The organism is [Limnothrix rosea] IAM M-220 (assembly GCF_001904615.1).
GTDB lineage: Bacteria > Cyanobacteriota > Cyanobacteriia > Cyanobacteriales > MRBY01 > MRBY01.
This window is the reverse complement of the sequence record NZ_MRBY01000005.1, coordinates 57,672-115,342: the sequence shown is the minus strand read 5'-3', so window position 1 is coordinate 115,342 and position 57,671 is coordinate 57,672. Positions and strand designations below refer to the sequence as shown.

Genomic DNA, 57,671 nt, shown 5'->3' with positions numbered 1-57,671 from the left:
GATTCGTAGCAGCTAATAGCGCCCTGTAAATGTTGGGGGGCATTTTCCTGCTGTGCCAAGTGCCAATACACCGTCCCCAAATTATTTTGGGTCGAAACATAGCGGAGGGTGTCGGTTTCTGGAGAGCGATATTGCAAGGCGGCTTCATAGGCTTGAACGGCTTGGTAGAGCGGCGCAACATGCCCTTGGGCATAGGCAAGATCGCTGTACACTGCCCCCAGATTGTTTTGCACCATGGCATAAAATTCTGGTTCTGGCGATGGAATTATCGTTGCGAGGGCTTGGTTGTAGTAGTCAATAGACTGCTGTAAATGGCTTTGCTTCACCGCATTTTCTGTGTCTTGTCGCGCCAGTAGCCAAGTGAAGTTGCCGATGTCGTTATACAAATCCCCCAGTCGGCGATCGCCCGGCTCTAGATAGCCAAATAACGTTTCATAGCTTTCAATGGCCAGCTTTAAGGTCACAACACCAGTATCACCCCCATGAATTGCCTCACGATATTGCTGGGAAAGCCGCCATGCCTCATCATCGGAGGTCACATTTTCCGGTAACGCTAAAGCAGGAGACTCAGACGCACGGAAATATTGATCAAAAAACTGCTGATCCTGCGCGGGGAAAAATCGCTCTGGCCGCGGTAAATCATAAAGCTTAACAGGCGTTGGTTCCCCTTGAAACTCAAACAAACCCGTCCGCCACTGCCAAAACTCGGGCACAGATTCCATAATGCTGTTCATCCACGGGCGCGGCAACCACAACAGCAAATTAAAGTCCATTTTCGGCACATAGACATCGGCAATAAATTTTAGATGCTTTAAAAAACGCCGTTGTTGCTGGCTCGATTGCAGCGTTAAATGCTCGATCCCCGTGAGGGCAAAGGTTGGCGGTTTATGGGGATTGACGCTCTGCTGATGTTCCTTTAACCAATGGGAAATCGCTAGCAGAGGATTTAGTTCTGGATTTTTTTCATCAAGGGCGATCGCAATTAAGGCATGCTCTTCCGCAGTCGTCTGGGGATGCTGCTCACTGAGACGCTCCATCAGGCGATCGCGCCAATAGCGATTGTCACAAACGGCCACCCAAATTTGTCGCCGTAGTCCAAGGGATAAACCTTGGGCAAGTTGCTGATAAGTCTGTTGATTGCGATACAGCTCTGGAGGAATCACGCCACTTTTTTTAAATTTAAGGAATTACTTTTGTTGTCACAGGTTTTGTGCTAGTTCCGGATATAACGAGCCTACTATTATTTAGCTGACCGACAGCACGGTTACCCGTGAGGGTCAGGCGCGGTTCATTTTGCTCATAAACAACATTCCCCTGAGCCACTAACTGTTGCGTTTCTAAATTCCAATCTACCCGTCCAGCCTGCAATGTCGACGGGGGCTTTTTGCCCACTCCCCGCACGGCTCCCACTAACTGAACCTCTTGGGTATTGAGATTAAATTGTCCAGCCTCACCACGAAACTGAACCTTTTCCTTTTCGTGGGTAATTTGCACTGACTTTTTCCCCACAATAACGCCCTCCTCCATATCCCAAACGGCTTCACCACTGGCAAATTGAGCCTTGGGCTTGAGACTATTCAGTAAGACATCCCCAGAAACGGTGACTTCCTGCTCCGCGATGTTGACCTCGGCGGTCTTTGCTCGTAAGCGTGTGGTCACTTCTTCTTCGGTATATTGCTGAACCTCTAAGCCATCTTCGGCTGTCACCACATCTTCTTCAAATTGCCAAATAACTTGTTCGCTCAAAATACGTAACGCTGGTTCAATGGTCAGAGCATCGACTTCTTCCGTTAGTTCTAGTTCCGAGCGATCAATAAAGTATTGGGCTTTGGTGGCAGTAAATTGACCATTGGGATATTTGCCTTGTAACTCCGCATCAATAATGAGTAAATCGTTTTCTGGTTGCCATTCTGCCAATTCGGTTTCAAGTACAGCGCCTGTACGGTTATCTGTGACGATAATGTTCGTTTCAAGGATTACCCGTTCACCGTCATTGATCACCTGTCCGGCCTCTGCTTGGAGGCTGAGGATTACCTCGCCATCTTCATATAGATTCCCCACAATGCCAGTCACTGTTGCGGTTTTGCGATCCTGGCTGTAGATCGCTTCTTCGGTTTGAAGCCGCCACAAAAGTTTGCCATCGATATCGGATTGTTCCAAGATTGCATTGGCCACAACTAAGCGGTTTTCTGTGCCCACTTCGATAGTCTCTTCTGGTTCTAATGGTGGCGGTGTATTGCGGCAGCTGTAGGTCGTGATGCAAAGACTAATGATGAAGATGTAACTCAAAAGTTTTTGAGGCGATCGCCAACACCCTTGTGATAACAACAGCAAAGATTTATCCAAAAAACTAGAGCGCACTATTTGCCTCACTTATTCATGGCTGGGAAGCTCTAAAGAAGAACCATTACCATTATCCTTTTTTCGCTCGATGGGTGGGATTTGAGGTGGATGATTTTGATCGCGGTGGAACTTTTGAATATCCGTTTGAATTTGCTCTAGATCAATGTAGCGGTCTGCCACATTAATCAAACTATCACTAGTCATTGAGCGTAAACTTACGACTTCAACCCTAGCGCCGCGATAGCTCACAGCATCCACTGCGTAGGCTAGATCGCCATCACCACTGACCAAGACAGCTGTATCGTAGGAGCCGACTAGGGCCATCATATCCACCGCGATTTCCACATCAAGATTTGCTTTTTTGGAGCCATCAGGAAGTTGCACCAAATCCTTGGCGATGACACGGTAGCCGTTACGCCGCATCCATAACAAAAAGCCTTGTTGTTTTTCATTGGCCCGATCAACTCCTGTGTAGAAAAAAGATCTAAGGAGTCGGGAACCGCCGGTTAGGCGATATAAAAGTTTGCTGTAGTCGATCTCGATGCCTAGCTGTAGCGCTGCATAAAACAAATTTGAGCCATCGATAAAGATCGCTACACGACCTCGATTTTCCAATACCTGTTCAGGAGAGAAAACCGGATCGCTACCAAAGTGATCCAGCATTTTTCGTTATGCCTCTGTAAGATTTTATTAAAGGGATTGTTTTTATAAAACGGTCTTTATTTAAAAAGTGGGTTACCCCGATAATTAAGCTTACTGAGAAAGCTCGATTTTCGTCAAAACTTTTATAATTCCCTCGGAGTTAGGCGATCGCCTCACACTTCAAGGAGATTAATCATCACTCTTTGATGTTGCTCCCATAACAATGCTTGAGCTAATTAAGCCAATGAATTGATCGCCTCACACTTCAAGGAGATTAATCATCACTCAATATCCTGCGGCAACTCAAGGCGCGCAAAAATCGGTTTTGCCTTAGGCAAGGTACGTTCTGGCCAGGAGAGTCCCCATTGACTATGACTGGCGAATGGATATGCTGCGGCTAGGTTCGATAGGTCATTAAAGTCACCACTAAACCCTAGTTGTCGGTAGATCTCGGTACTAAGATTCGGAATAATTGGCGCGAGTAGATAGCCAGCTAAACGAACTGATTCGAGAATGCTAAATAGAATCACCTCCACTTGGCTTTGCTCGCCGGCCTTAAAAAGTTTCCATGGTGCACTGTCATCGATATATTTATTGCAAGCTTGAATCAATTCCAGAACGGCGGTGCAGGATGCCGATAGATTGAGCGCTTCGTAATGGGCGACAATGCGATCGCCAAGGTGATGACCCAAAGCTTTTAAGGGATGATCATCGGCAATGGTGGCGAGGTCAAGCTGAGGAATTTCACTTTTACAGTATTTTTTCAACATCCCCAAGGTGCGATTTAGCAGATTACCAAGGTCATTGGCGAGATCGGCGTTAACGGTGTTGATAAAGCGAACTTCGTTAAAATCGCCGTCTTTTCCGAGTTCGACTTCTTTGAGGAAATAATAGCGCAAGGCATCAGAGCCATACCGATCTACTAGCTCAAAGGGATCAATGATATTGCCGAGACTTTTTCCCATTTTGAGACCGTTTTTGGTGAGAAAGCCATGGCCAAAGATGCGACCGGGTAGGGGCAGCTCGGCAGACATCAGCATGGCAGGCCAGTACACGGCATGGAATCGCAAAATATCTTTTCCGATCAGATGCACATTAATGGGCCAAAATTTGGCGATCGCCGTCTCAAGATTTACTTCATCACCATCTTCCAACAACGCCGTGAAATAACCGAGGAGCGCATCAAACCAGACGTAGATAGTATGGTCAACATCGGTAGGAACCGGGAAACCCCAGTCAAGGTTAATGCGAGAAATAGAAAAGTCCTTGAGGCCTTGTTTAACAAAATTCAGAACTTCATTACGGCGACTCGCAGGCTGAATAAAGTCAGGATTAGATGCGTAGAGCGCTTCGAGCTGAGCTTGATAATTGGATAGGCGGAAAAAATAGTTTTGCTCATCACGCCATTCGGCTTTTTTGTTGGTGTGAATCGCGCAGTAACGGTCTTCGATGAGGTCTTTTTCTTCTTTAAATTCTTCACAGGCAACGCAATACCAACCCTGTTGTTGATCAAGGTAAATATCGCCTTTGTCCCACACTTTGCCGAAAAATTGCTCAACGATTTTGGCGTGGTTCGCTGCCGTCGTCCGACTAAATCTGTCGTACTGGATATTGTATTTTTCCCACAGATCTTTAAAGCTGCCAATAATGCGATCGCAGTGGACTTGAGGCTCTAAGCCTGCTTCTTCGGCTGCACGCTGAATTTTTTGGCCATGTTCGTCTGTCCCGGTAATGAGTAACACATCTTCGCCTTGTAAACGGTGAAAACGGGCGATCGCATCGGCGGCCATAGTGGTGTAGGCACTACCGATGTGGGGCAGACCATTAACGTAATATAACGGCGTAGTAATCGAGAAACGTGCGGGAGAAGTCATAAACTAACGGCGATCGCCTAGGGAAAATCACAAAAGAACAAAAATTAGCAGGCTCTCCACATTAAAAGCAAAGAGCAACACAAAGTACCTTTAGCAAATCTTATCTTACAAGGATGGTCGTCTATCCCTTGACCAGATTTCAGCAACCTTTGGCTTGAGCCATTAGCTGATGACTATGAGTCTGGCGAAGAAACCTGCTGGTAAACATAGGTCGTAAGCCACACTGCCAAAAAGCCTAACAAACCATAAATCATCATCGCAATCAGTAGATTAACATCAAAGATATTTTGACCGATGGTGGCATCAGTACTTTGCACAGGGCTGATAAATAGCGTCGAAAACGGTGTCACAAAGGGCGCAGACAAACCATAGATCGATTTGGCAAAAAGGTTATCAGGATTCGCTCCGGATAGGCGCAGGAAAAATCGCAGTGCGAGTAGAACCTCCAGAAAACCAACCAAAAAATAAATACTATTTCTCACCCGAAAGAAAAATAGACGCTGTTGTCTCGCCCGTAATTTTTGCTCTTCTCGTTTAAGCTTTTGGGCTTCCCGCGACGCTGCGGTCATATTCTGTTTTGAAGGTGGGGGCGATGATGGTGGCTTGTTCGGATCGGGATCAGAGTCAGGGAAGTTGTGGGGCGAATTGCTCATGTTCTTTGCCTCGTGGATCGCAGCATTGAAATCACCGTCATTATAGGGCTGTTAAGGTTTACGGAAAATCCACCGATATAACTAGAGGCCTAGAGACTTTTCTTGGAGTCTCGGCAGTCATTCGGCGATCGCCCCCTACTAGCCATGTCAAATCACCCAAAATGAACCTAGGCTTTCTTGCCAACAGACTTGAGATATTCTGTATTAACACCGGACTCACGTACAAGGGCAAGCTTGCCAGTGCGCGCCACTTCGATAATGCCGAATTTTTCTAACATCTGGAGAATGGCGACCATTTTGCCCGGATCACCCACCACTTGGACGGTCACCGTTGCCTCGGAAATATCAACAATGCGAGCCCGGAAGACCTGCACCAACTGCATGACTTCAGAGCGTTGGTTGGCATCAGCATTTACCTTAACAAGCATCAATTCCCGTTCGACACAGGGTTTGACCGTAACGTCATTCACCTGGCGCACATGAATCAGTTTGTCAAGCTGAGCGGACACCTGCTCAATTTCCTTTTCATCACAGGGAACCACCATCGTAATGCGTGAAATGCCCTCTTTTTCTGCTGGCCCCACCGCAAGACTTTCAATGTTAAAACCGCGGCGGGCAAATAGTCCGGCAATACGTGTCAAAACGCCGGCTTCGTCTTCAACTAAAACTGAGAGGGTATGCTTCATCATGGGCAAGAACAGTCTTCGGGGCGAGTAAACCAAAGAGCTATATTACTACAGCAGGTCTATCTCCCCTAACCACTGGGTAAATAATTGATACACGAGTTCTGGGGCTTCGTCGTGGGGGCAATGGCCTAAATTCGGCAAAATCTGGAGGCGAATCTGGGGATTTGTGCTCGCTAAAGCCGGGGCGATCGCCACAGGCACAAAGCGATCCTTCTCCCCCCACAACATCAAAATCGGACAGGCAATTTGCGGTAACACCTGTTTCATCGGCGGGCAAAATTCTGGACGACTGACGCGACGGCTTAAAGCAACAAAAGCCTCTACTGCCCCAAAATCCGCCGTTGGCGCCTCAATAATGTCAATTAATTCTTCTTGCAGAGCTTCTAGGGAAGGGTAAGCCAGCTTCAGCCAATTTTTCAGCACACCCCGACGGCGCAAAACATCAAACAGACGACGAATTAACCATGGACGCATTGTCGCTTGCTCGATTTTGCCGACCATGGGGCGCAAAGGGGCGGGAATCATCTCCTGACGCTGGGCTACATCCGGCACACTCAGTAGGGCGATCGCCGCCGCTTTGTCCGGATACTTGTGCGCCACAACAGCAGCAACCAACGAGCCAATAGAGTTGCCCATAATCAATGCAGGTTCCGAGACAATTGTTTCGAGAAAATAATTGAGTTGCCCGACCCACAGCGGCACACCAAAATCTAGATGGGCTTTTTCTGAACCACCGAATCCCAGTAAATCAATACTGTAAACCGGGCGATCGCCTGCAACTAACGGGATAAACTCTCGCCAATGCTCAATCGATGCCCCAAACCCGTGAATTAAAACAAGGGGCGTGTTCACATTCTGGAGATCAGCGTGCGGCGATCGCCAAAAACTATAGCGACACTGCCGCCCCTGCCACAAAAAACTACGCTGGTGACCAATACGTTCTTGCCAGAAAATAAACGGAGAAATCTCCCCCCTAGAACCCTGCAACACTTGAACTTCATTAATCTTCACCAATAATCGCCTCCCCCCAAAAACTTTACCAAGTAGAAATACCTTGAATTTAGATCCGCCGGGGGACATAAATTTCCACTTTCAATAACGAAAAGACAATGAATAGGTAAAATAGTTAATAAGTTTTCAATTTCTTATTGATCTATTTAATATTCACCCTAAAACTTTATCAACCATTCAACCCATAGCCTGTGAAAGATAGAAGACGCGTAAAACGCGACCTCCCGAAAATCAACGAAAGAATTCGTTTTCCTAAAATTCGTGTCATTGGCACTGAAGGCGACCAGCTGGGCATCATGACACCAGCCGAAGCACTAGAAGTCGCCGAAGAAGAAGAACTCGACCTAGTGTTGGTTAGTGAAGGTGCAAAACCGCCTGTTTGCCGCATCATGGACTACGGCAAGTACAAATTTGAGCAAGAAAAGCGCGCCCGTGAAGCGAAAAAGAAGCAGCACAACGCCGACTTAAAAGAAGTCAAAATGCGCTACAAAATTGAAGAGCATGACTACCAAGTCCGCGTTAACAACGCGTTACGCTTCTTGAAGGCTGGCGACAAAGTGAAAGCAACGATCACCTTTCGAGGCCGCGAAATCCAGCACTCTAATTTGGCCTACAAGCTATTAGACCGGATGGCAAAGGACTTAGAAGAAGTCGGTGAAATTCAACAGCGCCCTAAGCGTGAAGGTCGCAATATGATGATGATCATGGCTCCGAAGAAATCAAACTAAACTCTACTTTGTGTTTAGCGTTGCTTAACTTCTTGATTTAAAATCGCCGAATTATTTTTAACATTATGATTCGCGATGCCCACCCAAGACTAATGGTCTGCCAGAGGATTTAGACTTGTCTGAAGCAGATCATTAGTTGTGGGGATAAATACATCGACTTAAATGTAGCGCCAAGCTTTAGTTGCTAGTTTTAGGCCTAATCGTAGCAGTGAAGTTGCTGAGATATTGCCCTGGAGCCGTTGCAAAAAAAATTAAGATCGCCACAGTAAAGCTTTTAGTCGTTGCCCGGTAATGTTGTGTAATATCTTAGCTTTATCTACACATGCCTTCAGTAAAATTAAGCTAAGCTTATTTCGTTGCCTAAAGTCCTACTCTATAAGGACGATGTTCTAATGATCACTTGCCCAAAGTGCAGCCAGCAAAACCCTTTAGAAAATCGCTTCTGTCAATATTGCGGGACTTCGCTATTGGTTCCTTGTCCCCATTGTGACAGTCAGGTAAAGCTTCAAGACATTGAATGCAATGATTGTGGTGGTCAGCTTATACCCACACTCATTGGACTTGTTCTTCAGGGTGATCCAGTAATTTTTGAGACAGCATCCCACCTCGATACCCAGGGGCGCTATGCGATCGCCCAACTTACCGAGGCAGAAAAAGAAGGTTTTCGTGGGATTCCGGTTCTGGATGGGCAGCCGGAGGAGTTTTCTTACTTAGAGCAAGTGTTGGACCAAGAGGCGGAAAATTTACAGACCCTCGTCGCTACTGATAAAGATGGTCTTTCCAATCCTCAGCTTTGGCTACAGATGGGGATTCCGGCGATCGCCAGACATTACCTAAGCCTCCAAGAAATGTCTTTTGGTTTTCCTGTGCTGCGAGACGCTTGGATGAGCGCCGATCACCATATTCTCCTATTAGAGCAGCGCCACGATACAGTTTTGCTCACGGACTATCTAGGCCAATCTCCCCCCCACTACCAGCAAATTTTACAGTGGACTTACCAAATGGTCAGTATGTGGCGAGAATTGGAACCCCTTCGTTGCTGCCGATCTTTACTCGTCAAAGGGAATTTATTCATTGACGAAGACCAGAGTTTAATTATTGAACGACTCATTGAAGATGCCCCCCTAGAGTTTCCGACCCTTAAGGCTCTAACAGATCTGTGGGAAGAGCTATTCCATACCTCCGAAGCAGCAGAGTTTGCGGCTCTACAAACGGTGATTGAACAGAATATCGCCACAAATTTGGCAAAACCAAAGGATTTGATGGGGGCGATTAAGTCCTTAGCAACGGGTGAAAGTGCTGGTGGTGTCACAACAGTGATCCAATCTCCTAATGATCTCCTTTTAGACGACGATCATGATTGGGCACATCGAGAAGAATTTCAAGAAGATCCTGAAACCGATGCGGATCTAGATATTATTACTGAGGCATCGGAAGATGAAGAAGCGTCCATTACCACGGTCGTCAATCTAGATCAGATGGACTATAGCAGTGATGGTGATGAGCAACCCACTGTGGTTTTGCCCATGCACCTCCTCAATCTTGAGGATGCGGGTCTGAGTGATATTGGCAACCAGCGCGATCATAATGAAGATTATTTTGGGATTCAAACGCAGCTGGAAAAGCAAGAAAATCTACTCGGCAAACAGGTAAAGGCTAGGGGACTCTATATTGTCTGTGATGGTATGGGGGGACATGCAGCGGGGGAAGTGGCGAGTGCACTCTCGGTGGAAAGTTTGCAAAATTATTTTCAAAAGTATTGGCAAGATAAGTTGCCGGATGAAGAAACTATTAAAACAGCGATTTGGCAGACGAATCAAAAGGTTTACGATATTAATCTCAAAAATTCTCGTTCGGGTAGTGGGCGCATGGGAACTACTCTGGTGATGGTGCTTGTTCAGGATAATAAAGCGGCGATCGCCCACGTTGGAGACAGTCGTATCTATAGAGTGAGCCGTAAGTGGGATTTAGAGCAATTAACCACGGATCATGAAGTGGGACAACGGGAAATCCAAAAGGGTGTAGAACCGGACATTGCCTACGGACGTGCGGATGCCTATCAACTCACCCAGGCGATCGGGCCACGGGACAATACCTTCGTGCAGCCAGATGTCACCTTTATCGACATCAACGAAGACAGCTTATTTTTGCTGTGCTCTGATGGGCTGTCTGATAACTCGCTTCTTGAGCAATCCTGGGAAAAACATCTTTTACCGTTACTAAGTTCGAGGGCAAATCTTGACCAAGGCGTTAAGGAATTAATCGAATTGGCCAATGAACATAATGGCCACGACAATATTACAGCGGTACTTGTGCGAGTTAAGGTGCGCCCAAATCTTTCCGCGCCTCCCATAGCGTAGCGATCGCCCTGTGATTAGCGTCATTATTCCGGTGCTCAATGAGGCTGAGGGCATTGGTTCTTGTTTAGATCAATTCATGCTGTGGGCGAATCATCTCGAAATTATTGTGGCCGACGGTGGCAGTGATGATGGCACCCAAGAGATTGTCAGAAAATATCCGGTTAAGCTCCGACAATGTCCCTTAGGGCGAGGACAACAGATGAACCATGGTGCGGCGATCGCCACTGGGGACATTTTGTTATTTCTCCACAGTGATACCTTTTTGCCAGAAAATTTTATTGAAACCATTGAAATAACCCTAGCGAAACCCGGCGTTGTAGCAGGAGCATTCCAGTTAGAAATTGATGATCCGCAGCCAAATTTACGCTGGATTGAGCGGACAGTGCGATGGCGATCGCAGTTTTTCTCTCTACCCTACGGCGACCAAGGTATTTTTGTTAAAACCGATATTTTTCGGACATTGGGAGGCTATGCCGCACTACCCATTATGGAAGATTACGAATTTATTTGTCGTCTGAAACAACAAGGTCACATTGCAATAGCTGCAACCGCCGTTAAAACATCCCCACGTCGCTGGCAAAAACTAGGGATTTGGCGTACCACTTTCCTCAACCAAGCCATGATTATGGGCTATCACTTGGGTGTTAAACCCGACACATTACGGCAGTGGTATCGTCAACAAGCCTCTTAAAGCATTAATCAGAATTTTCCATAAAAAAGGCGATCGCCCACTGATCTTGCAAAGTACCAGGGTGGCGATCGCCAAACTTACTCTCATTTTTACCGATAGAATTCTCAGAATTCCTCAGGGCGATGATTCAATCATCAGACAATTTAACGACAACAGGACGACTCCCTAAAAAGGGCGCATCGTTTTTGTCGAATCCATTGGTTTATCCTTACCTCGGCTAGCCGCATGACGCTGCCATAGACCAAGACCAAAATAAACACCACAGAGATAAATTGCCGATAACACTAAGACAACTAGCGGAATGTCAAAAAGTACCATTGCTGTAAGCCCCCCAAGCTTTCAATTATTGACATTGCTAGGATCGATCGCTCTTATTAAATTTTTTAGTTAGCTGAGTATCGTCACCTAAAACTTTTCGCCATTACCCAAACAGCTCGCCCGTGATCCTAGTAAAATTTTCTAGGTACACAAAAGCCGGCTATCTGCTATGCAAATATCCTGAATCGGCAACCCCTTTAACAACCGCTAAAAGCCTACTGCCGAATGATTGATAACTTAGATATATAACGTTGCGAAAAGAGCAGTCACCATAGCTTCCCCACACCAAAAGAAAGAGACACTATATTCCAGGCAACTTTTCCCAAGCCTAACAATTTCGCCATCTAGGGAACACAATATGTGATAAAAACCACAGTTCACTTGATTTTGCAAATTGTAATAAAATACTTAAGACCCTATGTCTAAAGGATAACACGCAAATCCATATATTTCAGGACTTTTGCTATCTTTTTCTTGAAGAATTTTGAAAATTCTACCCTTAGAAAAACGGCGATCAAATCGCAAAAACAAGTAGTTTTCTGCTGAAAAGAGTCTGTTGCAATACAATATAGCTATGTAAATTTTCGTTAACAAGTTTCCCGCGGCTTAAATAATGATTTCAGCGACTACTCTTTTCACCCCCGTCGAAGCCGACCTCAAACAACTCAGTGAGAATCTGACAAACTTGATTGGTGCACGTCATCCCATTCTTGGAGTAGCGGCAGAACATTTATTTGCAGCCGGTGGAAAGCGAGTAAGACCGGCCATTGTATTACTTGTTTCCCGGGCCACTTTAGGCGATCGCCCCCTCACGCAACGACACCGACGCTTAGCTGAAATCACAGAAATGATTCACACGGCCAGCCTTGTGCACGACGATGTTGTCGATGATGCGTCGTTACGCCGTAATGTACCGACCGTTAATAGCCTCTTTGACAATCGCATCGCTGTGCTCGCGGGAGACTTTTTATTTGCTCAGTCTTCTTGGTATCTCGCTAATCTTGATAACCTCGCAGTAGTAAAGCTTTTATCGGAAGTTATTAAAGATTTTGCCGAGGGCGAAATTCAGCAGGGTTTAAACCGCTTCGACACCAGCCTTACTCTCGAAACTTATCTTGAAAAGTCCTATTACAAAACGGCATCCCTCATTGCCAATAGTGCGAAAGCCGCTACAGTTCTCAGTGAAACGGACTCCACCATCAGCGATCGCCTCTACGATTACGGTCGAAACCTCGGTCTAGCCTTTCAAATTGTCGATGATATTCTTGATTTCACAGCCTCAACAGAAGTTTTAGGGAAACCCGCAGGCTCTGATTTAATTGGTGGTCACGTTACAGCCCCAGCACTGTATGCCATGGAAGAGCACCCTGTGTTGACCCAATTCATTGATCGTGAATTTGCCGAAGAAGGTGATGCAGAAAAAGCATTAGAACTTGTCCGCAATAGTGAAGGGGTGCGCCGTTCAAAAGAATTAGCAGCCCACCATGGCCGCTTAGCTCTAGAAAGTTTAGCTTGTTTGTCTCCGTCTCCATCAAAAGACGCTTTGACTGATTTGATCGATTATGTCTTGAGTCGCATGTACTAAGATGGGTCGCCAACGTAAAAAAGCCGATCTCCCGACCAAAACCTGTGCTGTGTGCGGTCTCCCTTTCACATGGCGCAAAAAATGGGAAAAATGTTGGGATGATGTCAAATATTGCTCAGAACGTTGTCGTCGCCGTCGTCACTCAACATCTTAGGTATTGATTTGAGCCTTAGTTTGCCTCGTCTGTGATCTGAGTAATATCTGTCAGGCAATCCGTAGGGGATAATGGCATTGTGATTTTTTTGAGTGCAGGGTCAGCGACAAATAATGTTGCAATTTAATATTCAAAGCGATAGTGATCTTCCCGCTTCGCGACAACTACTAGATCAAATTCAGTTTGCGATCGCCTCACGCCAATTCCCAGCAGGACAACGCTTACCCAGTTTACGACAGTTGGAAATGGTCACCGGATTGCACCGCAATACCATTAGCAAGGTGTATCACCAACTTGAAGAACTAGGCCTGGTGGAATCCATTGCAGGATCAGGTATCTACATTAAAGAAAATCGTTCTACAGATGTCCATGCGGGAAAATCGCCGCTCCTCGCCAAATATCCCAAAGCATCTAATCTCATTGGCAACACCATCGACCAATTGCTGGATCAAGGTTGCACCCTTTCCCAGGCTCGGGAACTGTTTATGGCAGAAATTGACTGGCGCTTACGCTGTGGTGCACAGATCGTGGTGACAGTGCCGTTGCAGGATATTGGTGCGGGAGAATTAATGGCTCAGGAGTTAGAACAAACGATCGCCCTACCTGTGCAACTTGTGCCGCTAGAAGAGTTGGATGCCACCCTTGCCCAAACCCATTCAGGTACAGTTCTCACGACCCACTATTTTGCAAAAGAGGCAGAAGAAATCGCCAAACCCAAAGGGATTCGAGTCATTCCAGTCGATCTCTATGATTACACTGAAGAGCTGAAATTAATTAAAGAGCTACCGCCAGAACACAGTTTAGGAATTGTGAGTTTAAGCCCCGGTATTCTGCGGGTCGCGGAAATTATTATTTTTAGTTTGCGTGGCAATGATGTCTATGTTTTTACTGCCCAGGCCGGCGATCGCCGTCGTCTAAATGCTTTAGTGCGTTCTAGCCAAACCATTATTTGCGATCCAGCCAGCACTCCCCTTTTAGAACAGGCGATTCAAGCAGCGCGGGAAGATTTGATTCGCAAACCCAACGTTTTGCCTTGTAAAAATTACATTAGCGAGCAATCGATGGAGTTATTGCAGCGTGAGTTAGATATTGTTGCTTGACAAATTTTGGCGAGAATTTATTGATCACGATCCACACCACAACATATTTGATCACAAAAAAATCCCTAGTATTCAACAATACAAGGGATTGATTAGCTCTTAAATTTGAATATTAATTGTACGCGTTTCTCAACTCCGATTAATTCACATCAAAATTCATAGTGAAACGGCGCATGGTAAATCGCTATTTAGAAGGTTTGTAATAAACTTCTGCACCTGTATCTGGAACGTAGTGACAGGCTTTTTGAGATTTAAAGAAGCTTTTCAAAATTGGCTCATGGCTAACGCGATAGTAGTCGCCAAGGAGAGGTTTCACCGCTTCCGTTGCATCCTTCAGATGGTAGTGGGGAATAGTGTGGAAAATATGGTGAACAACATGGGTACCAATATTATGGTGAATGTTATTAAAAATGCCATAGTCACGGTCAATGGTCGATAACGCACCTTTGAGGTAATACCAGTTGTCGCCACGGTACCAAGGAATATCATCTTCGGTGTGGTGAAGATAAGTAACAAGGTCAAGCCACACAACAAAAATTGCGTAGGGGACAAAGTAAAACTTGAAGAAGGCGATCGCCCCAAATTGGAGTGTAAACCATCCTAAAAATGCGACCATTGCCAAGAGCGAAGCAGTGCTGACTAGAATGTCATTCTTTTCACTGGGCTTGAACAAAGGGCTACTAGGCACAAAATGAGAACCACCAGCACGGCTAGGAGAACGCTTAAAAAGATAGACCGGATAAGCAATTAAAGGCGCGTAGAAGCGAACTAGCTTCTCCGGAAAGCTCATTTCGTCGTACTTTGACTCATTAATGGGATACCAACTTTCGTCTGTGTCGATATTACCTGTATTGGAGTGGTGTGTCCGGTGGGAAATGCGCCAACCATGGAACGGCACTAAAATCGGAGCGTGGCTCAAGTGACCAATGATGTTGTTGAGTAACTTGGATTTTGAAAAGGAGCCATGACCACAATCATGCCCAACCACAAATAATGCCCAGAACATCGTGCCCTGAGCAAACCAAAAAATAGGATAAAACAACCAAGAATCTATATATGCGGCGATCGCATAAAGTCCGGCGATAATGCCAATGTCGAGGAAAAAATAGGCAAGGGAGCGAAACGCTGAAGGCTGAAAACAATATTCTGGAATCGCAGCTTTAACATCCTTAAGTGTGAATGGCAGATCCTGTCTAGCAGATTCTCCGCTTCCTTCTGGACGAACTGATGTTTGCATTAGATAGATAATAAAGGTTAACAAATTTTAATAATTCTACTCCTTTTTGTTTATGCCATGGGGCATATTCACCGAATTTATCTATTTTTTTACGCTTTATATCTGGTCAGAATTCTAAAAATGATCGCCATGCGAGATTAATGACCCCATAGGTAAAATAGAGTAATAACCATCTCAATACAAACGATAAATAATCTTATGTCCACGACCACTGAACCAACGGATCGTTTATTTGGGGCACTGCCTTATCTTTTGCCCATTGTTTATGCTTTGCCTCTGGGACTTCCTTTTCTATCGAAGTTTCCGCTCCTCGGCATTATTTATATTCCGTTGCAGCCATTGCTTGCTATCTACTCTTTTCCCTTTGCTGGACTGATTATTTTCTTTATTCTCTATAGTGCTGTCGTCCGTAATACGAATATTAGCCACTTTATTCGCTTCAATACGCTCCAGGCAATTTTGATTGATATTGGCTTAGTGCTTTTAGGCATTTTGATTCGGTTGTTCGGTGTTGGTGGTGGCGGTATTCTCATTGAAACTCTTTCTAATGTGGCATTCCTTGGAACTTTGGTTGCTTGTTTTTATGCAATGACCCAGTCTGTCCTCGGTAAATATGCAGAGCTACCGACTATTTCCCAAGCGGCTTATTCTCAATTGCCTTACTAGAAATTAGGTTGATAGCCCATTGCGAAATAGTCAAAAACTCAATTCGATCGCAACCAGCGCCAAGATTTGGAGGCTGGTTTTTTAGTTTTCAATAATTTTGAGCTCTATGGAGTTTAGGGCGATCGCCACCAGTTTTTTTATCTTGAACTAAACTGTTTTTTGCTACACTCTCATTTTTTTCACATGACTAAACCCGCTACCTTAGAACCCTATCGATTACTCTTGTTTGGTGTAGCGGCGATCGCCCTTACTACGACCATTTTAATTTGGGGAAGCAGCCAAAAAATGGGTCGAAATGTTCTCAAACCCCGCCAATTTATTTGTGAGAAAAAACTTGAACCGAAGAGTGGGGAAGTATTGTGGACAGTTTTATTTCAGCAAAATAACAGTCAGCCATGGTTGCGTCTTGTCACAGGCGTAGAGGGCGACACGACCCCAGACCGACGCTGTCAAACTGTGGCAAATATCCTAGATGCCCATTTTTCTGCGGGATTGGCAACGTTGCGCTACCGCCAAAATCCGGCAACGCCCAATCGCTATGCTGTTTGCGTTCAAACGGCTAAACAAACATCTGACAACTGTTCTAATTTATTGATTTTGAAGCCAAATATTGAGCCGCAAAGGTTTTTTGAGCAGTTTACGATTGACCTACAGCCATTCAGTGCCGCTCCCTCGCTTGAAGATCATGGGGCGATCGCCGCTCCTATCGCAGAGGAACAATCACCCCAAGGTTTAAAGCAAATAGACCTTAGGCCATTCCTTGGAGCTGACGTTCCAACCGATTAACCTTCCCTGACAATGGGCGATCGCCGAGACAAATCCCAAGGCCGCGCGCTGTTTTGACCAATGTCCCCTCTGGATTAACCGTACGATAGGTCTTAATCGCCTCAGAAATAGGCACACTAGAAACCTGACCCTGCTCCCAAGTCACCATCCGATCAAACTTTTCTTCCGCAATTAAGTTCACCGCCGCCACACCAAAAGCCGAAGCGAGCAACCGATCCAAAGGTGAAGCTGTACCGCCCCGCTGAATATGGCCTAATACAGTAACACGTGTTTCAGAACCTGTTTTTGCCGCCACTTTATCGGCTAAATATTGACCAATACCGCCAAGACGACATTCCCCAAATTGCAATTCTTTTTGTAATGTTTGCCCACTTTCCGTACAAACCGCTTCAGAAACAACTACGAGTGTGTAATTATTACCGGAATTTTGGCGATCGCAGATAAAATCACAAACCATTTTAAGATCATAATCAATCTCTGGAATAAGCACGACATGAGCACCACCAGCAATACCCGCATTAATCGCAATATGCCCAGCATCCCGACCCATCACCTCCACAATCATCACCCGCTCATGACTAGCAGCCGTGAAATGTAGACGATCAAGAGCTTCCGTCGCAATATTGACCGCTGACTCAAAGCCAATAGACTTTTCTGTAACGCTAACGTCATTGTCAATAGTTTTGGGAATCCCAACAAAATTAATATTGCCCTGCTTTGCCAGCTTGTGGAGAATTGCCAAACTGCCATCACCACCAATACCAATGAGGGCATCTAAACCAAGACTATGGTAATTATCAATAATTTCTTGGGAACGATCACATCTCGTACCATCTTCCATGGGAAAAGAAAAAGGATTACCCTTATTCGTCGTGCCGAGCATCGTTCCCCCCATGGTCAGCCAATTATCCACTTGCGATGTCGTGAGCTTCATGACATCTGGCGGCTGATTTAACAAACCGCGTGTGGCCCGGCAAATACCGATCACTTCCCAACCGTAAACACTTTCAGCACAGTGAGTCACAGCTCGAATTGCTGCATTCAAACCAGAACAATCCCCACCACTTGTGAGAATACCTATTTTTTTTGATGAGGTCATAGCGTATCTTTATCTCGACTGACAAATATAAACCGAACATTACGTGGCTTCATTTTCAGGGACAACAGAGGATAAGCGCCTTAAATTGAGACGTTTTGTTGGATTTTTTGACAGTTATTCACCCTAACGTTCCAAGAGTCAGAATTTTCTGATATTTACGATGAAACGAGCCCACTAGCATTGACGATATCTGTCACTGGCTGGTGAATTAAACAACGCCAATGGCAAGCAAATAAATCAGTCTGTTGCGGTACTAAGCTGGCGATCGCCGGCGCTGCAGGGAATGGCCACAAACGATCAAAAAGAATTTCTTTATTAGACGAATACCCGAATTGCATCAAATACACACCGGGTGATGCCGCAATGGATTCCAATAGCTGGAATCCCAACTGAGATAATGCTTTTTGCTCTTCTTTTCCCAAATTTGTCGGCTGATGATAGGAATTTGGCATAACCCCTTCACCAATCACGGCACCACATAAAGACCCTTGAGGATTATAAATAATCGGCAGCCAATGATCGCCTAGGAAGCTATGGCCACCCGTCTTGTGGGTTGTATTTTCGAGAACCCATGCACGACGAGCGTCAATATCCCGACAAGCTTGAAACAATTGATGCTGATCAAAGGGTAAACGTTCCGGTAAATCAATCGTCAGCGGACAAACTAAGATGCCGTCCTCCTGAGGAAAATTGTGGTAGCGCACCATGGCAGGTGTCACAATATTTATTTCTATCTCAGGAAAATCCGCGAGAATCGCTTTTTCAAAAGCCCTAATCATTCGCTCCGTTACAGGGGAGGCGGAGATTAATTTACCGGAATGTTTTAGGTCAGCATTGACGAGAATAACAACCTTAGACAGTTCCGAAGGTTGGAATGTGGCTGCCGCCTTTGGGGTTAAATGTGGGTAGTTCAATCTCAGACAGGCTATGACGACGATTTTTCACTGCTAAGCGATAACTGACGCTTTGTAACTCTGCATGGAGCTGACGATTCTCGTTTTGCAGCTTCTCTACTCTATCGCGAACGGTAGCCATTCTTTCAGCAAATTTCTGGCGGTAAATCTGTGGCAATTCTTGAACCACTTGCTCTAACATCCGGCTACGATCGCTCAACTCTTGGACAGATTGACGCAGTTGGTAGATCTCTTGATCCTTTTGGGTGAGCTGCTCTTGGTAAAAGGAAACCTGCTGTTCTACTTCTTGGAGCTGTTCACGCAGGAGGCGTAATTCTGCCTGGTGGCGCTCCGAAAATTCAGGCTGGGGTGTAAATTCGTCGTTGCCCTTTACTAAACGAAAAAGCTCTTGGGAGAGTTGTTGCACCAACTGATCTCGCAGTTGCAGTTCTTGCTGGAGCTGCTCGGTACTCTGGGTTGGGGTTTCTTGAAAGTTATCTGTTGTTGCCACGGTGCTTTACGACTCCTCGATGATGGAGGTTACTGCTAAATAGTGTTAATTCTAAAGTAAGTTTAGACAAAATCGCGCCGCCTAATGGTTACATATGACAGCTTTCGCCTATTACTTTTTACTGTATTGGGTCAGTATAAACTCAATAATATCTAATACATTGGGAAAATGAGCCTTCTAGAGTCAATTTTGTAAAAAAAAGCGCCAAAGAAGTTTCCCGCATCCGGATAAGATAATGGTGATTTTTTAATAATCTCAATTTTTAATCCATGAGTATCGCAAGCAATCCTCCGATTAAGTTTGGCACTGACGGTTGGCGTGGCATTATCGCCGATGATTTTACTTTCGCGAATGTTTGTAAGGTCACTCGGGCGATCGCCAGCTATCTAGAGACGGCCTACGCTAAAGATCGTCCCGTCTTAATTGCCTATGACACCCGTTTTTTTGCGGATGAGTTTGCCCAAACTGCAGCAGAAGTACTCGCGGATCTTGGCTGGACAGTGAAAGTCGTGGAACGCGATTGTCCAACGCCTGTCATTGCTTACAATGCAAAGTTTTTAAACTCGGCTGGGGCTTTGATGTTTACGGCCAGCCATAACCCTGCCCCCTACTGTGGCATCAAATATATTCCGGACTATGCGGGGCCTGCGACTCCTGAAATTACGGATACCATTGTGGCAAATATCGCCAGTTCTGCCGATGACATGCCTTCTGGCAAAAATAGCGATAAGATTAGCCGCTTTGATCCGAAGCCTGAATATTTGAAGTTTATTTATACCTTGTTAGACGTAGAACGTATTCGTTCTGCTGGTCTCAAGGTTAAGTACGATGCTCTCTATTCCACTTCCCGGGGTTACCTTGATGAAGTGCTGGCCCACTGTGGTTGTGAGACTGAGTCTTTTAACACTACCCGTGATGTATTGTTTGGTGGTGGGATGCCTGAGCCTAAGGGTTCTCAACTGGTTGGCTTGATTGATGAGGTTAAGGCTGATGGTGCGGATATCGGTATGGCGACCGATGGTGACAGTGATCGCTTTGGTATTGTGGATGAGCTGGGCAATGTTTTAACGCCTAATACTGTCCTTTTACTCCTTGCCCGTCACCTCTATAAAAATAAGGGTCAAAAGGGTGCAATTGTGCGTACTGTTGCGACAACTCACCTTCTTGATAATGTGGCGGCGCAGTATGGCATTGATATTTATGAAACTGCGGTGGGTTTTAAATACATCGGTCAAAAGATGCGTGAAACTGATGTCCTCATCGGTGGTGAAGAGTCTGGTGGTCTGAGTGTATTGGGTCACATTCCTGAGAAAGATGGCATTCTGGCTGACATGCTTGTGGCTGAGGCGATCGCCTACGAAGGGAAACCCTTGTCCCAACTCGTTGCGGAAGCAATTTCGGAAGCAGACGGCCCTCTATTTAATAAGCGTTTAGATCTCCACCTCGAAGAAGATCATAAAAAAGCGGCCCTTGATTTCTATAAATCCACTCCGCCCGCCACTGTTGCAGGTTTAGCCGTCAAAGAAGTTGGTCTTAAGGATGGCGTTAAGCTTTACCTCGAAAATGGTAGCTGGGTGCTCCTGCGTCCTTCTGGCACTGAGCCTTTGATGCGTGTGTACATGGAAACGGATTCGGCGGCTCTCGAAGCTAAGGTTGCTGCTGAAATGGAAGCGGCGATCGCCAAACTAGATCCCACCTGAGTTCGGTTTAAGCATGGTCTGGAATGATGACGCGGCGAAAGGGAGAGCGAGGGATGGGGCGATTTTTCATTCAAACAATTCTAATGCGGGTGTCCGTTGATGTCCCGTATCTCCCCCTCTCCGTGTCTCCCTATCCCAATGTCCCCATGTCTTCAAGGTATTCAGATAACTCCTTAACCCAAACTGACGTTAGATCCCGCAAAATAAAACACCCTTCGTCCAAAATCAAACTTCATGAGCTAAGTCCTTCAGGGCTAGGCTCTTTTTTTGCTTATTTGAACACTTAGATTTGAATCACTTAGACTAAACCATCAGCGAATGCGATCCACCGTAACAATGCCATGTTGTGTCACTTGAATCTGCAACGAGTATCCCTGCAACAACCCCATACCAACCACCGGGTCGCCCACAACCACACTGACCGGAATCAAACGGCGTTCATTATCCCAAAGTACCGTTACTTGATAGAAATTTTCATGACTAGACTGAGACGAATCCTGAGAAAACAGCGACAGATCTAGCCTGTGAATCATCGATTGCGGCAATCCCAGAAAGCCGCCAAATGTCGTGTTTATGATTGCATCTATACCATGTCGCTTTTGTTGGTCTGTCTCAATGACCAGCCGTAGCATCGCTTCATAACTAACATTGACAAGACCGTGCATCATTGGCGACTACTCTGTAGGACAGAAAAAAGAAACAACCACATAAAGGAATATCCCAAGTTCAAAAATAACGCTATCGATACATCCTTGTGAGTAGATTACAAATTTCGCAAACATGCAGCTGTCTATCCATTTATTTTAATTGACAGTTACAAATTCTCTGGTGTGACCTCAGACCCCATATTTTCATTGACAAAAGAGCAAAATGCAACGAAGACACAGCTTTTCAGCGCTACATGGCTACCTTGCCAGCTCCCTTTAAGCTTAATTCTTTGCCTATCTAACGTCAGTTATGGATAAGAATGTAGCCAAAATTCTTTAGAGAAAAGGAGACACGGAGAGGGAAAGACACGGGGAAGCCACGAAAATTTGCATTTTTTGAAAGCTAGTANGGATTGTTTGCATAGAAACATCTCCCGATCTCTCGCTCTCCCATTCACCGCGTCATACTTCCGAGCATGCTTAAGCAAAACTCACGTTATCTACCAAAAAACAGGCTCATTCTCTAACCCAGAGTGATCTTTGTCACAGTATTTTGCTGACTTTATCACCTGAGAGGGTCGTTACATTCTGTTACATTTAAGAGAGCGCAACTATCATCAATATCAAGTTCGCAATGTTAAATCTTGCTTTGGTACTAGCGCTCCATCACTGAGTTGATTTCGATAGGTGATCATATCAAGCCTTTAGAAAGCACGGATTGTGGTTAATTTTTTATTCCAACTCATTTTTCGGAGACAGTAAACTATGCCGACGCTTTTAATTATTGAAGACAACCCGGTTGATACCCATATTTTACGAACACATCTTGAAGAATATGGCTTTGACATCATTAATGTGACCACTGCTGAAGCTGGCCAAGCGTTAATTGAGCAGCAAAATGTCGCCATTGACGGCATTGTTTTAGATGTTGTTTTACCGGGAAAAAGTGGCTATGGTTTTTGTCGTGAACTGAAGAAAAGCGAAGCTACCGCTGATATTCCGGTTATTCTTTGCTCCAGTAAATCTGAGCGTATGGATAAAAAATGGGGTTTAAAGCAAGGTGCGAATGCCTACATCACTAAGCCTGTTCAAGCTGAAGAAATTGTGAGGGCGGTCAAACAGTTTGTGGCCTAGAGGTGAGCGGCGATCGCCGATTTTGCTAGCTACCAGCACATTTTACTTGGAGATTTTTATGGATACTCAACAAAATTTTTCTTCCCAAGCCCAAGGTCGTGAAGAAGCAGATCTGTTGGCATTGTTATTTTTCTTTCTCGGTGCGCCCCACATTTATGGTTTTCTCAGAGGGCGATCGCGCCGCAAAGCCCAGCAGCACCACTCAAATCCGATTGGTTTAACCATTGCTAGTATCTTAGGAACTGGCCTCATCAGCACATTTGCATTCAGTGTCTTTTAGTTATTTATTTTCAATTGATGTAGCTTGCATTTCCTCTTCACTTCAATACATTGAATGCCAGCCAAAGGACGTAAACCCTGAGATTCCATAAAAAATATGAACTTCATAACGCACTAAGCTTGCACTAAAAATGCAAGAAACAAAATAACCAAAGCATCTTTTTCTAATTATATTTTTATAGAAAATAAAATAAAACTTTAGAAAAAACTCACTTCCGCTAAATTACTGATGTCAGCATAAAAAAAGAGACAATACACTTGTAAATACCGAACATAGTAAAAATTTGTACAAAAGTTAACTCTGTTTCTATTTAAATATGGCAGACTGTCAACTTGAAAAATGCAAATGAACTCGGAACAATGCCTGAATATTTTAATGAGTTGCTTCAACAAATTTACAGCACCCACTATATCAGTCCGCATCAAGCCCAGGAGTTGAGGCAAATATTTCTCGACACCTCCCTAGGGGATGATGTCCACATTTCGCGGCTTCGCCTTGAAAATGACATTGCACGCGGTCTAATTACCAAGCTAGATCCATCTAGTTTGATTTAATTTTCATAACCCATTGTTGAGATTTAGATGATGGATCGAACCCTCATTTTTACTCTAGGTACATACTCAATTTCTGAGCAATTTTTTCGGAAGATGCACGGGGAGAAAATCTTGGTAATGTCATCTCTGACCCATTTTTTTCGATAGTGAGAACAGGAATTTCATATTGATATTTTTCAAACCATTCGACATTTTTTGTAATGTCACGCACTTCTATTTGCAATGAAAGGTTTTTAATCCGAGTTAATTTTTCCTGTAAGCCTTCACAGAGATGGCAACCCGGTTTGCTATAAAAAATCAAGTGATGCATAGAGAGTGATGTTGGTATTTTTCTTGAAAAATATGTTTTGTTAGACAAGTATCGCAAACATAGAGAAGTGCAATCATTAATCAAGAAACATTGCGAAAGACATACTTCTAACAAGTTGCTTTTCAGTGTTTGCCTAAAATAAGAGTTATCAATGGTGCGGCTGCTTTCTACCTCATTGATACTAGCTATTCTGAGATTAGAATAAATGGTTTCCAATTGTTTATGTATATGAAATCCACGTAGGGAGTATGGAAATGAATGAACTTTTACAAAAAATACAGCGAGTTTTAGATTCGGGGCAGATGTCTTCAGAAGAAGAGCAACAAATTGACCGGCTGTTGTGGCGCACTCCCATGACGAAGCAGTCGCTGTCTGCTCTTAAGGATTTAGAGTATGCCCTAGTGAGAGGGGAGCTTTCTTTTAAATAGTTTTTGACAAGTACTTTTTAGTTTCACGGGTTAGAAGTATTTGAAAGAATAAGAGATTTTATTTGGTAGTATTTTCAAACATCAACTGGGGGAAGGATGATCAGATCTTTCCCTTTTGTTGTTTGTGGTAGATGCTCTCTTTTGGCGGCAGTAGATTTAGTTGGTTTGTCTTGTTATTTAGGTGAAGTTAGAACTGCGGTTGCTCGAATTCGTTGCTAACAAATCCTAGCTCGTAGAGCTGTTTGTATGATTTTGAGCCGAGATCACTGGCGGGGCTCTGGGAGCGAATCACCTGAATCAATAGTGGTACGGAAAGCTCTGGTTTACCTTGGACGCGATGAACAAGGGCAAGGCGATAGGTTGCGGTGTCGCGCATATCTCCTGCTTCGATGGCAGCGCGACGTTCTGCATCGTAGACGCTGTTGTCAATTCCTTGGAAGCTATTGGCGATGTCGATATGGAAATTGGATAGTTGGTTAAAGATTTGGCGGGCTTCTTGTAGTCGCTCGACGGCGATTTCGTAGTCTTTGTCTGAGATGGCGGCGATCGCCTCATCCATGAGCGAAGAACCACCAGCCATGCTCAAAATACTGTCACCAGTTTGGAGGGGACGCAGTTCACTTAAGTTTTGTTGGGTCGGTTCAGACTGAGCCAAAATCGGTGGCATAATTGCCAAAGAACACCCCATTGCCAAACTAACGAGTGGGATCAAACGAAGGATGTTGGTTGCTTTCATAATTCTCGTCAAGCGATGATTTGATAGGGTAACGGTTGAATGTACATCTCGATCCCACGCAGGGATGGTCAAGGAGAGGGTTTAGGCTATGGCAGCACCAGAGGTAACGCCACAACAAGGTCTTATTTTACAACGGGGACAGGCAGAACTTTTATTGCACAAATTAGATGATCGTCTGACCGTTGCGTTTCGAGATCAAGATGTTGACCTACTCGAAATTGTTCCGGGTCTAATGTATCGTCCGTTGTCTCTTGTCGGCAAAGATTTTTTGATGCAGGAGGTGATTGTGCCGCCGGAGGATTTGGAAACGGTTTTGGCGGCGGCGCGACAGAGTGATGAGATTTTATTTGCCAGTCATGTCTACCAGCTTGCTTATTCGATTGATAGTTTTGTTTACCTCACAAATCAGATTACGATTCAGTTTGCTCAAAATTTATCTTCCCATGAGCATCGAGGTTTCGGCGATCGCCATAATTTAAAACTAATTCGTCCGGTATTGGGTTTAGAAAATACATTTATCTACGAGCTTACGAAGGAGACAACGGCAAATCCGATTAAATTAGCGAATCAATTACGGGCTTTATCGGGAATTAATGTGGCGGAAGCGAATGTTATTTTGCCTCAAGAATCCCTTAGCATCGAACTGCCAACAGATACTTTATTTTCGGAACAATGGTATCTCCACGAGCCAAATCCTGATCAGCCAGAGCAACCCCAAGGTATTGATGCGGTTGGGGCTTGGGAATATACGAAGGGCGATCGCTCCATTGTGGTGGCTGTGATGGACGATGCCGTTGACTTAAACCATCCCGATTTTCAGGGACAAGGAAAAATTGTTGCGCCCTACGATTTTGGTGATAACGATTTTTTGCCGACCCCAGAACATGATCAAGAGAGTCATGGGACGGCCTGCGCAGGTCTCGCCGTAGCTGAAGAAACAGGGACGGGGATTGTGGGTGTTGCCCCTGATTGCGCTTTAATGCCTCTCAAAACGACAGGTTACCTTGACGATGATTCCATTGAGTCGCTCTTTCTCTGGGCGGTAGATAAGGGAGCAGATGTGATTTCCTGTAGCTGGAACGCGGCGGCGGTTCATTTTCCGTTATCTCTTCGGCAAAATGCGGCAATTCATTATGCAGCAACGGTTGGACGAGACGGTAAAGGCTGTGTGGTCGTCTTTGCGGCGGGTAATGCTAATCGCCCCCTAGACGGCACAATTTATGAGCGGGGCTGGCATAACAAAATGCTTTATGGCCCCACTGCTTGGCTCAATGGTTACGCCACTCATCCCGATGCGATCGCCGTCAGTGCTTGTACTAGCCAAAATCAAAAAGCCGTTTATAGCAATTGGGGATCTGAAATTTCTGTTTGCGCGCCGAGTAATAATGCGCCGCCTGCGATGTGGTTTGCGGAACATGGCTATTTACCTACGGCTCCAGAAGTGCAGGAAAATCTTGCTGGCAATGGCATTCTAAGCACAGACACAATGGGTGAGCTGGGCTATAGTGCAGGCCACTTTACCCGTGACTTTGGGGGGACATCTAGTGCTTGTCCATTGGTGGCGGGGGCGGCTGCTCTGGTGTTATCCGTCAATCCCATGTTGTCGGCAACTGAGGTGAAAGAAATTCTGGAACATACGGCCGACAAAATTGTCGATAAATCCCGCGATCGCCAACTAGGTTTACAGCTAGGAACCTACGATGCCTTAGGGCATTCCCGCTGGTTTGGCTATGGCAAGATTAATGCCCGTCGTGCGGTAGAAGCGGCGGCAAATCGCTTTGTCGATGTAGAAGAACCCGAATTTGTTTTGGAACAAACAAACGATCTTGAGCTAGAAATTCCTGACGGCACAGAGGAAGGGATTACCAGCCTTGTGGCCTTTGTCGAACAGGGGCGCATTCGAGATATTTCCGTCACGGTTGAAATTGAACATGAATATCTCGGCGATGTGGAAGTTCATCTCCGTTCCCCGAATGGCAATGTTTTCTTATTGCAAAACCGCAGCCTCGGCAGCCGCGATTATCTCTATAAAACTTACACACCAGTTAATACTCCCAGCCTGAAACAGTTGATGAATCTCGACATCACAGGGGAATGGACATTGTGGGTGCTTGATCTCAGCCCTAGCGATACAGGCAGTCTCAAAAAGTGGTCTTTGCAATTGAAATATTAGGCTTATTCGATCACAGGTGTGCCGTTTAAATCAATCATGCGTTCGCCATCGCACAAACCGAGGCTCAATTTCCAGCGAGAAGGCAAATCTGGATCGATAAATTCGACTTTTACAGTGCCCCAGTGGTAAGTGGGTTGACCATCCACGCCCTCGCGAAAGGTATCGCATTTTTTAGAAGAAGTTGCCTGCACCCAGTAGCCGTAATACGTGCCACGGTCTTCGTATTCGCCAGCCAAGCCATCGAGAAAGACTGTGCCGAAACCATCGCCATATTCCCAAATCGCTGTGCTACCGCGATCGCCTACATAAACGGCGTTAAATTCTTCTGTTCGCCAAACTTCTTCCGCTTTAATCTCTTGAGCTAAACCAAAACTTGCGGCGATCGCCAACAAACCGAATCCCAAACTTTTTTTCACGTTTTTATCTTCTGAAATCTTATCGGCTCATCATATCAAGCGGCTTTGATGGATCTGGTTGGTCGCATTACAGTCGTCACAGAACATTACAGATGAATGCGGGGTAAACGAGGTTTAAAACCACACAGAATCTCGTAGGAAATTGTCCCCAACTGATTTGCCCACTGGTCTACGGTTAGGCGATCGCCCCCTTCCTTCCCAATGAGCGTGACAATATCTCCCGCCTGCACATTTTCGATGTGGGAAACATCGAGCATAATTTGATCCATCGTGACCGAGCCAAGTTGCGGAGCCAGTTGACCATTCACGAAAACTTTCAAATTATTCGATAAACAGCGCGGAATCCCGTCGGCGTAACCAATGCCCACCACCGCAATTTTAGTTTTTTGGGAAGTAACAAAACGATGTCCATAACTCACGCCTGTGTCTGGCGGCAAAGTTTTAACCTGAGTAATTCGCGCTTTCACTTGCATGACAGGTTTTAGAGCAACAACATTTTCCATGTGAGGAGCAGGATAACAGCCATAAATCGCAATCCCGGGTCGCACCATGTCGTAATGAAACTCTTGTCCCAGCATTGTCCCCGCCGAGTTACAAAGATGTAGTTTTGGTAGAGGAATTCCCAACTTCCCAATTTCAGTAAGCGTTGTTTTAAAGCGCTCATGTTGCAGATGAGTCATGGTCAAATCCACTTCATCGGCCGTCGCAAAGTGGGAATAAATACTGGCGATTTCTAAATTTTCGGAAGTGTGGACAGCCTCGACAAATTCAACAGCTCCTTCCCAGCGGGTTCCTAGCCGTGACATTCCGGTATCAATCTCAAGGTGAACAGGAAGCGTTTTCCCCAGCTTCTTCATTGTTTCTTGAAATAATTTTTGCTGCTCCAAAGTACAAAGGGTTGGCTGCAAATCCCAGTGGGCGATCGCCTCAAGTTCTGCTGCGGTATTTGTCGCTCCCAAAACTAAAATCGGTGCAGTAATCCCCGCTTCCCGAATTTCAATTCCTTCTCCAAGGGTGGCGATCGCCAACCAAGTTGCACCATTTTCTAAAACAGTTTTTGTAACTTCGATGACCCCGTGACCATAGGCATTAGCTTTTACCACTGCTAATAATTCTGTTGTTGGAGCCAGTAAACTTTTTAACGCTCGAATATTGTGAGCAAGAGCTTTATGATCAATTTCGACCCATGCCCGTTGCTGTGCTACGGAATCGGAAAATTTTTGTCTCTCTAACATCGGCGATCGCCCTCCAAGAACACTGAAATTCTAATTAGTGAAGCTTTCTAGGTTATCAGTAGATTTTGAAAGGGTTCAGTATTTTTCCAGCGATAAGTATAAAAGTCTCTTTGATCAACTGAAAAGATACGCCCATGACCTAGATGTTCTGCTAAAATAACCAGCGAAGCATCTGCCAAATCCATTGGTAAATCAGCATATTTTTTCATTAACTCTGCAATTCTTGGGACATGGCTTGCATTGAGGTCAAATATAGTGAATAAGTCTTGATTAATCTGCTCAACAAACTTTATTTGAGTCTGAATATTTTTTCGAGTAAGCAATAAGTAACAGGTTTCTGTAATCACACTCCACGTTGTGATCAAAGGTTCATTATAAGTACGCAAAGATTCAAGAGCTTGATTGTGGTAAGAGTCTCTACGGTCAAGCAATGCTACCCAAAACCCAGTATCAGCGATGATCATATTTATTTGCCCAACCTTCAGCCAACACTTTCTTATACGTTGTAGATAAATCTTCGTCTACGTCAACACAACCAATTAAGCCACTATCAACAAACTCTTGATAAACATTTCGTGTTTGTGATTTATCTGCTGTTTGAGAAAGCTCAGTTTCTGATTTATCTTTTAGCAAATTAACGAGATTAATAATTACTTGTTGAGCATCAGGAGAAAGAGAGGCAATATCCTGTTGCAGTTGTTTTAGATTTATCAGAGTAGGCGTAGGATTAGACATAACTCAAGTTAACATTGCTAACAACTGAATATATCGAAATAATTTAAAGAGAATATCGGGCAATAGAGAGAGTTTTACACAATATGTTTTTCGACAAAGCTAATGATATCGTCAAGTCCTTTCTGGGTTTTTAAATTACTAAAAAGAAATGGTTTACTGCCGCGCATTTTCTTTGCATCTCGATCCATGACATCTAGATCTGCGCCGACTGCCGGAGCCAAATCGATTTTATTAATCACCAGCAAATCTGACTTTGTGATGCCTGGCCCTCCTTTGCGAGGAATTTTGTCCCCTGCTGCCACATCGATCACGTAAATCGTTAGATCCACTAACTCCGGGCTAAAGGTTGCTGCGAGATTATCGCCGCCACTTTCCACAAATAAAATTTTAAGGGGATTGAATTGTTCTTCTAGTTGGGCGATCGCCGACAAATTTAGCGAGGCATCTTCCCGAATCGCGGTGTGGGGACAACCGCCCGTTTCCACGCCCATAATTCTTTCAGCAGGTAACGCCCCCGAACGCGTTAAAAATTGGGCATCTTCTTTGGTGTAAATGTCATTGGTGACCACCGCAATTTGATATTTATCCCGCAAAGCCTTACAAAGCGCATCTAAAAGAGCCGTTTTTCCCGACCCGACAGGTCCCGCAATTCCCACACGTAATGCACTCATAATTTCTCATAGCTCCTGAAACTTCTTTCGTTCATCATAAATTTGGGATTCAGAATTGCAACCCTTTTGTAAAAAAGCTTGCGGTTCAAGGAGAGACTGCTGCCAAAAAATGCTGAATCATTGCTGAATTTCAAAAAACGCCAGTAGCTCTTAGGTTAGCCAGTAAAATGATGGGCGGATTTGTGCACGAGGAAACAGGTTGTGAGTCAGGCTTTAGAGAATGTTCTATTACGTCAAGTGCGGGTGCTCGACCCCGTGGCAACGTTAGATCAGCCCCAAGATGTGTTGTTTCAAGGGGGCAAACTTCGGGCGATCGCCCCACAACTTTCGGACATCCCAGAAGGGGTTGAAGAAATGGAAGCGGAAGATTTAATTTTGGCTCCCGGTCTCGTAGATCTCTATAGCCATTGCAGTGAACCGGGTTATGAATCCCGCGAAACTTTGGCGCAATTGGCACAAGGGGCGATCGCCGGCGGATTTACGCAGGTGGGGATTTTGCCCGATACCAACCCAGCCCTCGACAATATTGGTCAGCTCAACAGTTTTCAGCAGCTCGTTGATAACTTGCCCGACCCAAAACCCAATTTTCACCCTTGGGCTGCCATCACAAAAAAACTTGCAGGGGAAAGCTTAACGGAATTAGGCGAATTGACTCTAGGGAATACCTGCGGTTTCAGCGACGGTCACGCCATCGATAATTGGAATTTATTGCGGCGAACTCTCGAATATTTACGACCCCTTAATCAACCCATTGCCCTCTTCCCAAAAAATCTTGCGCTACAAAATGGCGGCACTGCCCGCTACGGTAAAGCGAGTGTGGCCTATGGTTTGATTGAAGAATTAGTTTCCGTCGAAACCACGGCGATCGCCGCCATTTGTGAGCTTGTTGCCGAACTAAAAACCCCGGTTCATTTGATGCGTATTTCCACTGCGCGGGGTGTAGAACTCATTGCCGACGCAAAAAAACGCGGTTTGCCCATCACTGCTAGCGTCTCGTGGATGCATTTACTCTGGAACACCAAAGCCCTCAGCACCTACGATCCCAACCTAAAGTTTGACCCACCCCTCGGTAATCCCAGCGATCAAGAAGTCCTAATCGAAGCCGTTAAAACTGGGATTATTGAGGCGATCGCCATCGATCACCAACCCTATCTCTACGAAGAAAAAACCGTCAGTTTTGCCGAAGCCCCTTCCGGAGTCATTGGTTTAGAACTCGCCCTACCAATCCTCTGGCAAAATTTTGTCGTCTCCGAAGATTGGTCGCCTCTCCAACTCTGGCAAGCCCTCAGCACCAACCCCCAGAAATGTTTAGGAAAAGAAGTGAAGGCGATCGCCCCCGAACACCCGCAACCATTAATCCTGTTCGATCCAAGTAAAACTTGGCAGGTCAATCACAAAAATCTGCATTGCCCCCAAACAAATACCCCATGGTGGAATCGCTCCCTATCCGGCAAAGTTACTCAATCCTTCCTTACTTAAATAAAAACGGCTTCGCAAAGCATGACCTCCACAAAACCGCTCCAATTATTGATTCAAAAAATCGATGTAGGGTCGTTTCGCAAAACGCCTCGACCCTAAAAAACAAGACCTAAAAAATTAGTACTTATAGCTATCAGTCTTGAAAGGCCCCTCTACAGATACATGGATGTAGTCCGCTTGGGCAGGAGTGAGCTGCGTAACCACACCACCAAAACCTTCAACCATATAGCGCGCCACTTCCTCATCAAGATGCTTAGGCAGAACTTCAACAGTAATGGCGCGATCTTCAGGATTTTGCTCCGCAAACTTACGCTCAAACAAGAACATTTGAGCCAAAACTTGGTTTGCAAAAGAACCATCCATGATGCGAGAAGGGTGGCCAGTAGCGTTACCGAGATTCACCAAACGGCCTTCAGACAATAGCAGTAAAAAGTCTTGGGGATCATCACTACGGTAGACCTTATGGACTTGGGGCTTAACCTCTTCCCACTGCCAGTGCTCACGCATATAAGCAGTGTCAATCTCATTGTCAAAGTGACCAATGTTGCAAACCACAGCACTAGGCTTAAGGGCTTTCAACATATTGGCATCACAAACATTGAAGTTACCAGTGGCAGTGACCAACAAATCAGTTTTCGCCAAAAGGTCTTTATCAACACTCTCAGCGCCGTTATTAACGCCATTAATGAAGGGAGAAACCACTTCAAAGCCATCCATGCAAGCCTGCATTGCGCAGATAGGATCAACTTCAGCAACCTTAACGATCATCCCTTCTTGGCGGAGGGAAGCGGCGGAACCTTTACCCACGTCACCGTAGCCGATTACAAGAGCTTTTTTCCCTGCCATAAGGTGGTCAGTACCTCGCTTGATCGCATCGTTAAGGCTATGGCGACAACCGTACTTGTTGTCATTTTTTGTCTTAGTTACTGCGTCATTGACGTTAATGGCGGGAATTTTGAGCTCACCCTTTTCGAGCATTTCATAGAGACGGTGCACACCGGTGGTGGTTTCTTCCGTCACACCATGGATCTTGGTGAGCATTTCGGGATAGGTTTCGTGGATGTAGCCTGTGAGGTCTCCGCCATCATCTAAAATCATGTTGGCATCCCATAGTTCGCCGGACGCGGTACGACAGGTTTGCTCGATGCACCACATATATTCTTCTTCGGTTTCACCTTTCCAGGCAAAGACGGGTACGCCAGATTCGGCGATCGCCGCAGCGGCATGGTCTTGGGTAGAGAAAATATTACAAGAAGACCACCGGACTTCTGCGCCCAGTTCAATGAGAGTTTCAATTAGCACAGCAGTCTGAATGGTCATATGAATACAACCAATAATCTTTGCACCAGCCAAAGGCTTACTATTACTGTACTTCTTACGAATAGTCATCAGAGCTGGCATTTCACCTTCGGCGATCGCAATCTCCTTGCGTCCCCAACTCGCGAGGCTAATATCAGCGACCTTATAGTCACGGGTGAGTGTTGATGTGCTCATAAATCTACTATCCAGTTAATGTCCAAAAGAGGGTTGATCAAATAAAAGTTTAACCTTAAGACAGTTGGCTTTGCCCAGTTTTACCGACTAAATGTGTTTATACATCGCTAAAGTGGAACATAGAAGCGAGGAATTTAGAAAAAATGTTTGATTGGCTCAATCCGTTATTCGGTAAAAGTGCAGAAGGCATCAACGCAAAGGTCGAAATTTATACCTGGCAAACCTGTCCATACTGCATTGCCGCAAAACTTTTATTATTTTTTAAAGGCGTTCATTTCACAGAATACAAAATTGACAGGAACGCCCAGGCCCGCGACAAGATGGCAGACCGCTCTAACGGCAAACGTTCTGTCCCGCAGATTTTTATTAACAATAATCATATTGGTGGCTGCACCGATTTGTTTGAACTGGACAAACAGGGAGAATTATCGACACTTCTAGCCCAATGATTTCCCAAGCAGAATATGACCGCCATCTCTATTGGATGAATAAGGCGATCGCCCTTGCCAAAATTGCCGGAAAATCCGGGGAAATCCCAGTGGGAGCAGTAATCATTGACAACAAAAATCAACCTATCGCCCAAAGCGCCAACCGCAAAGAAAAAAACCACGACCCCACAGCCCACGCAGAAATTTTAGCAATCCGTGCCGCTGCCCAACACCACCAAAATTGGCACTTAAACAACTGCACCCTTTACGTCACCCTTGAGCCCTGCCCCATGTGCGCTGGTGCCATTCTCCATGCTCGCCTAAAAACCGTTGTTTACGGCACAGACGATCCCAAAACAGGAGTTTTACGTAGCGTCGCCAATTTCCCAGATGCAACCTTCTCAAATCACCGCCCCGAAATCATCGGCGGGATCGCCTCATCCGACTGCCGTCAACTTCTCCAGACCTGGTTTATGAAGACTCGACAAAGTTGCAGCAACATACAGCACAAATGGGTAACTTAGAGTTATATCAGACTTCTGTCTCAACACTGCTCTTCTGAGGTTACCAGTATGGTTCAAGCAACAACAGCTCCCACAATCAAGCAAGAAGGCGATCGCCTCACCATCAAAGCCCCCATTTCCGACACCCGCCCGTGGGGAACATTTACCGTACTCGACGAAGGCCCCGGCTACAAAATCAAACGCATTGAAGTTAACCCCGGTCACCGCCTTAGCCTGCAAATGCACCACCACCGCAGTGAACACTGGATTGTCGTCTGCGGCACAGCCCATGTCGAATGTGGCGACAAAACCGAACTTCTAACCCCAAACCAGTCCACCTACGTTCCCGCCTGCACCACCCATCGCCTAGAAAATCCCGGCGTTGTCCCCCTTGTCCTGATCGAAGTCCAAAACGGCGAATACCTTGGTGAAGATGATATTATTCGTTTCCAGGATGACTATTCTCGCAAGTAGTTTAGAGATTTATTAATCCAAAATATGATTCAAATTACACCCACCGCCGCCCAAGAGATCAAACGTATCCAGCGTAGCCGCAATGCCACCAATAGCTACCTACGCCTTGGACTCACCAAAGGTGGGTGTCTCGATTTTATCTATCAATTTTCCCTAGAAAAAACACCCAAAGAAGACGATCAACAATACAACAGCCGCAACATTAAAATCCTCGTGAGTGACTCAGACAAAGAACAACTGCAAAACATCAGCCTCGACTTTTCCGAAGACCTAATGGGTGGCGGCTTCCGCTTCACAAATCCCAACGCCTCAAAGATTTGCAACTGCGGACAATCTTTTCAAGAAGAAACTTGACATAACAGATTCAAACTCAATATGATGGTTATTTGTCAATGCTAATGACCTACGATCATCGCGCACGTAGGGCAAATATTTATGCCAACTATCCAACAACTTATTCGTTCAGAGCGGTATAAGCTTAAAAAGAAAACAAAGTCTCCCGCATTGAAGCAGTGCCCCCAGCGTCGAGGTGTCTGCACACGCGTTTACACAACCACTCCAAAAAAGCCGAACTCCGCACTCCGTAAGGTTGCCCGTGTTCGCCTAACTTCTGGATTTGAAGTAACCGCATATATCCCTGGCATCGGTCACAACCTCCAAGAACACTCTGTTGTTTTAATTCGTGGTGGTCGTGTCAAAGACCTTCCGGGTGTCCGTTACCACATTGTTCGCGGTACCCTCGATGCAACCGGTGTGAAAGATCGCCGCCAAAGCCGTTCTAAGTACGGAGCAAAGCGTCCGAAGGAATAATTTCCGACAGACTAGTTTTTTTGATATTTGATATGTTTTACCAGTTCGTCGGCAAAGAGTTGCACTTGCCTCGGCTGAAATCTATCAATTAATTTATCTATTAGCTTTTATTTTCCGAATTTTGGAAATGGCAAAGTTATTCTAAGTCTTAAAATCAAGCATTCCAAATCTCACGGTATCAGAGGAATGTTTGACCTATAAAAAAGTTGCTGCCCTCAGTTTGCTCAGTAGCAAACAACAACTTTCGTAAAAACTTATTACCTTTGAGTTCCTAAAATCATATGTCTCGTCGTTCAGTCACAAAAAAGCGCGAAGTTCCCCCAGATGCCGTATATAACAACCGACTCCTTAGCATGACCATTCGTCGTGTGATGAGTAGTGGCAAAAAATCCTTGGCAGCACGGATTGTTTACGATGCCCTAGACATCATTAAAGAAAGAACCGGCAGTGACCCCATCGAAGTTTTTGAAGAAGCCATTCGCAATCTCACACCTCTCGTCGAAGTAAAAGCACGTCGTGTTGGTGGTGCAACCTATCAAGTGCCCATGGAAGTTCGCCAAGGACGTGGTACAGCCCTTGCTCTGCGTTGGTTAATTGGCTACGCCCGTCAACGCTCCGGCAAAACCATGGCGATGAAGCTGGCAAATGAGCTGATGGATGCAGCGAATGAGACCGGTGGGGCTATCAAAAAGCGTGAAGACACTCACCGCATGGCAGAAGCAAATAAGGCATTTGCTCATTACCGCTACTAAGTCAATGGTGTCATGAGTTTTTGCTAAGGGGCAGATTGGTTTAGTCACATTTATCGAAAGCAATAGTTTTGATAAGTTAGCCTCAGCCAACTTTCTCTTGGCAAAAATCACGAACTTCAATATAATAGTAAGCCGCCATTGCAAAGAAATATTAAGACAAACAAGTAAATCAACTATTCACTATTGTGATGTTTTTTTACTCTGTCCGAAATTATTTTCGGTTTAGGAAATAAATATGTCTCGTAGCATTGCCCTAGAAAAAATCCGTAATATCGGTATTGCCGCTCATATTGACGCGGGAAAAACGACGACAACTGAAAGAATTTTGTTCTACTCCGGTATTGTTCATAAGCTCGGGGAAGTTCATGATGGCAATGCTGTAACTGATTGGATGGAGCAGGAAAGAGAGCGTGGTATCACGATTACAGCGGCCGCAATTAGCACTAGCTGGCGTGACCACAAAGTAAATATTATTGACACTCCGGGTCACGTTGATTTCACCATTGAAGTTGAGCGCTCAATGCGAGTGCTTGATGGTGTGATTGCTGTTTTTTGTTCTGTTGGTGGTGTTCAGCCTCAATCAGAAACGGTTTGGCGTCAAGCGGATAGGTATCGAGTACCTCGTATTGCATTCGTCAACAAGATGGATCGTACGGGAGCTAATTTTTTTAAGGTCTACGAGCAAATCAAGAATCGCCTTAAGGCAAATGCAGTGCCGATTCAGCTACCGATTGGAGCTGAGGCTGACTTTGAGGGGATTGTTGATCTCGTCAAGATGGAAGCGTCTATTTACAAAGATGATATTGGTCAAGAAATAGAGGTTGTGCCCATCCCGGAATCTTTACAGGAGCAGGCTGAAGAGTATCGGGCTTTATTAATTGAGGCGATCGCCGAATCTAACGAGACACTTCTAGAGAAATATTTAGAGGGTGAAGAGTTTACCGAGGCTGAAATTATGGCCGCCCTCCGCGCAGGGACGATTAACGGCTCAATTATGCCGTTGTTATGTGGTTCTGCCTTCAAAAATAAAGGTGTTCAATTATTACTTGATGCGGTAGTTGATTATTTACCTTCTCCCTTAGAAGTTCCAGCTATTACAGGGGAGCTTCCAGATGGAACAGAAGGCGATCGCCCAGCCAGCGATGAAGAGCCATTTGCCGCACTAGCCTTCAAAATTGCCTCTGATCCCTATGGTCGACTAACCTTTATTCGGGTTTATTCCGGTGTTATCGAGAAAGGTAGCTATATCTATAACTCTACAAAAGATAAAAAAGAGCGTATTTCTCGACTGATTGTTCTCAAGTCCAATGAACGCATCGAAGTAGATGCCCTACGGGCTGGAGACCTAGGCGCAGTAATTGGTATGCGGGATACAACAACAGGAGATACCCTCTGTGACGCAAGCGAACCGATTATCCTCGAATCGCTTTATATTCCAGAGCCAGTGATCTCCGTTGCAGTGGAGCCCAAGACCAAGCAAGACATGGAGAAACTATCAAAAGCTCTCCAGTCACTGTCAGACGAAGACCCGACTTTTCGTGTCAGCGTCGACCCAGAGACCAATCAAACCGTGATTGCAGGGATGGGAGAACTTCACCTCGAAATCCTTGTTGATCGGATGCTTCGCGAATTTAAAGTCGAAGCAGACGTTGGTCAACCTCAAGTTGCTTACCGAGAGACAATTCGCCAACCAGCCAAAGCGGAAGGTAAATTTATCCGCCAAAGCGGTGGGAAAGGTCAATATGGTCACGTCGTCATCAACGTTAAACCCGGTGATGAGGGCACGGGCTTTGAGTTTGAATCAAAAATTGTCGGTGGTACGATTCCGCGAGAATATATTCCTTCTGTCGAACAAGGCATGAAAGAAGCTTGTGAATCTGGTATCATCGCAGGCTACCCTATGATCGATCTCAAAGCCACCTTGCTAGATGGCTCATTTCATGACGTGGACTCTTCAGAAATGGCATTTAAGATTGCAGCCTCTATTGCGATCCGTAATGCTGTTGACCAAGCGTCCCCAGTAGTGTTAGAACCCATTATGCAAGTTGAGGTTGAAGTACCTGAGGATTTCCTTGGGGAGATCATGGGTGACCTCAATGCCCGACGGGGTAACATCCAAGGCATGAATTCCGACGATGGTATCGCCAAAGTATCCGCTAAAGTTCCATTAGCTGAAATGTTTGGTTATGCCACAGATATTCGCTCTAAAACCCAAGGACGTGGTATCTTCTCGATGGAATTTAGCAATTACGATGAAGTGCCTCGCCACGTGGCTGAAGCCATCATCGCCAAAAACAAAGGGAACGCACACTTTTAACGATTAAGGAAAAACAAAACACATGGCACGCGAAAAGTTTGAAAGAAACAAACCCCACGCCAATATTGGTACTGTTGGTCACGTTGACCATGGTAAAACAACACTAACTGCAGCGATCACTATGGCTTTGGCGGCTCAAGGTGGTGCTAAAGCACAAAATTACGAAGATATTGATGCAGCCCCTGAAGAAAAGGCGCGTGGTATCACAATCAACACTGCTCACGTTGAGTATGAAACTGCAGATCGTCACTATGCTCACGTTGACTGCCCTGGTCACGCTGACTATGTCAAGAACATGATTACTGGCGCAGCTCAAATGGACGGCGGTATTCTGGTTGTATCCGCTGCTGACGGTCCTATGCCCCAGACTCGTGAGCACATTCTCCTTGCAAAGCAGGTTGGTGTTCCTAGCTTGGTTGTTTTCCTTAACAAAGAAGACCAAGTAGATGATGAAGAGCTTCTCGAGCTTGTTGAGCTTGAAGTTCGCGAACTTCTTGATGAATATGATTTTCCTGGCGACGATATTCCTATTACTACTGGTTCTGCCCTCAAGGCTGTTGAAGCCCTTGTTGCTAATCCAGCTATTAAAGAAGGGGAAGATCCTTGGGTTGACAAGATTCTTGCTCTCATGAAGAGTGTCGATGAATATATGCCTCTTCCTGAGCGTGATGTTGATAAGCCTTTCTTGATGGCTGTAGAGGACGTTTTCTCGATCACTGGTCGTGGTACTGTGGCCACTGGTCGTATTGAGCGTGGAACAGTCAAGGTTGGTGAAACCATTGAAATTGTTGGTATTAAAGACACTCGCAGCACTACCGTAACGGGTGTTGAGATGTTCCAGAAGAGTCTCGATCAGGGTATGGCTGGTGACAACGTTGGTGTACTTCTTCGTGGTATCCAGAAGGAAGATATTGAGCGTGGCATGGTTCTTTCTAAGCCCGGCTCTATCACTCCTCACACAAACTTTGAAGCTGAAGTTTATGTACTCACTAAGGAAGAAGGTGGTCGTCACACTCCTTTCTTCCCTAACTATCGTCCTCAGTTTTATGTCCGTACAACTGATGTAACTGGTATCATCACTGACTTCACTGCTGATGATGGTTCTGCGGCTGAAATGGTGATGCCCGGCGATCGCATCAAGATGACGGTTGAACTCATTAACCCTGTTGCGATTGAGCAAGGCATGCGTTTTGCGATTCGTGAAGGCGGTCGTACTATTGGTGCTGGAACTGTTTCCAAGATCATTAAATAGTAACGTTAGCTAACCCTGGGAGTAGGTATAGGCTTATCAACCTACTCCTTAATTTCTTTTATATAAGCCCGGGGGATTGCTTTTTACGAGAGCGCCCCAAAATTTGTACTTTGAAAAATCAAAAAAATGGCTACTTTACAACAGCAGAAAATTCGGATCCGTTTGAAAGCATTTGATCGCCGCTTACTAGATACCTCCTGTGAAAAGATTGTTGATACTGCTAATCGCACTAACGCTACAGCGATTGGTCCTATTCCCCTCCCCACAAAGCGTAAGATTTATTGTGTGCTCCGTTCTCCCCACGTAGACAAGGATTCTCGTGAGCATTTTGAGACTCGTACTCACCGCCGCATTATTGATATTTATCAGCCTTCTTCTAAGACGATTGATGCTTTGATGAAGCTTGATCTACCTGCTGGTGTTGATATTGAGGTCAAACTCTAGATAGTTTGATTTTCTCAGTTTTAGTGAGGTGATTGTAAACTCCCGAATTAGTTTAAAACTAACGGGGGTTTTGTTGGTTTCGCTTAAGTTTTGCATATCCGTTAGAGTATATATAGATTCTGATTCTGTTTCCACTAATGACTCCATCATCCGTCGCTGTTCGAGAATTACCTCTATTTCCCCTACCGGAAGTGGTTTTATTTCCTTCTCGACCTTTGCCACTTCATGTGTTCGAGTTTCGCTATCGCATTATGATGAACACGATTCTTGAGCATGATCGCCGCTTTGGTGTGTTGATGGTGGATCCGGTTGATGGCAGCATCGCTAATGTCGGCTGTTGTGCGGAAATTGTTCATTGTGAGAAGTTGCCGGATGGCAGGATGAAAATGCTCACGATTGGTCAACAGCGTTTTCGGGTTTTGGATTATGTGCGTGAAAAGCCTTACCGGGTAGGTTTGGTGGAATGGATTGAGGATGATCCGATGAGTGGTAATTTATCGACCCTCGCGGTGGATGCTAAGCAGATTTTAATGGATGTCGTGAGTCTGTCGGCAAAGCTAGCAGATCAGCCTCTAGAGTTGCCTGATGAATTACCTGATTTGCCACGGGAGCTTTCTTATTGGATTGCGGGGAGTTTGTATGGTGTCGCTGAGGAGCAGCAGGCTTTGCTAGAGCTCCAGAATACTCAGGAGCGTTTACGCCGAGAGGTGGATATTTTAACTTCAACGCGTAATCACTTGGCGGCACGCACAGCTCTTAAGGATGTTTTTAAATAAATAGGAATGGGTTGATTCGTCGTTCTTTTATGTTTTATCAAATCACTCACTCGGATTGGAGTCAGGGCTAGTGATGGATTCGGAAAATGTAGAAGGGTCTATGGCTTGGTCTGCTGAGGATTTGGATGCGGCGATCGCCGATTTTACGGAAATCCAAGCGGATATCAACTATCACGATGCCCAAGAAACTCTCAAACACCTTCTTCAGAATCTCGATCTAACGGAGCGGGAACAGTATGGGCTACAGCACGAAATCCAGCAATTGGGCTTGATGTTTAATAAGCTGGAACATTCTGTGTTGCAAATTGCGGCTTTTGGTTTGGTTGGGCGGGGTAAATCATCGGTTTTAAATGCATTGCTGGGGGAGTCTGTTTTTCGGACTGGGGCATTGCATGGTGTCACAACGGATATTGAGCAGGCGGTTTGGCAAACAAGGGAAGAAATTGTCGGGGATAGTCATGTTCAGCGGGCTTCCACGGGCGATCGCCACCATAGTCATTTAGAGTTGGTAGATACGCCGGGCATTGATGAAGTGAATGGGGAAACCCGTGAGCAGTTGGCAAAAATGGTAGCTCAGCAAATGGATCTGATTCTGTTTGTGATTGCGGGGGATATGAGTCGCGTAGAATTTGAGGCTCTATCCCAGCTGCGGGAAGTGGGTAAGCCGATGCTTCTTGTGTTTAACAAAGTTGACCAATATCCTGAGGCGGATCGCGAGCTTATTTATGAAACTATCTGCGATCGCCGGGTGAAGGAAATTTTGTCACCGGATGAGATTGTTATGGTGGCAGCTTCTCCTTTGGTAGCTAAGGTTTCGGTGGATGAATCAGGCAAGCGTAGCGTTGTGCGTGAGCGAGGCAAACCCAATGTTGTTGATTTAAAGCTTAAAATTTTGGAGATTTTAGAGCGGGAGGGGAAAGCTTTATTAGCGCTCAATTCAATGCTCTACGTGAATGTGACTAATAAAAAATTGCGACAACGCAAGCAGCTACTACGGGAAACGGCCGGCGATCGCCTGATTGAAAAAGCCATGGTCACTAAAGCGGCAGCGGTAGCGTTAAATCCTGTCACGGTCGTGGATGTTTTTAGTGGGGCAATTGTTGATGTCGCGTTAATTATTCGACTGTCCCAGCTCTATGGTTTAAATCTTGGCCACACTGAGGCGATCGCCCTACTGCAGAAAATTGCGCTCAGTATGGGAGGGATGACCGCTGGTGAATTTATCGCGAACTTGGGTTTAAGCTCCCTCAAGGGAATGCTGGGGTTTTCTGTGCCCGCAACAGGAGGCTTGGCTCTCGCACCTTATGTTTCAGTGGCGGTAACCCAAGGGGCGATCGCCGGACTGTCAACCAAAATTATTGGCGAAGCAACAAAAACCTATCTGACCACAGGGGGATCGTGGGGAAACAACGATCCCAAATTAATTGTCAGAAAAATAATCGATTCGCTGGATCGAGATTCGATTTTGTATCGCCTCAAGCATGATTTAACTGCTAAATTACGGTCTTGAAAAATAGCGTAAAACCAGATCTTCAACTTCTTCTACTGCGTTGCGATAAAAATTAATGTCTAGCCACAGAAGTTGAAGATCTCAGGACTAAGCAATAGCTCGCAAAATTTCTTGGGAAATAGTAGGTAAAATATCGCGATTTTTAGCATGCTCTTCCCCTTCGGTAAAGACAATCAAAAGATACGGAGATTTGTTTGGTACTTCAATATAAGCAGCATCATGGCGCACACGACTCGTCCAACCCGCCTTGGACCAGAGTTGACTGCCTTCCGGTAATGCTTCACCTAAAAATCCGGTTACTTGATTTTCGTCTTCATCAATAGCGGCAAGACTTTGAGGATTAATGCTGCGGCTCAACAAATTGACCATCGCCTGACAACGTTCACTAGAAACCGCAACGCCACCCATGACTGCATGGAATAGCCGGGCGATCGCCTTAGTGGTGAGCATATTGCGATTTTCGTAGTTTGCCCCCAGAAATTGCCGTTCCCGCCCGTAGGGGCCATCTCCCCAAGGTTTTTGATTAATATTCGTCGGCGCAAGTTCTTCCCAACCCAGATTTTGGTAAAAGCGATTAACAATATTCCGTTGGTAGCTCCAAGTTTTAAAAGGTTCCGGCGGCAATTCAGGGCCACTACTTGTACCGCTGAGGGTATCAACAATGTAGCTTGTGGCATCATTACTCGACTCAACAATCATGTCGTGGATTGCCCGCTGCAACTCCGCCGAATCCTGAACCATATTGCCTTCAAGCCATTCGTGGATCGCGACCAAATAAAATAGTTTAATGACGCTGGCGGGGTAAATTCGTTCATCGCCACGATAGCTAAAACCCCGCACTGGATGTTGCCAAAACGCTTCTGGGGACAAGGCTCCACCGGTATTCACAATCACAGGCTCATCGTAGACAATCCAAGTGAGGGCAAGCTGATCAGTTCTGAGGCTCGGAAATTTCTGCCAAGTATTTTGCAAAATTTGCTTTCCCAACTGCTCGAGGCGATCGCTACTTTGATAGAAGGCCAAAACTAAACTCCTAGGATTGTGAATGATAGAATTTTGGCATATTTTTACAGGTTGGAAGAGTCAGCGTGACAGAAGCTTGGCAAATCGTTAACGATTTTTGGTTTGGGAAATCAGATAGTGAAATTTACGGCACTTCCCGTAAAGAATGGTTCATCAAAAATCCGGCATTTGACGACCAAGTTCGTGAGACTCTGGATGTTTTTTATCAACAAGCAAAAAGCGGCACGTTAGATGATTGGCGAAAATTCCCCCTTGGTTGCGTGGCGTTAATGGTGTTGTTGGATCAAGTGCCCCGTAATTTATTTCGGGGCAGCCCCCAAGCCTTTGCCACCGACGAAAAAGCGTTAGAAATTGCAAAGCAGGCGATCGCCGCAAATTTCGACAAAGAACTATTAGTAGTACAGCGATTATTTTTGTATTTGCCCTTTGAACATAGCGAAAATATAGAAGAGCAACGGCGATCGCTGGAGTTGTTTGCGCAGCTTAAAGACAATCCGATCAGCGAAAGTTATATTGACTACGCCCAAAAACATTTTGATGTGATTGAGCAATTTGGCAGATTTCCCCACCGCAACAAAATTTTGGAGCGCGAAAGTACCGCCGCCGAATTAGAATTTCTGAGTCAACCCGGTTCTTCCTTCTGATCAAAGAGAATTTTTCCGGCATAATAACGTAGCAATCTTTTGGGCAAATAATGGACAAGTTTGAACTTTGCGAGCAAGATATCAGCGCAGAACTCCTCGAACGCTATCTCAAATCTGAGGCGATCGCCGTCGATACCGAAACCATGGGACTAAATCCCCACCGCGATCGCCTTTGTTTAGTTCAACTTTGTGATGACGACGATTACGTTAGTGCCATTCGCATTAGCCGTGGACAAACAGCAGCCCCCAATCTAAAAACCTTGATGGAAGCAGAAAATATTACTAAAGTTTTTCATTTCGGTCGCTTTGACATTGCCCAGCTTGACCATGCCCTCGACATTAAAACCAATCCTTTTTTCTGCACAAAAATTGCCAGCAAATTAGCCCGTACCTATACCTCTAGCCACGGCTTGAAGTCCCTCGTTAAGGAATTAATGGGCATCGAGCTAGACAAATCTGCCCAAAGCTCTGACTGGGGTAATGTCGCAGCCCTCAGTGCCGAACAGCTTAGCTATGCATCAAATGACGTGCGCTACTTGATCCCGATGATGCATAAGCTCACCGCCATGCTCAAACGCGAAGAACGCTGGTATCTCATGGAAGAATGTCTCCAATGTTTACCAACGTTCGTTAAGCTCGATCTTGCTTTTTATGGCAATGTCTTTGAGCACTGATTTTTGTTTTAATAAATTATTATTAAGCGGCGAAATTAATTTGCTGCTTCCACCGCTTCTTCCGTGGACTTTGGTGGCTCAATGATGCGACGAATTTCAGAATAAAAGCTCGTCTGCAACACACCGACTTGACTGGTGATGATATTAGTACGCATTCTGAGATTTTCACTTCCAAACCATTGCCGTTCAACGATTTCTTTATCGCCTTCTTGCAGCGTAATAATCAAAATTCCGTCATCTCCGAGCACACAGGAACCACTCGATAAAGACTGACTTAAGGCAAAAGCTTTTGCTTCTTGGGGTTTCTCAGGATCAAGAATAAAAGCCATTAAAGAATTTCCCTGAACCTTCGGTTTTGTCCAGTCAACGGATGTATCCCAACTGCTCTGGAGCACAAGCCAATTTTCGTCGGGCTGTTCACCAATAGCTGTGGCAATACGCTGCACTTCTGGATGACCATTGTCCAATAATGTAAAGGACAGATTTGCTTTGCCATTATCAGGGTCAGGGTTATTCGCTTGGTAGAAAGTGCGTTGGGCAAACCAGTCACCCGCGCTCTGATGGACAAATGCCTTGATATCCATAGGTTAATTTCGTCTTTATCACCGGAAAATCTTAGATTCGTACCATCATAGCGGAGAGGGTTATGCCTTACAAACTGTCTTAATCCCAGATGAGATCGTCGTTGCGGGCAGTTTGGGAACTACGGTAATCGTAGGGTTGCAGGGCGAGGCGATCGCTCAAAATAATGTCAAGATCGCGGTCAGGATCAATGGCAATCACTTCGGCTTCTTCGCTACCTAAAGCCCAGCCACCGAGGGCTCCGAGACCACCGCCGAGAAGAATTGTGCTCAAGTCAATTTTGCGATCGCCGGTAACACCACCGAGAATTACCGCAGCACCAGCACCAATCAATGCGCCTTCAAGAATATCTGTGCCATCAGCGCCTTCTTTGACGACCTCTGTGCGAGTAATAACACGAGATTCACCGTAAATTGTTTGGGTATCATTGTCCGAAAAAACGATATTGCGGGCGACAAATTGCGAACCGCCACTATCGACAGGCTCAATGCGCCCTTCGATTTCTGTGCCGTAGGGAATTAAAACCTGTCCGTAGCGATCCTTCAGATTCGCCGCGACTTCCACGGTTAAATCCATCGTTTCGTCGGGAGCGACAAAGATTTTCTCAGCCTCAGGAACCATGACGGGAATTTCAGCGCCAGCAGCGATATTCACCGTGCGATTGCGATTTTGATTGGCATTCTGGCTAGAACTGGAACGCTGATTTTTAAACAGTTGTGCCTGGGCGGCATTCATTGAAATAAAGGGGGCGATCGCCGAACTGACAAATAATGTCCCCAAAAGGGCGATCGCTCCGGATTTACGAGAGTGAGAAGCGGAGAAAGACATAACAAATGTAGTCCTCATGTTGTGTCTGTTGTGCTCTTTGAGACGCGCCATCCGGTAAATTGTTTCCCCCTCGACAGAATGTAGCTCGTTATAATCTTAAGCATTACTCATAGTGAGCATGACAGCATAGCCGGATGTTTGGACAGTTTCAGCACAGCAATATTCGTTTTGAAGTCAAAGCTTCCAGCAAAACGATTCAAAAAAGTTTGACTCAGCCTGAGCAGCTAAAAAAATGGCTGTGGATGCAGCGTTTCGAAAATTTACCGGAACAACTGACCCCTCAATCAGAATTCACAACTTATATCGGTGCAGTTCCCGTAAAACATCGCGTCGACGAGATCAACGAGCATGGTGTGCGCTTCATCTTGAGTAAAGGAATCGATGGCTTTCATGAATGGTCATGGGATGACGGCTGGCTCCAGTCCCGCCTCGAAGGTGTTTCTCTGCTACCTTTAAATCTTGGTCAGACTGTGGCATTACTAAGTCTGCGCCATTTTGTTGAATCACAGGAATCGGAGTAATCCTAGATAGAGCTAGGACAAAATCATTATGGAACGGGGTTTACTTTGGCTACCTTTGCTGGCAACTTTTATTGGTCTGGCTTGGGCAGGCTCGGCTGAATACAAAAAACTAGAAGCCTACAAAGTTTGGGCTGATAATTTTGATCAAGCCAAATACGATTTATATTCTGTTATCGGTTATCGCAATGGTCAGATCACTTGGGGCAAAGCCACCCGCAAAGGCATTATTAATCTCCAAACTGTGGCGATCGCCGACCTATCCGATGTCAGCCTAGACATTGACGGCCAAACCTTTGCCGATATCGATCCTGAAAACTTAGACAATTTACCAAGCAAAGGCAAAGCCGCCCTTAGCCTTAATTACAAAACCGACAAAGACAGCACTAAAATTCCCTTTACCCAAACTGACCTTGCCGCAAAATGGGTAAATTATCTCCAAAAATTTGTAGCCCTTGGCATTTAGCTTTTCGGCTTTTTATCAATACGAATCCTGACTGATTCAGCGTGGGAAGCCAAACCCTCAGCTTTTGCTAACGATTGAATTGCGTCGCCAACATTTCTTAGTGCCTTTTCCGAATACTGAATGATACTAGAGTGCTTCATGAAGGTCTCCACCCCAAGAGCAGACGCGTAACGAGCAGCACCAGCCGTCGGTAATGTGTGGTTTGGCCCAGCCAAATAATCTCCCACCGCTTCAGGCGTAGAGTGACCAAGGAAAATCGCCCCCGCGTGGCGAATCTGAGGCAACAAGTCCCAAGGATCATCAATCTCTAGCTCGAGGTGCTCCGGCGCAAAAAGATTCGATAATTCGGCCGCATCTTTCAGAGAATCAACAATCACCACAACGCCATAGTGGGCGATCGCCTTTTCCGTCAGCTCTTGACGGGGATGCCCCTGGAGTTGCTTTAAAACTTGGGATTGGACAGCTTCGCCAAAAGTCTTACTCGGCGTTAACAAAATCGCGGCAGCAAGGGGATCGTGCTCCGCTTGGGCTAATAAATCAGCCGCTACATGGGCTGGGTCAGCACTCTCATCTGCAATCACCAAAACTTCAGAAGGTCCAGCCAAAGAGTCAATACCCACTCGACCATAAACCATTTTCTTGGCGAGGGTCACATAAATATTCCCTGGCCCAGTGATTACATCTACCGCCGGAATTGTTTCGGTTCCGTAGGCTAGCGCGGCGATCGCCTGAGCACCACCAACTCGATATATCTCTTCAATACCCGCTTCCTGAGCCGCCACCAAAACCGCCGGATTAATCTTCTGAGCATCCCCAGTGGGAGTCACCATCACAATGCGAGGGACACCAGCCACCTTTGCAGGAATCGCATTCATCAAAACAGTACTAGGATAAGACGCTCGTCCCCCCGGCACATACAAGCCCGCTCGATCCACAGGCGTATAACGTTTCCCCAATACAACATCATACTCACCAAATTGCACCCAAGATTTCGGCACACGCTGACGGTGAAACGCCTCAATTTGCTTACTCGCTAACCGAATTGCCTGCAGCAGAGATTGATCGATCTGCTGGTACGCCGCATCCAGCTCTGCCGCAGAAACACGCAACTGTGCTGCCGTGATCTCTTGGCGGTCAAATTTTTTTGTAAAGGCTAATACAGCCTGATCCCCCGACTCCTTTACCGCACTGACAATCTCCTTGACTGCCGCCTCCTGCTCCAATGCCACATCATGGGATGTGCGGTTAGCTATCCGTAATAATTCGTCTTTCGCTTCAGATTGCTGATAAAGGATACGCAGCATAGAAAAATAATATTTGTCGAATGGGTATTTTTTCAGATCTGCCCTTATTCTACTGAATTTAATTCCCCGTTGGTATGGCTCAGGGTGTTTGCTTTTCCCTTTTATGCTAAAATCACACTCCGGAATATCTATCCTAAATTTTTTATTTCTTTGGCGATCGCCCCACATTGTAGACCGTTATTTGCTACAATAATCTCTTTGATCGTCCATATCTACCTGTTCACCTAAAAATAATTCAGACAACCGTGGCTAATATTAAGTCTGCTCTTAAACGAATTCAGATTGCTGAGCGCAATCGCCTACGCAATAAATCCTACAAATCCGCTGTCAAAACCCTCACCAAGAAGTCATTTCAAGCAATTGAGGCTTGTGCCGCTGAGACTTCCGATGCCACCAAAGCAGAAGCTCAGAAATGTATTTCTGAAACCTACAGCAAAATTGACAAAGCTGTAAAAAGAGGCGTGTATCACCGCAATACAGGCGCTCGCAAAAAAGCTCGTTTAGCAAAGGAATTTAAGCAAGCCGTCACCGCATAATCTGTCGCTTCAGAGTTCCAGTTTCGTTGCCTCCGGCATCCATTCGATAATTTTGAGGAGCTATTTGGCATTAGATGCAACTTGTTGATACTCATGTTCACATTAACTTCGACGTTTTTCAAAACGACATTGAGTCAGTCGCTCAACGGTGGCGTGCAGCCAATGTAGCCCATCTTGTTCACTCCTGTGTCGAGCCATCTGAGTTTCCAGTTATTCGCAGCTTGGCAGATCGTTTTCCCGAATTAAAATTTTCTGTTGGGCTTCATCCCCTAGATGCAGATAAATGGACTGGGACAATGGCAACTGAAATTCATGATTATGCTACCAGTGATCAAAGAGTCGTTGCCATTGGTGAATTAGGTCTTGACTTTTTTAAAGCAGACAACCAAGCCCATCAAGTTCATGTCCTCGAGTCTCAACTATCAATTGCCTCCGATTTGGACTTGCCCATCATTGTTCACTGTCGTGATGCAGCCTCCGAATTTAAGCAAGTGATCGAAAGATTTCTTGCAAAAGGCCGAAAGTTGCGTGGCGTTATGCACTGCTGGACGGGCACACCGGCAGAGACTCAATGGTTTTTAGACCTTGGGTTTTATGTCAGTTTTAGCGGTGTCGTAACCTTTAAAAAAGCTGATCAAGTCAAACAGTCGGCTCTACTTGTACCTGACGAACGGTTGCTTATCGAAACGGACTGTCCCTTTCTAGCTCCTGTGCCCAAGCGCGGGAAGCGTAATGAGCCAGCTTTTGTCCACTATGTTGCAACTTATCTTGCAGAACTTAGAGGTACAGAAATGGCCACTCTTGCCGAACAAACCAGCCTAAATGCAAGTAAACTTTTTGGATTTACTTTGTGACGCAAGCTTCTAATGACGTTCTCTGGGATATCCCTAACAGAGAATGTTTTTTGACGTTTTACTGATTTAAGGCACATTTTATGACCCTATTCTGACGCTGATCCCTCATGCAGGCGCGATCGCCTAGCTAGCAGCCAATTTTTGCCTTGCGCCCTTGTTGCCCAGTTATCCTGACCACAGACAACTCCTATGACTCATATCACCCAAAGCCTGCTTCCTGATCTAATTGATATTCAACGGTCAAGTTTTCGCTGGTTCCTTGAAAAAGGGTTAATTGAAGAATTGAATAGTTTCTCGCCCATCACAGACTACACGGGTAAGTTGGAACTGCATTTCATTGGAGAAAAATATCGCCTCAAAGAGCCTAAGTATAGTATGACTGAGGCCAAAAGTCGGGATAGCACCTACGGCGTGCAGATGTATGTTCCCACACGTCTAATTAACAAAGAGACCGGCGAGATTAAAGAGCAAGAAGTCTTTATTGGTGACTTACCTTTAATGACGGACCGCGGTACATTCATTATTAATGGCGCAGAGCGAGTAATCGTAAACCAAATTGTGCGATCGCCGGGTGTCTACTACAAGTCTGAAGTAGATAAGCATGGTCGTCGCACCTACTCCGCGTCTTTGATTCCGAACCGTGGCGCGTGGTTGAAATTTGAGACAGACAAGAACAGTATTGTTTGGGTTCGTATCGATAAAACGCGTAAGCTTTCCGCGCAAGTATTGTTGAAAGCAATGGGCTTGTCTGACAGTGAGATCCTTGATTCTCTCCGTCATGCGGACTTCTATCAAAAGACCCTCGATAAGGAAGGCAATCCCAGTGAAGAAGACGCACTCCTCGAACTCTATCGGAAGTTACGTCCGGGTGAACCTCCCACTGTGAGTGGTGGTCAGCAACTCTTAGAATCACGCTTCTTTGATAACAAACGCTATGACCTCGGTAAAGTTGGTCGTTACAAGATCAACAAAAAACTACGTCTAAATATTGCAGACACAGTTCGCGTCCTAACCCCCACCGATATTTTGTCGGCGATCGACTATCTCATTAACCTTGAATTTGATACTGGCAACATCGACGATATTGACCACTTGGGTAATCGCCGCGTCCGTTCCGTGGGCGAACTACTCCAAAACCAAGTTCGGGTTGGTTTAAACCGTCTCGAAAGAATTATTCGTGAGCGCATGACAGTTAGTGAGTCAGACTCATTAACCCCCGCTTCCTTGGTAAACCCCAAGCCTTTAGTTGCTGCGATAAAAGAATTTTTTGGCTCTTCGCAGCTATCTCAATTCATGGATCAAACAAATCCGTTAGCCGAACTGACCCACAAGCGTCGTTTGTCAGCCCTCGGTCCTGGTGGTTTAACCCGTGAACGAGCAGGCTTTGCTGTCCGTGATATTCACCCGACTCAGTATGGTCGTATTTGTCCTGTCGAAACTCCTGAAGGACCGAATGCCGGTTTGATTGGTTCGCTAGCGACTTATGCCAGAGTGAATGAGTATGGTTTCATTGAGACACCTTACTATCGCGTTGAAAATGGCAAAATCCAGTTTGATCAAGGTTCTGTTTACCTAACAGCTGGCGAAGAAGACGATATGCGCGTTGCACCGGGTGATGTCCCCCGTGATGAAGAAGGAAATATCCTTGGGGAGACAGTACCTGTACGTTATCGCCGAGAATTCTCTACCACGACCCCAGAACAGGTAGACTACGTCGCAGTTTCACCACTTCAGATTGTTTCTGTTGCAACCTCACTCATTCCTTTCCTTGAGCATGACGATGCAAACCGTGCTCTTATGGGTTCAAACATGCAACGTCAAGCTGTACCTCTTTTGCGTCCAGAGCGTCCCCTTGTTGGTACAGGCCTAGAGGCACAAGCAGCCCGTGACTCTGGTATGGTGATTGTCTCCCGCGGAGACGGCGTAGTCACCTTTGTCGATGCAACAGTGATTCGCGTCAAACCGACAGGCGAAGGGCAAGATAATGCGCGTGAAATTGTTTATCAATTGCAAAAGTATCAACGCTCTAACCAAGACACTTGCCTAAATCAACGTCCTCTCGTTGACATCGGGGAAGATGTTGTGGCGGGTCAAGTATTGGCAGATGGTTCTGCCACAGAGGGCGGTGAAATTGCCCTTGGTCAAAATGTGACGATCGCCTACATGCCATGGGAAGGCTACAACTACGAGGATGCAATTCTCATTAGTGAACGTCTGGTATACGACGATGTTTACACCAGCATTCACATTGAAAAGTTTGAAATCGAAGCACGTCAAACGAAGCTTGGCCCTGAGGAAATTACCCGCGAAATTCCGAATGTTGGTGAAGATTCATTGCGTAATCTTGATGAGCAGGGCATTATTCGTATCGGCGCATGGGTCGAATCGGGTGACATTCTTGTTGGTAAGGTAACGCCAAAAGGTGAGTCGGATCAGCCTCCGGAAGAAAAGTTACTCCGTGCAATTTTTGGGGAAAAAGCCCGTGATGTTCGTGACAACTCCCTAAAAGTCCCTAACGGTGAAAAAGGCCGTGTTGTTGATGTACGTGTCTTCACCCGTGAGCAAGGTGATGAGTTACCGCCGGGCGCAAACATGGTTGTCCGTGTTTATGTGGCTCAAAAACGCAAGATTCAAGTCGGCGATAAGATGGCAGGTCGTCACGGTAATAAGGGCATTATTTCTCGAATTTTACCGATTGAAGATATGCCCTATTTGCCCGATGGTAGCCCGATTGACATTGTCCTTAATCCTCTTGGTGTACCTTCTCGTATGAATGTGGGTCAGGTGTTTGAGTGTCTGCTAGGCTGGGCGGGTGAGCACCTCAATGCTCGCTTTAAGATGATGCCATTCGACGAGATGCATGGTGCTGAAGCCTCCCGTGAAACGGTTCATGGCAAGATTCGTGAGGCTTCGAAAAAGCCTAACCGCGACTGGATTTTTAATGAGGATGATCCCGGAAAAATCCAGGTTTATGATGGTAGAACTGGTGAGCCTTTTGACCGTGCGGTAACCGTTGGGAAAGCTTATATGCTGAAGCTAGTGCACCTAGTGGACGATAAGATCCACGCTCGTTCTACAGGTCCTTATTCTCTTGTCACGCAGCAGCCTCTGGGTGGTAAAGCTCAACAGGGTGGTCAGCGTTTCGGTGAAATGGAAGTGTGGGCATTAGAAGCTTATGGTGCTGCCTATACTCTCCAGGAGCTCTTAACTGTGAAATCGGACGATATGCAAGGCCGCAATGAGGCGCTGAATGCGATTGTCAAGGGTAAACCGATTCCACGGCCGGGTACGCCTGAGTCCTTTAAGGTCTTGATGCGTGAGCTGCAATCTTTAGGTCTTGATATTGCTGTTCATAAGGTGGAGGCCGCGGAGGATGGAACGAGTCGGGATGTCGAGGTTGATTTGATGATGGACAATCAACGTCGTGCGCCTAATCGCCCTACCTATGAATCTATTTCTAATGAAGAGCAATCAGGGGCTCCGGTAGAGGCATCTGAATAACGTCGTCGGTAAAGTAAGGGGTGGCGATCGCCCTTTACTTTCATGAATTAAAAACATCGCGCAGTTTTATTGAGTAGAGAGCGAGCAACAGCCACGGACATGAAACACCAACAAGAACAACATTTTGATTACGTAAAAATCGGTATCGCTTCCCCTGAGCGGGTAAGACAGTGGGGGGAAAGAACTCTGCCCAATGGTCAAACCGTTGGTGAAGTCACAAAGCCAGAGACGATTAATTACCGGACATTAAAGCCGGAAATGGATGGTCTATTTTGTGAGCGGATTTTTGGGCCGGCCAAGGATTGGGAATGTCACTGTGGTAAATACAAGCGGGTTCGCCATCGCGGCATCGTCTGTGAGCGTTGTGGTGTAGAGGTTACTGAATCTCGCGTTCGTCGCCACCGCATGGGCTACATTAAGCTCGCCGCCGCCGTAACCCATGTCTGGTATCTCAAAGGGATTCCGAGCTATTTGAGTATTTTGCTCGATATGGCACTCCGCGACGTTGAGCAGGTTGTATACTTCAACGCCTATGTTGTCCTTGACCCCGGTAATGCTACGAATCTCAGCTATAAGCAACTGCTCACTGAAGATCAATGGCTTGAAATTGAGGATCAACTTTACAGTGAAGATTCTCAGCTTGAAGACGTGGAAGTTGGCATTGGTGCTGAAGCGGTTGAACGTTTACTCCAAGAACTCGAACTGGAAGAAATTGCCGAAGAACTCCGTGAGGCGATCGCCGGCTCCAAAGGACAAAAGCGCGCCAAACTCATTAAGCGCTTACGGGTAATCGATAACTTCATTGCCACAGGGGCCCGCCCAGAATGGATGGTACTCAATAGCATTCCCGTGATTCCACCGGACTTACGCCCGATGGTACAGCTTGACGGTGGACGCTTTGCCACCTCTGACCTAAACGATTTGTATCGTCGAGTTATTAACCGGAACAATCGTTTAGCACGTCTTCAAGAAATTCTTGCCCCTGAAATTATCGTCCGTAACGAAAAACGGATGCTCCAAGAAGCCGTCGATGCCCTCATTGACAATGGTCGTCGTGGCCGGACTGTTGTAGGAGCAAATAACCGTCCCCTCAAATCCCTCTCGGACATTATTGAAGGTAAACAAGGTCGTTTCCGCCAAAACCTACTGGGTAAACGTGTTGACTACTCCGGTCGTTCCGTAATCGTTGTCGGTCCTAAACTCAAAATTTACCAATGCGGGTTGCCCCGTGAGATGGCGATCGAATTGTTCCAACCCTTCGTCATTCACCGTTTGATCAAGAGCGGTATGGTGAACAACATCAAAGCAGCGAAAAAGCTGATTCAACGAGGCGACGAAAGCGTTTGGGACGTATTGTCCGACGTAATTACGGGTCACCCGGTCATGCTTAACCGCGCTCCCACACTCCACCGTCTTGGCATCCAAGCCTTCGAACCAATCTTGGTAGAAGGACGAGCCATCCAACTGCACCCCCTCGTTTGTCCAGCATTTAACGCAGACTTTGACGGTGATCAAATGGCTGTGCACGTGCCGCTGTCCTTAGAAGCACAAGCAGAAGCTCGACTACTGATGTTGGCTTGTCACAATATCCTGTCCCCGGCCACAGGTAAACCAATCGTTGCCCCATCACAAGATATGGTCTTAGGGTGTTACTACCTCACAGCTGATAATCCCAGTGCACAAAGAGGCGCAGGTCGCTACTTCGGCAACATGGAAGATGCAGTCCGTGCCTATGAAACCGGCGATGTCGATTTACATGCCTATGTCTGGCTCCGCTACCTCGGAGACGTAGATACTAGCGAAGCTGACGACAAGGTTTTAGAGAGCGAAACCCATGAAGATGGTTCGGTCTCAAAGATCTACCGTGAACGTAAAGTCAGAGAATCGGCGGATGGTGAGCTACTGAGCCAATATATTAAGACCACTCCTGGACGCATCATTTACAACAAAACAATTCAAGATGCCCTTGGTCTTAATCCCAATGCCAACTTAGAAACTGTCGCCATCTAAACGTGATTTTTGGGATGAATTGACTTTGAACCACTCAGTATCTGTCAAGCTCATCCCAGCGATCCCTCTTATTTTTCTTCTGCCCATCATCCCAACGCTAAAAAAATGACAAAGGAAAAGCCAGCCGTTTTTTATAACCGTATTATCGACAAGGGACGCCTTAAAAAGCTAATGTCTTGGGCCTATAGAGAGTATGGGTCTGCCCACTGTGCAACTATGGCAGATGACCTCAAGACGATGGGTTTTCGCTACGCAACCCAAGCAGGTGTTTCGATTAGTGTCGATGACTTACAAGTGCCGCCTGTAAAGCGTCAAATGCTTGACAGTGCCGAACAAGAAATTCGTATAACGGAAGCTCGCTACTCCCGAGGAGAAATTACTGAGGTCGAACGTTTCCAAAAGGTAATTGATACTTGGAATAGTACCTCTGAAGCTTTGAAAGAAGAGGTCGTCAAAAACTTCCGCGATACCGATCCACTCAACTCCGTCTACATGATGGCCTTTAGTGGAGCACGGGGTAATTTATCTCAGGTTCGTCAACTCGTTGGTATGCGGGGCTTGATGGCAGATCCCCAAGGGGAAATTATTGATTTACCCATTAAGACAAATTTCCGCGAAGGTCTAACGGTTACTGAGTACATTATTTCGTCCTACGGTGCACGGAAAGGTCTTGTGGATACGGCACTACGAACTGCTGACTCTGGTTATTTAACCCGCCGTTTAGTAGACGTTTCTCAGGATGTGATTGTCCGTGAAGAAGATTGCGGCACAGCCCGTGGTCTGAAGCTCAGATCAATGACTGACGGTGAGCGTATTCAGATTCCCCTTGAGGATCGTCTATTCGGCCGGGTACTAAATGCGGATGTCACGGATCCGAAAACAGGTGAGGTTATTGCTGTTCGCAATCAAGATATTGATGCTGATTTAGCGAGGAAAATTGCTGAAACAGTAGAAGAAGCCGAAGTGCGATCGCCGCTCACTTGTGAAGCTGCACGTTCTGTTTGTCGGAAGTGCTATGGCTGGAGCTTAGCCCATGGCCATATGGTTGATATGGGTGAAGCTGTTGGTATTATTGCAGCCCAGTCGATTGGTGAACCGGGTACACAGCTCACAATGCGGACATTCCACACGGGTGGTGTATTTACAAAAGAAGCAGCGAAGAAAATTCGGGCATCGAAAGCCGGCATTATCCAGTTTAAAGATGGCCTCAGCACGCGTCGCGTTCGTACAAGCCACGGTGATGAGGTAGAGCAAGTCGAAGTTGCGGGTAATCTCGTGATTAAGCCTAGCGATAACGGCAAAATGATTACTCATCCTTTGCCCACGGGTTCTTTGGTTTGGGCATCAGAAGGCTCTTCTGTGAAAAAAGGAGACTTACTGGTTGAGGCAGCTTCTGCGAAGAAAACTCAAAAATCCACGGAAAAGGCAACGAAAGATGTTTCTACTGATCTAGCTGGTGAAGTCCTCTTTGATAATTTGGTGGCTGAAGAGAAAACTGACCGCCAAGGCAATACGACTCGCTCTGCCCAAAGAAGTGGTTTGATGTGGGTACTTGCGGGTGATGTGTATAATCTCCCAGCTGGTGCTGAGGCAGTAGTGGAAAACAATACCCATGTGAAGCCGGGAGATGTCCTAGCTGAGACCAAGCTTGTCTCCCTGTCTGGTGGTGTGGTGCGCTTGATCCCGGATAGCCGAGAAATTGAAATTGTCACGGCATCGGTATTACTTGATGAGGCAAAGGTGCTCCTCGAAAGTGGTGGTGGTTCTGAGCAGTACATCATCGAAACCTCTCGTGGTGACCAATTCCTCTTGAAGACAGCGCCGGGGACTAAGGTTCAAAACCATACCAATATTGCGGAGCTAATTGATAGCCGTTATCAAACTCAAACTGGCGGTATTCTCAAGTACGCGGGTGTTGAAGTTGCTAAGGGAACGAAAAAGCAAGGTTATGAAGTGACGAAGGGTGGTACTTTACTCTGGATTCCTGAGGAAAGCCACGAGGTTAATAAGGACAGTTCTCTTCGGATTGTCGAAAATGGTCAATATATTGAGGCGGGTACTGAGGTTGTCAAAGATATCTTCTCGCAATCTGCTGGTGTCGTTGAAGTGATTGAAAAGAACGATATTCTACGGGAA

At 45.8% G+C, this 57,671-nt stretch carries 59 protein-coding genes (2 of these 59 cut by a window edge); 34 read left to right on the top strand and 25 right to left on the bottom strand.

Annotated elements, in window-relative coordinates:
- From NIES208_RS03775 to NIES208_RS03745, 7 genes are all read right to left on the bottom strand, one after another.
- Positions 1-1,163 carry the 5' portion of a tetratricopeptide repeat protein gene (locus NIES208_RS03775; RefSeq protein ID WP_075889869.1) on the bottom strand. It extends 646 nt beyond the left edge of the window, so only the first 1,163 of its 1,809 coding nucleotides appear in the window; it begins with the start codon at positions 1,161-1,163; its stop codon lies off the left edge, out of view.
- A 16-nt stretch (positions 1,164-1,179) separates the two neighbouring features.
- Positions 1,180-2,334: an LPS export ABC transporter periplasmic protein LptC gene (gene lptC, locus NIES208_RS03770; RefSeq protein ID WP_225875239.1), complete on the bottom strand. Its 1,155-nt coding sequence runs from the start codon at positions 2,332-2,334 to the stop codon at positions 1,180-1,182.
- A 39-nt stretch (positions 2,335-2,373) separates the two neighbouring features.
- On the bottom strand, positions 2,374-3,006 hold the full coding sequence (locus NIES208_RS03765) for a LabA-like NYN domain-containing protein (protein ID WP_075889867.1): 633 nt from the start codon (positions 3,004-3,006) through the stop codon (positions 2,374-2,376).
- 260 nt (positions 3,007-3,266) lie between these two features.
- Positions 3,267-4,859 carry a methionine--tRNA ligase gene (gene metG / locus NIES208_RS03760; RefSeq protein WP_075889865.1) on the bottom strand — a complete coding sequence of 531 codons (1,593 nt, stop codon included), beginning with the start codon at positions 4,857-4,859 and terminating at the stop codon, positions 3,267-3,269.
- 173 nt (positions 4,860-5,032) lie between these two features.
- Positions 5,033-5,512 carry a YggT family protein gene (locus NIES208_RS03755; protein WP_075889863.1) on the bottom strand — a complete coding sequence of 160 codons (480 nt, stop codon included), beginning with the start codon at positions 5,510-5,512 and terminating at the stop codon, positions 5,033-5,035.
- A 167-nt stretch (positions 5,513-5,679) separates the two neighbouring features.
- Positions 5,680-6,198 (bottom strand): acetolactate synthase small subunit, encoded by a 519-nt coding sequence (ilvN, locus tag NIES208_RS03750; protein WP_075889896.1) that lies wholly within the window; start codon positions 6,196-6,198, stop codon positions 5,680-5,682.
- A 48-nt stretch (positions 6,199-6,246) separates the two neighbouring features.
- Positions 6,247-7,278, bottom strand: coding sequence for an alpha/beta fold hydrolase (locus tag NIES208_RS03745; protein WP_084176523.1), 1,032 nt, complete (start codon positions 7,276-7,278; stop codon positions 6,247-6,249).
- A gap of 122 nt (positions 7,279-7,400) precedes the next feature.
- Here NIES208_RS03745 and infC point away from each other — a divergent pair, with 122 nt between their 5' ends.
- From infC to NIES208_RS03730, 3 genes are all read left to right on the top strand, one after another.
- On the top strand, positions 7,401-7,937 hold the full coding sequence (gene infC, locus NIES208_RS03740) for a translation initiation factor IF-3 (protein ID WP_075889861.1): 537 nt from the start codon (positions 7,401-7,403) through the stop codon (positions 7,935-7,937).
- 392 nt (positions 7,938-8,329) lie between these two features.
- On the top strand, positions 8,330-10,297 hold the full coding sequence (locus tag NIES208_RS03735; protein ID WP_075889859.1) for a serine/threonine phosphatase: 1,968 nt from the start codon (positions 8,330-8,332) through the stop codon (positions 10,295-10,297).
- Between the two features lie 10 nt (positions 10,298-10,307).
- Positions 10,308-10,988: a TIGR04283 family arsenosugar biosynthesis glycosyltransferase gene (locus NIES208_RS03730; RefSeq protein WP_075889857.1), complete on the top strand. Its 681-nt coding sequence runs from the start codon at positions 10,308-10,310 to the stop codon at positions 10,986-10,988.
- Positions 10,989-11,153: 165 nt separating this feature from the next.
- Here the strand turns inward: NIES208_RS03730 and NIES208_RS18845 are convergent, their stop codons facing one another.
- On the bottom strand, positions 11,154-11,306 hold the full coding sequence (locus NIES208_RS18845; protein WP_171971709.1) for a hypothetical protein: 153 nt from the start codon (positions 11,304-11,306) through the stop codon (positions 11,154-11,156).
- A gap of 613 nt (positions 11,307-11,919) precedes the next feature.
- On the opposite strand from NIES208_RS18845, the gene sds reads away from it, so the two are divergent.
- The 3 genes from sds to NIES208_RS03715 all read left to right on the top strand — a co-directional run bounded on the left by sds (position 11,920) and on the right by NIES208_RS03715 (position 14,145).
- Positions 11,920-12,891 carry a solanesyl diphosphate synthase gene (sds, locus tag NIES208_RS03725; RefSeq protein ID WP_075889856.1) on the top strand — a complete coding sequence of 324 codons (972 nt, stop codon included), beginning with the start codon at positions 11,920-11,922 and terminating at the stop codon, positions 12,889-12,891.
- A gap of 1 nt (position 12,892) precedes the next feature.
- Positions 12,893-13,045, top strand: coding sequence for a DUF2256 domain-containing protein (locus NIES208_RS03720; RefSeq protein WP_075889855.1), 153 nt, complete (start codon positions 12,893-12,895; stop codon positions 13,043-13,045).
- Between the two features lie 113 nt (positions 13,046-13,158).
- Positions 13,159-14,145: a GntR family transcriptional regulator gene (locus NIES208_RS03715; protein WP_075889853.1), complete on the top strand. Its 987-nt coding sequence runs from the start codon at positions 13,159-13,161 to the stop codon at positions 14,143-14,145.
- Positions 14,146-14,329: 184 nt separating this feature from the next.
- Here NIES208_RS03715 and NIES208_RS03710 read toward each other — a convergent pair whose 3' ends face one another.
- Positions 14,330-15,382 (bottom strand): fatty acid desaturase, encoded by a 1,053-nt coding sequence (locus tag NIES208_RS03710; protein ID WP_075889851.1) that lies wholly within the window; start codon positions 15,380-15,382, stop codon positions 14,330-14,332.
- Between the two features lie 198 nt (positions 15,383-15,580).
- Between NIES208_RS03710 and NIES208_RS03705 the strand changes: the two genes are divergently transcribed.
- Together NIES208_RS03705 and NIES208_RS03700 are read left to right on the top strand one after the other, a co-directional pair.
- Complete coding sequence (locus tag NIES208_RS03705) at positions 15,581-16,048, top strand: Tic20 family protein (protein WP_075889849.1); 468 nt, start codon at positions 15,581-15,583, stop codon at positions 16,046-16,048.
- Between the two features lie 183 nt (positions 16,049-16,231).
- Positions 16,232-16,834, top strand: a complete 603-nt coding sequence (locus NIES208_RS03700) for a COP23 domain-containing protein (RefSeq protein WP_075889847.1) — start codon at positions 16,232-16,234, stop codon at positions 16,832-16,834.
- On the opposite strand, the gene NIES208_RS03695 is transcribed toward NIES208_RS03700, so the two are convergent.
- The 3 genes from NIES208_RS03695 to NIES208_RS03685 all read right to left on the bottom strand — a co-directional run bounded on the left by NIES208_RS03695 (position 16,797) and on the right by NIES208_RS03685 (position 19,337).
- Complete coding sequence (locus NIES208_RS03695) at positions 16,797-17,933, bottom strand: ATP-dependent 6-phosphofructokinase (protein ID WP_075889845.1); 1,137 nt, start codon at positions 17,931-17,933, stop codon at positions 16,797-16,799. The two genes, NIES208_RS03700 and NIES208_RS03695, sit on opposite strands and share 38 nt — an antisense overlap.
- 155 nt (positions 17,934-18,088) lie before the next feature.
- The gene (locus NIES208_RS03690; protein WP_084176522.1) at positions 18,089-18,847 is read right to left on the bottom strand and encodes a hypothetical protein; all 759 of its coding nucleotides are present in this window, start codon (positions 18,845-18,847) and stop codon (positions 18,089-18,091) included.
- Positions 18,786-19,337: an Npun_F5560 family protein gene (locus NIES208_RS03685; RefSeq protein WP_075889843.1), complete on the bottom strand. Its 552-nt coding sequence runs from the start codon at positions 19,335-19,337 to the stop codon at positions 18,786-18,788. The genes NIES208_RS03690 and NIES208_RS03685 overlap by 62 nt, the downstream gene beginning before the upstream one ends.
- A gap of 269 nt (positions 19,338-19,606) precedes the next feature.
- On the opposite strand from NIES208_RS03685, the gene NIES208_RS03680 reads away from it, so the two are divergent.
- A complete protein-coding gene (locus NIES208_RS03680; RefSeq protein WP_075889841.1) occupies positions 19,607-21,037 on the top strand; it encodes a phosphoglucomutase/phosphomannomutase family protein in 1,431 nt (476 codons plus the stop codon).
- A 311-nt stretch (positions 21,038-21,348) separates the two neighbouring features.
- On the opposite strand, the gene NIES208_RS18470 is transcribed toward NIES208_RS03680, so the two are convergent.
- Complete coding sequence (locus NIES208_RS18470) at positions 21,349-21,570, bottom strand: hypothetical protein (protein WP_139324976.1); 222 nt, start codon at positions 21,568-21,570, stop codon at positions 21,349-21,351.
- An 879-nt stretch (positions 21,571-22,449) separates the two neighbouring features.
- Between NIES208_RS18470 and NIES208_RS03670 the strand changes: the two genes are divergently transcribed.
- On the top strand, positions 22,450-22,818 hold the full coding sequence (locus NIES208_RS03670) for a response regulator transcription factor (RefSeq protein WP_075889837.1): 369 nt from the start codon (positions 22,450-22,452) through the stop codon (positions 22,816-22,818).
- Between the two features lie 58 nt (positions 22,819-22,876).
- Positions 22,877-23,098, top strand: a complete 222-nt coding sequence (locus NIES208_RS03665) for a hypothetical protein (RefSeq protein WP_075889835.1) — start codon at positions 22,877-22,879, stop codon at positions 23,096-23,098.
- A gap of 603 nt (positions 23,099-23,701) precedes the next feature.
- Here NIES208_RS03665 and NIES208_RS03655 read toward each other — a convergent pair.
- A complete protein-coding gene (locus NIES208_RS03655; protein WP_075889831.1) occupies positions 23,702-23,962 on the bottom strand; it encodes a glutaredoxin family protein in 261 nt (86 codons plus the stop codon).
- Between the two features lie 254 nt (positions 23,963-24,216).
- Here NIES208_RS03655 and NIES208_RS18840 point away from each other — a divergent pair, with 254 nt between their 5' ends.
- Positions 24,217-24,390, top strand: a complete 174-nt coding sequence (locus NIES208_RS18840; protein WP_171971708.1) for a hypothetical protein — start codon at positions 24,217-24,219, stop codon at positions 24,388-24,390.
- A gap of 187 nt (positions 24,391-24,577) precedes the next feature.
- Here the strand turns inward: NIES208_RS18840 and NIES208_RS03645 are convergent, their stop codons facing one another.
- Entirely contained in the window at positions 24,578-25,126 is a 549-nt protein-coding gene (locus tag NIES208_RS03645; RefSeq protein ID WP_075889827.1) for a hypothetical protein, read from the bottom strand.
- Positions 25,127-25,214: 88 nt separating this feature from the next.
- On the opposite strand from NIES208_RS03645, the gene NIES208_RS03640 reads away from it, so the two are divergent.
- The gene (locus NIES208_RS03640; protein WP_075889825.1) at positions 25,215-27,299 is read left to right on the top strand and encodes a S8 family serine peptidase; all 2,085 of its coding nucleotides are present in this window, start codon (positions 25,215-25,217) and stop codon (positions 27,297-27,299) included.
- Positions 27,300-27,301: 2 nt separating this feature from the next.
- Here the strand turns inward: NIES208_RS03640 and NIES208_RS03635 are convergent, their stop codons facing one another.
- The 5 genes from NIES208_RS03635 to ureG form a co-directional block, all read right to left on the bottom strand.
- Positions 27,302-27,715 (bottom strand): hypothetical protein, encoded by a 414-nt coding sequence (locus NIES208_RS03635; RefSeq protein ID WP_075889823.1) that lies wholly within the window; start codon positions 27,713-27,715, stop codon positions 27,302-27,304.
- 86 nt (positions 27,716-27,801) lie between these two features.
- Positions 27,802-28,950, bottom strand: coding sequence for an alanine racemase (alr, locus tag NIES208_RS03630; protein ID WP_075889821.1), 1,149 nt, complete (start codon positions 28,948-28,950; stop codon positions 27,802-27,804).
- Positions 28,951-28,997: 47 nt separating this feature from the next.
- Entirely contained in the window at positions 28,998-29,414 is a 417-nt protein-coding gene (locus NIES208_RS03625) for a type II toxin-antitoxin system VapC family toxin (protein ID WP_075889819.1), read from the bottom strand.
- On the bottom strand, positions 29,401-29,685 hold the full coding sequence (locus NIES208_RS03620) for a hypothetical protein (protein ID WP_216349350.1): 285 nt from the start codon (positions 29,683-29,685) through the stop codon (positions 29,401-29,403). The genes NIES208_RS03625 and NIES208_RS03620 overlap by 14 nt, the downstream gene beginning before the upstream one ends.
- Before the next feature lie 74 nt (positions 29,686-29,759).
- Positions 29,760-30,356, bottom strand: coding sequence for an urease accessory protein UreG (gene ureG / locus NIES208_RS03615; protein WP_075889817.1), 597 nt, complete (start codon positions 30,354-30,356; stop codon positions 29,760-29,762).
- Positions 30,357-30,557: 201 nt separating this feature from the next.
- Between ureG and NIES208_RS03610 the strand changes: the two genes are divergently transcribed.
- The gene (locus NIES208_RS03610) at positions 30,558-31,835 is read left to right on the top strand and encodes a dihydroorotase (RefSeq protein ID WP_075889815.1); all 1,278 of its coding nucleotides are present in this window, start codon (positions 30,558-30,560) and stop codon (positions 31,833-31,835) included.
- A gap of 117 nt (positions 31,836-31,952) precedes the next feature.
- Here the strand turns inward: NIES208_RS03610 and ahcY are convergent, their stop codons facing one another.
- Positions 31,953-33,329, bottom strand: a complete 1,377-nt coding sequence (ahcY, locus tag NIES208_RS03605; RefSeq protein WP_075889813.1) for an adenosylhomocysteinase — start codon at positions 33,327-33,329, stop codon at positions 31,953-31,955.
- Positions 33,330-33,472: 143 nt separating this feature from the next.
- Between ahcY and grxC the strand changes: the two genes are divergently transcribed.
- The 11 genes from grxC (at position 33,473) to NIES208_RS03550 (ending at position 42,595) form a co-directional block, all read left to right on the top strand.
- The gene (gene grxC / locus NIES208_RS03600) at positions 33,473-33,778 is read left to right on the top strand and encodes a glutaredoxin 3 (protein ID WP_075889811.1); all 306 of its coding nucleotides are present in this window, start codon (positions 33,473-33,475) and stop codon (positions 33,776-33,778) included.
- Positions 33,775-34,281, top strand: a complete 507-nt coding sequence (tadA, locus tag NIES208_RS03595) for a tRNA adenosine(34) deaminase TadA (protein WP_075889809.1) — start codon at positions 33,775-33,777, stop codon at positions 34,279-34,281. Before grxC ends, tadA begins: the two co-directional genes overlap by 4 nt.
- A 48-nt stretch (positions 34,282-34,329) precedes the next feature.
- Complete coding sequence (locus tag NIES208_RS03590) at positions 34,330-34,734, top strand: phosphomannose isomerase type II C-terminal cupin domain (RefSeq protein ID WP_075889807.1); 405 nt, start codon at positions 34,330-34,332, stop codon at positions 34,732-34,734.
- Between the two features lie 24 nt (positions 34,735-34,758).
- Positions 34,759-35,088, top strand: a complete 330-nt coding sequence (locus NIES208_RS03585) for a HesB/IscA family protein (RefSeq protein WP_075889805.1) — start codon at positions 34,759-34,761, stop codon at positions 35,086-35,088.
- An 81-nt stretch (positions 35,089-35,169) separates the two neighbouring features.
- Entirely contained in the window at positions 35,170-35,544 is a 375-nt protein-coding gene (rpsL, locus tag NIES208_RS03580; protein WP_075889803.1) for a 30S ribosomal protein S12, read from the top strand.
- A gap of 281 nt (positions 35,545-35,825) precedes the next feature.
- On the top strand, positions 35,826-36,296 hold the full coding sequence (gene rpsG, locus NIES208_RS03575; protein ID WP_075889801.1) for a 30S ribosomal protein S7: 471 nt from the start codon (positions 35,826-35,828) through the stop codon (positions 36,294-36,296).
- Between the two features lie 235 nt (positions 36,297-36,531).
- Complete coding sequence (gene fusA, locus NIES208_RS03570; RefSeq protein ID WP_075889799.1) at positions 36,532-38,613, top strand: elongation factor G; 2,082 nt, start codon at positions 36,532-36,534, stop codon at positions 38,611-38,613.
- A 22-nt stretch (positions 38,614-38,635) separates the two neighbouring features.
- Entirely contained in the window at positions 38,636-39,865 is a 1,230-nt protein-coding gene (gene tuf / locus NIES208_RS03565) for an elongation factor Tu (protein WP_075889797.1), read from the top strand.
- Positions 39,866-39,991: 126 nt separating this feature from the next.
- Complete coding sequence (gene rpsJ / locus NIES208_RS03560) at positions 39,992-40,309, top strand: 30S ribosomal protein S10 (RefSeq protein WP_002800099.1); 318 nt, start codon at positions 39,992-39,994, stop codon at positions 40,307-40,309.
- A 137-nt stretch (positions 40,310-40,446) separates the two neighbouring features.
- Entirely contained in the window at positions 40,447-41,085 is a 639-nt protein-coding gene (locus NIES208_RS03555) for an LON peptidase substrate-binding domain-containing protein (protein ID WP_075889795.1), read from the top strand.
- 73 nt (positions 41,086-41,158) lie between these two features.
- Positions 41,159-42,595: a GTP-binding protein gene (locus tag NIES208_RS03550; RefSeq protein WP_084176521.1), complete on the top strand. Its 1,437-nt coding sequence runs from the start codon at positions 41,159-41,161 to the stop codon at positions 42,593-42,595.
- Between the two features lie 87 nt (positions 42,596-42,682).
- Here the strand turns inward: NIES208_RS03550 and NIES208_RS03545 are convergent, their stop codons facing one another.
- On the bottom strand, positions 42,683-43,618 hold the full coding sequence (locus NIES208_RS03545) for a serine hydrolase (protein ID WP_075889791.1): 936 nt from the start codon (positions 43,616-43,618) through the stop codon (positions 42,683-42,685).
- Between the two features lie 65 nt (positions 43,619-43,683).
- On the opposite strand from NIES208_RS03545, the gene NIES208_RS03540 reads away from it, so the two are divergent.
- A complete protein-coding gene (locus tag NIES208_RS03540) occupies positions 43,684-44,262 on the top strand; it encodes a DUF924 family protein (protein WP_075889789.1) in 579 nt (192 codons plus the stop codon).
- A 50-nt stretch (positions 44,263-44,312) separates the two neighbouring features.
- On the top strand, positions 44,313-44,936 hold the full coding sequence (locus NIES208_RS03535; protein WP_075889787.1) for a ribonuclease D: 624 nt from the start codon (positions 44,313-44,315) through the stop codon (positions 44,934-44,936).
- A gap of 35 nt (positions 44,937-44,971) precedes the next feature.
- Here the strand turns inward: NIES208_RS03535 and NIES208_RS03530 are convergent, their stop codons facing one another.
- Positions 44,972-45,520 carry a phycobiliprotein lyase gene (locus NIES208_RS03530; protein WP_075889785.1) on the bottom strand — a complete coding sequence of 183 codons (549 nt, stop codon included), beginning with the start codon at positions 45,518-45,520 and terminating at the stop codon, positions 44,972-44,974.
- A 79-nt stretch (positions 45,521-45,599) separates the two neighbouring features.
- Complete coding sequence (locus NIES208_RS03525; RefSeq protein ID WP_075889783.1) at positions 45,600-46,346, bottom strand: hypothetical protein; 747 nt, start codon at positions 46,344-46,346, stop codon at positions 45,600-45,602.
- A gap of 134 nt (positions 46,347-46,480) precedes the next feature.
- Here NIES208_RS03525 and NIES208_RS03520 point away from each other — a divergent pair, with 134 nt between their 5' ends.
- A complete protein-coding gene (locus NIES208_RS03520; protein ID WP_075889781.1) occupies positions 46,481-46,867 on the top strand; it encodes a hypothetical protein in 387 nt (128 codons plus the stop codon).
- Between the two features lie 28 nt (positions 46,868-46,895).
- Complete coding sequence (locus tag NIES208_RS03515; RefSeq protein WP_075889779.1) at positions 46,896-47,330, top strand: hypothetical protein; 435 nt, start codon at positions 46,896-46,898, stop codon at positions 47,328-47,330.
- Here NIES208_RS03515 and hisD read toward each other — a convergent pair.
- Positions 47,327-48,634 (bottom strand): histidinol dehydrogenase, encoded by a 1,308-nt coding sequence (gene hisD / locus NIES208_RS03510; RefSeq protein WP_075889777.1) that lies wholly within the window; start codon positions 48,632-48,634, stop codon positions 47,327-47,329. The genes NIES208_RS03515 and hisD overlap by 4 nt on opposite strands.
- Before the next feature lie 245 nt (positions 48,635-48,879).
- On the opposite strand from hisD, the gene rpsT reads away from it, so the two are divergent.
- From rpsT to NIES208_RS03485, 5 genes are all read left to right on the top strand, one after another.
- On the top strand, positions 48,880-49,170 hold the full coding sequence (gene rpsT, locus NIES208_RS03505) for a 30S ribosomal protein S20 (RefSeq protein WP_075889775.1): 291 nt from the start codon (positions 48,880-48,882) through the stop codon (positions 49,168-49,170).
- A 74-nt stretch (positions 49,171-49,244) separates the two neighbouring features.
- A complete protein-coding gene (locus NIES208_RS03500; protein ID WP_075889773.1) occupies positions 49,245-50,024 on the top strand; it encodes a TatD family hydrolase in 780 nt (259 codons plus the stop codon).
- A 189-nt stretch (positions 50,025-50,213) separates the two neighbouring features.
- Positions 50,214-53,525: a DNA-directed RNA polymerase subunit beta gene (rpoB, locus tag NIES208_RS03495; protein WP_075889771.1), complete on the top strand. Its 3,312-nt coding sequence runs from the start codon at positions 50,214-50,216 to the stop codon at positions 53,523-53,525.
- A gap of 99 nt (positions 53,526-53,624) precedes the next feature.
- Positions 53,625-55,535 (top strand): DNA-directed RNA polymerase subunit gamma, encoded by a 1,911-nt coding sequence (locus NIES208_RS03490; protein WP_075889769.1) that lies wholly within the window; start codon positions 53,625-53,627, stop codon positions 55,533-55,535.
- Positions 55,536-55,640: 105 nt separating this feature from the next.
- Positions 55,641-57,671, top strand: partial view of a DNA-directed RNA polymerase subunit beta' gene (locus NIES208_RS03485; RefSeq protein ID WP_075889767.1) — the 5' portion only. It continues 1,980 nt past the right edge of the window; the window shows 2,031 of its 4,011 coding nt (coding positions 1-2,031); its start codon is at positions 55,641-55,643; the stop codon falls past the right edge of the window.

What these genes read in the sequence shown, in the direction of transcription:
- NIES208_RS03765 (WP_075889867.1), bottom strand. Translation starts at nt 3,006, where the DNA reads ATGCTGGATCACTTTGGTAGCGATCCGGTTTTCTCTCCTGAACAGGTA.
- metG (WP_075889865.1), bottom strand. Translation starts at nt 4,859, where the DNA reads ATGACTTCTCCCGCACGTTTCTCGATTACTACGCCGTTATATTACGTT.
- NIES208_RS03755 (WP_075889863.1), bottom strand. Translation starts at nt 5,512, where the DNA reads ATGAGCAATTCGCCCCACAACTTCCCTGACTCTGATCCCGATCCGAAC.
- ilvN (WP_075889896.1), bottom strand. Translation starts at nt 6,198, where the DNA reads ATGAAGCATACCCTCTCAGTTTTAGTTGAAGACGAAGCCGGCGTTTTG.
- NIES208_RS03745 (WP_084176523.1), bottom strand. Translation starts at nt 7,278, where the DNA reads ATGTCCCCCGGCGGATCTAAATTCAAGGTATTTCTACTTGGTAAAGTT.
- NIES208_RS03735 (WP_075889859.1), top strand. Translation starts at nt 8,330, where the DNA reads ATGATCACTTGCCCAAAGTGCAGCCAGCAAAACCCTTTAGAAAATCGC.
- NIES208_RS18845 (WP_171971709.1), bottom strand. Translation starts at nt 11,306, where the DNA reads ATGGTACTTTTTGACATTCCGCTAGTTGTCTTAGTGTTATCGGCAATT.
- sds (WP_075889856.1), top strand. Translation starts at nt 11,920, where the DNA reads ATGATTTCAGCGACTACTCTTTTCACCCCCGTCGAAGCCGACCTCAAA.
- NIES208_RS03720 (WP_075889855.1), top strand. Translation starts at nt 12,893, where the DNA reads ATGGGTCGCCAACGTAAAAAAGCCGATCTCCCGACCAAAACCTGTGCT.
- NIES208_RS03715 (WP_075889853.1), top strand. Translation starts at nt 13,159, where the DNA reads ATGTTGCAATTTAATATTCAAAGCGATAGTGATCTTCCCGCTTCGCGA.
- NIES208_RS03710 (WP_075889851.1), bottom strand. Translation starts at nt 15,382, where the DNA reads ATGCAAACATCAGTTCGTCCAGAAGGAAGCGGAGAATCTGCTAGACAG.
- NIES208_RS03705 (WP_075889849.1), top strand. Translation starts at nt 15,581, where the DNA reads ATGTCCACGACCACTGAACCAACGGATCGTTTATTTGGGGCACTGCCT.
- NIES208_RS03700 (WP_075889847.1), top strand. Translation starts at nt 16,232, where the DNA reads ATGACTAAACCCGCTACCTTAGAACCCTATCGATTACTCTTGTTTGGT.
- NIES208_RS03695 (WP_075889845.1), bottom strand. Translation starts at nt 17,933, where the DNA reads ATGACCTCATCAAAAAAAATAGGTATTCTCACAAGTGGTGGGGATTGT.
- NIES208_RS03680 (WP_075889841.1), top strand. Translation starts at nt 19,607, where the DNA reads ATGAGTATCGCAAGCAATCCTCCGATTAAGTTTGGCACTGACGGTTGG.
- NIES208_RS18470 (WP_139324976.1), bottom strand. Translation starts at nt 21,570, where the DNA reads ATGATTCACAGGCTAGATCTGTCGCTGTTTTCTCAGGATTCGTCTCAG.
- NIES208_RS03670 (WP_075889837.1), top strand. Translation starts at nt 22,450, where the DNA reads ATGCCGACGCTTTTAATTATTGAAGACAACCCGGTTGATACCCATATT.
- NIES208_RS03665 (WP_075889835.1), top strand. Translation starts at nt 22,877, where the DNA reads ATGGATACTCAACAAAATTTTTCTTCCCAAGCCCAAGGTCGTGAAGAA.
- NIES208_RS03655 (WP_075889831.1), bottom strand. Translation starts at nt 23,962, where the DNA reads ATGCATCACTTGATTTTTTATAGCAAACCGGGTTGCCATCTCTGTGAA.
- NIES208_RS18840 (WP_171971708.1), top strand. Translation starts at nt 24,217, where the DNA reads ATGAATGAACTTTTACAAAAAATACAGCGAGTTTTAGATTCGGGGCAG.
- NIES208_RS03645 (WP_075889827.1), bottom strand. Translation starts at nt 25,126, where the DNA reads ATGAAAGCAACCAACATCCTTCGTTTGATCCCACTCGTTAGTTTGGCA.
- NIES208_RS03640 (WP_075889825.1), top strand. Translation starts at nt 25,215, where the DNA reads ATGGCAGCACCAGAGGTAACGCCACAACAAGGTCTTATTTTACAACGG.
- alr (WP_075889821.1), bottom strand. Translation starts at nt 28,950, where the DNA reads ATGTTAGAGAGACAAAAATTTTCCGATTCCGTAGCACAGCAACGGGCA.
- NIES208_RS03625 (WP_075889819.1), bottom strand. Translation starts at nt 29,414, where the DNA reads ATGATCATCGCTGATACTGGGTTTTGGGTAGCATTGCTTGACCGTAGA.
- NIES208_RS03620 (WP_216349350.1), bottom strand. Translation starts at nt 29,685, where the DNA reads ATGTCTAATCCTACGCCTACTCTGATAAATCTAAAACAACTGCAACAG.
- ureG (WP_075889817.1), bottom strand. Translation starts at nt 30,356, where the DNA reads ATGAGTGCATTACGTGTGGGAATTGCGGGACCTGTCGGGTCGGGAAAA.
- ahcY (WP_075889813.1), bottom strand. Translation starts at nt 33,329, where the DNA reads ATGAGCACATCAACACTCACCCGTGACTATAAGGTCGCTGATATTAGC.
- grxC (WP_075889811.1), top strand. Translation starts at nt 33,473, where the DNA reads ATGTTTGATTGGCTCAATCCGTTATTCGGTAAAAGTGCAGAAGGCATC.
- tadA (WP_075889809.1), top strand. Translation starts at nt 33,775, where the DNA reads ATGATTTCCCAAGCAGAATATGACCGCCATCTCTATTGGATGAATAAG.
- NIES208_RS03590 (WP_075889807.1), top strand. Translation starts at nt 34,330, where the DNA reads ATGGTTCAAGCAACAACAGCTCCCACAATCAAGCAAGAAGGCGATCGC.
- NIES208_RS03585 (WP_075889805.1), top strand. Translation starts at nt 34,759, where the DNA reads ATGATTCAAATTACACCCACCGCCGCCCAAGAGATCAAACGTATCCAG.
- rpsL (WP_075889803.1), top strand. Translation starts at nt 35,170, where the DNA reads ATGCCAACTATCCAACAACTTATTCGTTCAGAGCGGTATAAGCTTAAA.
- rpsG (WP_075889801.1), top strand. Translation starts at nt 35,826, where the DNA reads ATGTCTCGTCGTTCAGTCACAAAAAAGCGCGAAGTTCCCCCAGATGCC.
- fusA (WP_075889799.1), top strand. Translation starts at nt 36,532, where the DNA reads ATGTCTCGTAGCATTGCCCTAGAAAAAATCCGTAATATCGGTATTGCC.
- tuf (WP_075889797.1), top strand. Translation starts at nt 38,636, where the DNA reads ATGGCACGCGAAAAGTTTGAAAGAAACAAACCCCACGCCAATATTGGT.
- rpsJ (WP_002800099.1), top strand. Translation starts at nt 39,992, where the DNA reads ATGGCTACTTTACAACAGCAGAAAATTCGGATCCGTTTGAAAGCATTT.
- NIES208_RS03555 (WP_075889795.1), top strand. Translation starts at nt 40,447, where the DNA reads ATGACTCCATCATCCGTCGCTGTTCGAGAATTACCTCTATTTCCCCTA.
- NIES208_RS03550 (WP_084176521.1), top strand. Translation starts at nt 41,159, where the DNA reads ATGGATTCGGAAAATGTAGAAGGGTCTATGGCTTGGTCTGCTGAGGAT.
- NIES208_RS03535 (WP_075889787.1), top strand. Translation starts at nt 44,313, where the DNA reads ATGGACAAGTTTGAACTTTGCGAGCAAGATATCAGCGCAGAACTCCTC.
- NIES208_RS03530 (WP_075889785.1), bottom strand. Translation starts at nt 45,520, where the DNA reads ATGGATATCAAGGCATTTGTCCATCAGAGCGCGGGTGACTGGTTTGCC.
- NIES208_RS03525 (WP_075889783.1), bottom strand. Translation starts at nt 46,346, where the DNA reads ATGTCTTTCTCCGCTTCTCACTCTCGTAAATCCGGAGCGATCGCCCTT.
- NIES208_RS03520 (WP_075889781.1), top strand. Translation starts at nt 46,481, where the DNA reads ATGTTTGGACAGTTTCAGCACAGCAATATTCGTTTTGAAGTCAAAGCT.
- NIES208_RS03515 (WP_075889779.1), top strand. Translation starts at nt 46,896, where the DNA reads ATGGAACGGGGTTTACTTTGGCTACCTTTGCTGGCAACTTTTATTGGT.
- hisD (WP_075889777.1), bottom strand. Translation starts at nt 48,634, where the DNA reads ATGCTGCGTATCCTTTATCAGCAATCTGAAGCGAAAGACGAATTATTA.
- NIES208_RS03500 (WP_075889773.1), top strand. Translation starts at nt 49,245, where the DNA reads ATGCAACTTGTTGATACTCATGTTCACATTAACTTCGACGTTTTTCAA.
- rpoB (WP_075889771.1), top strand. Translation starts at nt 50,214, where the DNA reads ATGACTCATATCACCCAAAGCCTGCTTCCTGATCTAATTGATATTCAA.
- NIES208_RS03490 (WP_075889769.1), top strand. Translation starts at nt 53,625, where the DNA reads ATGAAACACCAACAAGAACAACATTTTGATTACGTAAAAATCGGTATC.